General features: G+C 59.5%; 51 protein-coding genes, 2 tRNA genes and 3 pseudogenes (1 of these 56 running past the window's edge). 25 read left to right on the forward strand and 31 right to left on the reverse strand.

From position 1 onward, the window contains the following. The first annotated feature begins 93 nt into the window (after window positions 1-93). The 5 genes and pseudogenes from CT676_RS27700 (at window position 94) to CT676_RS27720 (ending at window position 4,854) form a co-directional block, all read left to right on the forward strand. Window positions 94-809 (forward strand): annotated as a pseudogene (locus CT676_RS27700) (SOS response-associated peptidase family protein). A gap of 484 nt (window positions 810-1,293) precedes the next feature. Then, entirely contained in the window at window positions 1,294-1,521 is a 228-nt protein-coding gene (locus CT676_RS27705; RefSeq protein ID WP_135215785.1) for a hypothetical protein, read from the forward strand. Then, window positions 1,521-3,347 carry a hypothetical protein gene (locus CT676_RS27710; RefSeq protein ID WP_135215786.1) on the forward strand — a complete coding sequence of 609 codons (1,827 nt, stop codon included), beginning with the start codon at window positions 1,521-1,523 and terminating at the stop codon, window positions 3,345-3,347. Before CT676_RS27705 ends, CT676_RS27710 begins: the two co-directional genes overlap by 1 nt. Next, the gene (locus CT676_RS27715) at window positions 3,347-4,114 is read left to right on the forward strand and encodes a hypothetical protein (protein ID WP_135215787.1); all 768 of its coding nucleotides are present in this window, start codon (window positions 3,347-3,349) and stop codon (window positions 4,112-4,114) included. Before CT676_RS27710 ends, CT676_RS27715 begins: the two co-directional genes overlap by 1 nt. Then, window positions 4,114-4,854, forward strand: a complete 741-nt coding sequence (locus CT676_RS27720; protein ID WP_135215788.1) for a hypothetical protein — start codon at window positions 4,114-4,116, stop codon at window positions 4,852-4,854. The genes CT676_RS27715 and CT676_RS27720 overlap by 1 nt, the downstream gene beginning before the upstream one ends. A gap of 9 nt (window positions 4,855-4,863) precedes the next feature. On the opposite strand, the gene CT676_RS27725 is transcribed toward CT676_RS27720, so the two are convergent. Genes CT676_RS27725 through dcm form a run of 5 tightly spaced genes read right to left on the reverse strand, consistent with a single transcriptional unit; the run spans window position 4,864 to window position 9,519 of the window. Next, window positions 4,864-6,402, reverse strand: coding sequence for a hypothetical protein (locus CT676_RS27725; RefSeq protein WP_135215789.1), 1,539 nt, complete (start codon window positions 6,400-6,402; stop codon window positions 4,864-4,866). A gap of 5 nt (window positions 6,403-6,407) precedes the next feature. Beyond that, window positions 6,408-7,133 carry a type II restriction endonuclease gene (locus CT676_RS27730; protein WP_135215790.1) on the reverse strand — a complete coding sequence of 242 codons (726 nt, stop codon included), beginning with the start codon at window positions 7,131-7,133 and terminating at the stop codon, window positions 6,408-6,410. Further along, on the reverse strand, window positions 7,085-7,783 hold the full coding sequence (locus CT676_RS27735; protein WP_135215791.1) for a hypothetical protein: 699 nt from the start codon (window positions 7,781-7,783) through the stop codon (window positions 7,085-7,087). The genes CT676_RS27730 and CT676_RS27735 overlap by 49 nt, the downstream gene beginning before the upstream one ends. A gap of 1 nt (window position 7,784) precedes the next feature. After that, entirely contained in the window at window positions 7,785-8,249 is a 465-nt protein-coding gene (locus CT676_RS27740; protein WP_135215792.1) for a very short patch repair endonuclease, read from the reverse strand. Then, on the reverse strand, window positions 8,242-9,519 hold the full coding sequence (gene dcm / locus CT676_RS27745) for a DNA (cytosine-5-)-methyltransferase (protein WP_135215793.1): 1,278 nt from the start codon (window positions 9,517-9,519) through the stop codon (window positions 8,242-8,244). Before dcm ends, CT676_RS27740 begins: the two co-directional genes overlap by 8 nt. A gap of 177 nt (window positions 9,520-9,696) precedes the next feature. Between dcm and CT676_RS27750 the strand changes: the two genes are divergently transcribed. Next, a complete protein-coding gene (locus CT676_RS27750; protein WP_135215794.1) occupies window positions 9,697-9,903 on the forward strand; it encodes a hypothetical protein in 207 nt (68 codons plus the stop codon). Window positions 9,904-10,102: 199 nt separating this feature from the next. Here CT676_RS27750 and CT676_RS27755 read toward each other — a convergent pair. The 7 genes and pseudogenes from CT676_RS27755 to CT676_RS27785 form a co-directional block, all read right to left on the reverse strand. Beyond that, window positions 10,103-10,776, reverse strand: a pseudogene (locus CT676_RS27755) (TenA family protein). 3 nt (window positions 10,777-10,779) lie between these two features. Next, the gene (locus CT676_RS27760; RefSeq protein WP_135215795.1) at window positions 10,780-11,277 is read right to left on the reverse strand and encodes a hypothetical protein; all 498 of its coding nucleotides are present in this window, start codon (window positions 11,275-11,277) and stop codon (window positions 10,780-10,782) included. Between the two features lie 24 nt (window positions 11,278-11,301). Continuing rightward, window positions 11,302-12,429, reverse strand: a complete 1,128-nt coding sequence (locus tag CT676_RS27765; RefSeq protein ID WP_135215796.1) for a trypsin-like peptidase domain-containing protein — start codon at window positions 12,427-12,429, stop codon at window positions 11,302-11,304. A 12-nt stretch (window positions 12,430-12,441) separates the two neighbouring features. Further along, window positions 12,442-15,186: an ATP-binding protein gene (locus CT676_RS27770; RefSeq protein ID WP_135215797.1), complete on the reverse strand. Its 2,745-nt coding sequence runs from the start codon at window positions 15,184-15,186 to the stop codon at window positions 12,442-12,444. Between the two features lie 4 nt (window positions 15,187-15,190). Further along, window positions 15,191-16,315 carry a hypothetical protein gene (locus CT676_RS27775; protein WP_135215798.1) on the reverse strand — a complete coding sequence of 375 codons (1,125 nt, stop codon included), beginning with the start codon at window positions 16,313-16,315 and terminating at the stop codon, window positions 15,191-15,193. An 8-nt stretch (window positions 16,316-16,323) separates the two neighbouring features. Then, the gene (locus CT676_RS27780) at window positions 16,324-18,216 is read right to left on the reverse strand and encodes a phospholipase D-like domain-containing protein (protein ID WP_135215799.1); all 1,893 of its coding nucleotides are present in this window, start codon (window positions 18,214-18,216) and stop codon (window positions 16,324-16,326) included. A gap of 1 nt (window position 18,217) precedes the next feature. Then, entirely contained in the window at window positions 18,218-19,042 is an 825-nt protein-coding gene (locus tag CT676_RS27785; RefSeq protein WP_135215800.1) for a trypsin-like serine protease, read from the reverse strand. 818 nt (window positions 19,043-19,860) lie between these two features. On the opposite strand from CT676_RS27785, the gene CT676_RS27790 reads away from it, so the two are divergent. Next, window positions 19,861-21,483, forward strand: a complete 1,623-nt coding sequence (locus CT676_RS27790; protein ID WP_135215801.1) for a hypothetical protein — start codon at window positions 19,861-19,863, stop codon at window positions 21,481-21,483. Beyond that, on the forward strand, window positions 21,480-25,055 hold the full coding sequence (locus CT676_RS27795; protein WP_135215802.1) for a TIR domain-containing protein: 3,576 nt from the start codon (window positions 21,480-21,482) through the stop codon (window positions 25,053-25,055). Before CT676_RS27790 ends, CT676_RS27795 begins: the two co-directional genes overlap by 4 nt. 916 nt (window positions 25,056-25,971) lie before the next feature. Here the strand turns inward: CT676_RS27795 and CT676_RS27800 are convergent. From CT676_RS27800 to CT676_RS44350, 13 genes are all read right to left on the reverse strand, one after another. After that, window positions 25,972-27,363, reverse strand: a complete 1,392-nt coding sequence (locus CT676_RS27800) for a phospholipase D-like domain-containing protein (protein WP_135215803.1) — start codon at window positions 27,361-27,363, stop codon at window positions 25,972-25,974. A 21-nt stretch (window positions 27,364-27,384) separates the two neighbouring features. Beyond that, complete coding sequence (locus CT676_RS27805; RefSeq protein ID WP_135215804.1) at window positions 27,385-28,029, reverse strand: hypothetical protein; 645 nt, start codon at window positions 28,027-28,029, stop codon at window positions 27,385-27,387. Further along, window positions 28,029-28,439: a trypsin-like peptidase domain-containing protein gene (locus CT676_RS27810; RefSeq protein WP_167768184.1), complete on the reverse strand. Its 411-nt coding sequence runs from the start codon at window positions 28,437-28,439 to the stop codon at window positions 28,029-28,031. Before CT676_RS27810 ends, CT676_RS27805 begins: the two co-directional genes overlap by 1 nt. Continuing rightward, window positions 28,376-28,636 (reverse strand): hypothetical protein, encoded by a 261-nt coding sequence (locus CT676_RS27815; RefSeq protein WP_135215806.1) that lies wholly within the window; start codon window positions 28,634-28,636, stop codon window positions 28,376-28,378. The genes CT676_RS27810 and CT676_RS27815 overlap by 64 nt, the downstream gene beginning before the upstream one ends. A 187-nt stretch (window positions 28,637-28,823) precedes the next feature. Beyond that, complete coding sequence (locus CT676_RS27820; RefSeq protein ID WP_135215807.1) at window positions 28,824-30,755, reverse strand: GMC family oxidoreductase; 1,932 nt, start codon at window positions 30,753-30,755, stop codon at window positions 28,824-28,826. 11 nt (window positions 30,756-30,766) lie between these two features. Then, complete coding sequence (locus CT676_RS27825) at window positions 30,767-31,456, reverse strand: hypothetical protein (RefSeq protein WP_135215808.1); 690 nt, start codon at window positions 31,454-31,456, stop codon at window positions 30,767-30,769. Window positions 31,457-31,510: 54 nt separating this feature from the next. Beyond that, a complete protein-coding gene (locus CT676_RS27830; protein WP_135215809.1) occupies window positions 31,511-33,187 on the reverse strand; it encodes a hypothetical protein in 1,677 nt (558 codons plus the stop codon). A gap of 1,322 nt (window positions 33,188-34,509) precedes the next feature. After that, a complete protein-coding gene (locus CT676_RS27835; protein ID WP_167768185.1) occupies window positions 34,510-36,174 on the reverse strand; it encodes a DEAD/DEAH box helicase in 1,665 nt (554 codons plus the stop codon). Beyond that, window positions 36,158-36,553, reverse strand: a complete 396-nt coding sequence (locus CT676_RS27840) for a hypothetical protein (RefSeq protein WP_167768186.1) — start codon at window positions 36,551-36,553, stop codon at window positions 36,158-36,160. The genes CT676_RS27835 and CT676_RS27840 overlap by 17 nt, the downstream gene beginning before the upstream one ends. 29 nt (window positions 36,554-36,582) lie before the next feature. After that, window positions 36,583-37,203, reverse strand: a complete 621-nt coding sequence (locus CT676_RS27845; RefSeq protein ID WP_135215812.1) for a hypothetical protein — start codon at window positions 37,201-37,203, stop codon at window positions 36,583-36,585. A 61-nt stretch (window positions 37,204-37,264) separates the two neighbouring features. After that, entirely contained in the window at window positions 37,265-37,528 is a 264-nt protein-coding gene (locus CT676_RS27850) for an SMEK domain-containing protein (protein WP_135215813.1), read from the reverse strand. 104 nt (window positions 37,529-37,632) lie between these two features. Beyond that, window positions 37,633-37,803 (reverse strand): helix-turn-helix transcriptional regulator, encoded by a 171-nt coding sequence (locus CT676_RS27855; protein ID WP_135215814.1) that lies wholly within the window; start codon window positions 37,801-37,803, stop codon window positions 37,633-37,635. A 973-nt stretch (window positions 37,804-38,776) separates the two neighbouring features. After that, a tRNA-Glu gene (locus CT676_RS44350) sits at window positions 38,777-38,863 on the reverse strand. 79 nt (window positions 38,864-38,942) lie between these two features. Here CT676_RS44350 and CT676_RS46110 point away from each other — a divergent pair. After that, complete coding sequence (locus CT676_RS46110) at window positions 38,943-39,071, forward strand: hypothetical protein (protein ID WP_275552126.1); 129 nt, start codon at window positions 38,943-38,945, stop codon at window positions 39,069-39,071. Window positions 39,072-39,183: 112 nt separating this feature from the next. Here the strand turns inward: CT676_RS46110 and CT676_RS27860 are convergent. Continuing rightward, a tRNA-Ser gene (locus CT676_RS27860) sits at window positions 39,184-39,273 on the reverse strand. A gap of 236 nt (window positions 39,274-39,509) precedes the next feature. Here CT676_RS27860 and CT676_RS27865 point away from each other — a divergent pair. After that, window positions 39,510-40,365, forward strand: a pseudogene (locus CT676_RS27865) (alpha/beta hydrolase). A gap of 169 nt (window positions 40,366-40,534) precedes the next feature. On the opposite strand, the gene CT676_RS27870 reads toward CT676_RS27865, so the two are convergent. Further along, window positions 40,535-41,668 (reverse strand): ROK family protein, encoded by a 1,134-nt coding sequence (locus CT676_RS27870; protein ID WP_135215815.1) that lies wholly within the window; start codon window positions 41,666-41,668, stop codon window positions 40,535-40,537. Between the two features lie 141 nt (window positions 41,669-41,809). Here CT676_RS27870 and CT676_RS27875 point away from each other — a divergent pair, with 141 nt between their 5' ends. From CT676_RS27875 to CT676_RS27895, 5 genes are all read left to right on the forward strand, one after another. Further along, window positions 41,810-42,088, forward strand: coding sequence for a hypothetical protein (locus tag CT676_RS27875; protein WP_135215816.1), 279 nt, complete (start codon window positions 41,810-41,812; stop codon window positions 42,086-42,088). Between the two features lie 21 nt (window positions 42,089-42,109). Then, the gene (locus tag CT676_RS27880) at window positions 42,110-43,369 is read left to right on the forward strand and encodes a metallophosphoesterase (protein WP_167768187.1); all 1,260 of its coding nucleotides are present in this window, start codon (window positions 42,110-42,112) and stop codon (window positions 43,367-43,369) included. A gap of 248 nt (window positions 43,370-43,617) precedes the next feature. Continuing rightward, window positions 43,618-44,007, forward strand: coding sequence for a 50S ribosomal protein L21 (rplU, locus tag CT676_RS27885; protein ID WP_063980440.1), 390 nt, complete (start codon window positions 43,618-43,620; stop codon window positions 44,005-44,007). 97 nt (window positions 44,008-44,104) lie between these two features. After that, window positions 44,105-44,374, forward strand: a complete 270-nt coding sequence (gene rpmA / locus CT676_RS27890; RefSeq protein ID WP_011083253.1) for a 50S ribosomal protein L27 — start codon at window positions 44,105-44,107, stop codon at window positions 44,372-44,374. 143 nt (window positions 44,375-44,517) lie between these two features. Then, complete coding sequence (locus CT676_RS27895; protein ID WP_028149983.1) at window positions 44,518-45,111, forward strand: GNAT family N-acetyltransferase; 594 nt, start codon at window positions 44,518-44,520, stop codon at window positions 45,109-45,111. 182 nt (window positions 45,112-45,293) lie between these two features. Here CT676_RS27895 and CT676_RS27900 read toward each other — a convergent pair whose 3' ends face one another. Further along, window positions 45,294-46,208 carry a DMT family transporter gene (locus CT676_RS27900; protein WP_041960617.1) on the reverse strand — a complete coding sequence of 305 codons (915 nt, stop codon included), beginning with the start codon at window positions 46,206-46,208 and terminating at the stop codon, window positions 45,294-45,296. A 118-nt stretch (window positions 46,209-46,326) separates the two neighbouring features. On the opposite strand from CT676_RS27900, the gene CT676_RS27905 reads away from it, so the two are divergent. From CT676_RS27905 to CT676_RS27915, 3 genes are all read left to right on the forward strand, one after another. Then, a complete protein-coding gene (locus tag CT676_RS27905; protein WP_085399717.1) occupies window positions 46,327-46,809 on the forward strand; it encodes a MaoC family dehydratase in 483 nt (160 codons plus the stop codon). 85 nt (window positions 46,810-46,894) lie between these two features. Then, window positions 46,895-47,935 carry a GTPase ObgE gene (gene obgE / locus CT676_RS27910; protein WP_085399699.1) on the forward strand — a complete coding sequence of 347 codons (1,041 nt, stop codon included), beginning with the start codon at window positions 46,895-46,897 and terminating at the stop codon, window positions 47,933-47,935. An 82-nt stretch (window positions 47,936-48,017) separates the two neighbouring features. After that, a complete protein-coding gene (locus CT676_RS27915) occupies window positions 48,018-49,652 on the forward strand; it encodes an alkaline phosphatase family protein (RefSeq protein ID WP_135215818.1) in 1,635 nt (544 codons plus the stop codon). 134 nt (window positions 49,653-49,786) lie between these two features. Here the strand turns inward: CT676_RS27915 and CT676_RS27920 are convergent, their stop codons facing one another. Continuing rightward, a complete protein-coding gene (locus CT676_RS27920) occupies window positions 49,787-50,752 on the reverse strand; it encodes a Bug family tripartite tricarboxylate transporter substrate binding protein (protein WP_085399700.1) in 966 nt (321 codons plus the stop codon). Window positions 50,753-50,947: 195 nt separating this feature from the next. Between CT676_RS27920 and proB the strand changes: the two genes are divergently transcribed. Then, complete coding sequence (proB, locus tag CT676_RS27925; RefSeq protein WP_135215819.1) at window positions 50,948-52,069, forward strand: glutamate 5-kinase; 1,122 nt, start codon at window positions 50,948-50,950, stop codon at window positions 52,067-52,069. A 19-nt stretch (window positions 52,070-52,088) separates the two neighbouring features. Here the strand turns inward: proB and CT676_RS27930 are convergent, their stop codons facing one another. Both CT676_RS27930 and CT676_RS27935 read right to left on the reverse strand, forming a co-directional pair. Then, entirely contained in the window at window positions 52,089-52,385 is a 297-nt protein-coding gene (locus tag CT676_RS27930; RefSeq protein WP_063980434.1) for a type II toxin-antitoxin system RelE/ParE family toxin, read from the reverse strand. Beyond that, entirely contained in the window at window positions 52,375-52,653 is a 279-nt protein-coding gene (locus CT676_RS27935) for a type II toxin-antitoxin system ParD family antitoxin (protein ID WP_063980433.1), read from the reverse strand. The genes CT676_RS27930 and CT676_RS27935 overlap by 11 nt, the downstream gene beginning before the upstream one ends. Before the next feature lie 194 nt (window positions 52,654-52,847). Between CT676_RS27935 and CT676_RS27940 the strand changes: the two genes are divergently transcribed. From CT676_RS27940 to CT676_RS27965, 6 genes are all read left to right on the forward strand, one after another. Further along, a complete protein-coding gene (locus tag CT676_RS27940) occupies window positions 52,848-54,143 on the forward strand; it encodes a glutamate-5-semialdehyde dehydrogenase (RefSeq protein ID WP_085399702.1) in 1,296 nt (431 codons plus the stop codon). Between the two features lie 23 nt (window positions 54,144-54,166). After that, on the forward strand, window positions 54,167-54,811 hold the full coding sequence (locus CT676_RS27945; protein ID WP_085399703.1) for a nicotinate-nucleotide adenylyltransferase: 645 nt from the start codon (window positions 54,167-54,169) through the stop codon (window positions 54,809-54,811). A 208-nt stretch (window positions 54,812-55,019) separates the two neighbouring features. Continuing rightward, on the forward strand, window positions 55,020-55,376 hold the full coding sequence (gene rsfS, locus CT676_RS27950; protein ID WP_014490594.1) for a ribosome silencing factor: 357 nt from the start codon (window positions 55,020-55,022) through the stop codon (window positions 55,374-55,376). Between the two features lie 93 nt (window positions 55,377-55,469). Then, window positions 55,470-55,952 carry a 23S rRNA (pseudouridine(1915)-N(3))-methyltransferase RlmH gene (gene rlmH / locus CT676_RS27955; protein WP_135215820.1) on the forward strand — a complete coding sequence of 161 codons (483 nt, stop codon included), beginning with the start codon at window positions 55,470-55,472 and terminating at the stop codon, window positions 55,950-55,952. Window positions 55,953-55,984: 32 nt separating this feature from the next. Next, complete coding sequence (locus CT676_RS27960) at window positions 55,985-57,322, forward strand: peptidoglycan DD-metalloendopeptidase family protein (RefSeq protein WP_085399705.1); 1,338 nt, start codon at window positions 55,985-55,987, stop codon at window positions 57,320-57,322. Then, window positions 57,319-57,671, forward strand: the 5' portion of a protein-coding gene (locus CT676_RS27965; RefSeq protein WP_014490597.1) for a S41 family peptidase. Its footprint extends 1,003 nt past the window's final position; only the first 353 of its 1,356 coding nucleotides appear in the window; the start codon lies at window positions 57,319-57,321; the stop codon falls past the right edge of the window. Before CT676_RS27960 ends, CT676_RS27965 begins: the two co-directional genes overlap by 4 nt.

Here is a 57,671-nt window from a genome sequence, read left to right on the forward strand (position 1 = left end):
CGACATAGTGCTTCATGTTCCCGCTCCTGCTGCCACCGGCTCGCCGGCTTCCCTTCCAGGCTGAGCCTTTCGAGCAGCAACCGCAATCACCCCATCTACTCGATCACGACCAACCAGGCCGCGATCAGCGCACTGTTCCGCGTCGTGAACCGATACGTTGGCAATCTGGCGCCGATGCCGGGGGTCTTTCCCGATTACAAGGCGCCGATCGTGCGCAACGGGGTCGAGGGAAGCGAACTCGCGACGGCGCGGTGGGGCATGCCATCGTCATCGAAGGCGTTGATGGACGCCACCAAGAAAGAGCCGAAAAGCTGCAGGCCACGGGCAAGCCGGTCGACTTCAAGGAATTGCTCAGAATGGAGCCGGACGGCGGGACGACCAATATCCGGAATGTCAAAAGCAAACATTGGACGAGATGGCTGGAAGCCAAAAACCGCTGCGTGGTGCCGTTCAACTCGTTCAGCGAGTTCAACAAGGCCGAGGGTGGTGATATCTGGTTTGCGCTCGACGAGACCCGTCCCCTCGCCTGCTTCGCCGGCGTCTGGACCAACTGGACCTCCGTCCGGAAGATCAAGGAAGGTGAGACGACCAATGACCTCTACGCGTTCCTCACGACAGAGCCGAATGCCGAGGTTGGTGCCATCCACCCCCAGGCGATGCCGGTGGTCCTGACAACGCCGGACGAAGTGGAGGTCTGGATGACGGCGCCTCTGGACGAGGCCCTGAAGCTGCAGCGGCCGCTTGCCGACGGCACGCTCCGGATCGTCGCCCGCGGCATCAAGGAAGATACGGCCGGGCTAGCAACGTGACCATCGAGGACGATGACGACCAGGCAGCTTCTCCGAGCCGCCAACGCAAGATCATCCACTTACCAAACGGTAGCGCCAACGCGTCAGGCCATATTTTTCGAGCGCATCGACCCGCTCAAGAGCTTTCTCAAGCCGGCGTGGCCCCTCCCGAGTTCTGTGCCTTGCGGCGCCCGGGCAGTGCCTGGCGCCTGCTGTGCAATCAGTGACCCTCAGCAATATCGCAGGATAACCGTCGCTCGCGGTCTCGCTCTAATGCAGGCTAACCACCGGCTGTGACATTTGTGTCAATCGCCCTCTGGTTGACAAAGGCACACCTCCCTCATAACGTCAGGCGACAGAAATATTGAGAACGGACAATAGCTTAGATCATATTTTATCGCCGAATGTGATCAACAAATCGAAAATGTTGCAAACATTATAGAATTACATTGACGTAGTTTGTAACATTCCGGATAAGTGTTCACGACTTTTCCGGAATCTAAGCATGTCTGAAAAACGTACGAAATTCGTCAAGCTTGCCGAAGCACGCGTCAATCGCGCCATTCAGGACATTCGTCTCATCGGCAACCTGTCGAACAGAAGCGCCTACGAGTACGACGAGGAAGACGTGAAGAAGATTTTCCGGGCGCTGCAGAAGGCGACGGAGGCTGCCAGGCAAAAGTTTGGTAGCGGTGAGGGAAGCAGGGACAGCGAATTTTCGCTGAATGATTGATGGCCCGTTGGGAATTTGAAGACCTGAAGGCGTCGCATGTAGAGCAGGAGCTGACGCAGCGGGATCAATTCAACAATGATGATGTCGAACTGGCGGAAGCGCTGGTTCGCGAAGTGATCCAGAATTCAACCGATGCCCCTGCCGGTACGGGCGTGGTCAAGGTGCGCTTCGCCGTGGTGGAACGCACGGGCGAGCAGGCCAGACGGATCCAAGACATATTCACCGGCCTGCGTCCTCATCTTCGGGCCTGCGAAATTGATACCGCAGTTCTTGATCGGCCGACAGTTCGCCTTCTGGTGGTCGAAGACTTCAATACAAAGGGACTGACCGGCGACCCGGCGGCACTGGACGAAGAGAATTTTCGCAACTTCTGGCGTCGTCATGGCAAGTCAGGCAAGGGCGGCAAGTCCGGAGGCCGCTGGGGTCTCGGCAAGCTGGTCTATTCCACGTCTTCGCAGATCCGGTCTTTCTTCGGCTTTACGATCCGTGCCGGTGACCCCTCCGCGCTCCTGATGGGTCAGGCCGTTCTGTCCAACCACGTTCTGAACAGCCGTCGTCATCCGGCGCACGGCTTCTGGTTTGGCGCGCGCGGCAATGACGATATTCAGCTCCCGGTCACCGACGTTGCCCTCGTTAGTCAACTCGCCCAACTGTTCGGAATAGCCCGGCAGGGACAGACTGGCCTCTCGCTCGTAATTCCTTTCCCCAACCCTGACATCACCGAGCAGGGCATCATCGGCGGCGTGGTCAGGAACTACTATTTCCCGATCCTCGCCGGCAGACTGGCTGTCGAGGTTGGATCGATCACGATCGATGCCACCACCTTCCATCAGGTCGCTGCCAGCGTTCCAAATACGGGCGCAGGTGCAGCCGGTACGAAGATTCCACTCGACTTTGTCGAGGTCGTCAGCCGGCAGCTTGACCAGCAGCCGCTGCTCACTGCACAGACCGCCATCAACGGCGGTGGGCTTGGATCTTCGAGCTTCACTGAAGCCCAGCTTGCCGCAATGAAGGAAGCGTTTTCAGCCAATCGCCTTCTGCATGTGCGCATTCCCGTCAGGCTGAAGCCGAAACCGTCCGGTGATCGCAACAGTCACATCGATCTGTTCCTGAAGCCTGCACCTGATGGCGAAAAGCCGTTTGCGCTGTTCGCACGGGGCTCGATTACCGTGCCCGGCGAGAACCGCTATTTCAGCGGCACGCATGCCCACGGCGCTATGGTGGCGTCCGATGAAGGCGTGGTGGCGTTCTTGGGCGATGCCGAAAATCCGGCCCACACGGCCTGGAACGCCAACGCCGAAAAGCTTGCGAAGGCATGGCGAGCGCCTTCGCAGACCCTGAGACACATCCGGTATGCGCTGCGCGAACTTTTCACGCTCATCGCGGACAAGGTGGAGCAGGAAGACCGGGATGCACTTGTCGATTTCTTCTCCCTTGCCGATCTTTCGAGGTCGACGCAGGGGCCAAAGAAGAAGGTCAAGGTTGTCATCCCCCCGCTGCCGAAGAAAGAAACTGCGATCAGGATACAGTCGCGCAAGGGAGGCTTTTCGGTCGTGCCCGGCCCCGCCGCGGAGAACTGGGAATTCCCGAAGACCGTGGATGTCCGCGTCGCCTACGACGTGATTGGTGGCAACGGCTTTTCGCTGCACAGCAAGTTCGATTTCGATCTGGCGGCCGATGAAGTGAACATTGAGGCACAGAACCTGAGCTTTACTCCCGTAAGGCCGAACAAGCTACGCCTGTCGATTGCCGGCCCTGAATTTGATCTGACCCTCTCGGGCTTTGATGAAAACCGCGATATCGTCGTCGATGCGAGGACTGTCTAATGGCAACCGCAAAGCGCCGCATCAACTCAACCGGCCGCAAGCGCATCGCACGTGAGAGCGTCGACATCCGCCTCTCCCCCCTGAAACCCGCCGAACCGCAGGCTGCAACAGCCAGTCTCAAGGTGGACGACCTTGGGTTTCCTTCCAGCGCCTCGGTCATCCTCGAAGCCTATCAGCGCTCATCATCGATGCGCTTCGAATGCGGCACCGTCGGTGCCCCGGAAGCGGCGAAGGTCATGGTTCTTGACGAACTTGATCGTGCAATGCCCGTGCTTTTCCGGCTCAAGGTTGTCGAAGACACCGGCACCGGAAAAATCCTCGGGGCTGCCGATCGCATCCGGCCGACCGGGAATGAAAACGAAGAGGGAAAGCGGAGCATCTTCCCGATCAAGGAAACCGATCTCGGCCCCGAGCTTTGGCGCGTCAGCTTCGATGACAGTGGCCCATGGCTACTGCTGAACTATCGCATTCCAATTTTCAAGCACAAGATCCTCGACAATCCCATGATGCGCGGGCTGATCCTGCCCGCGGCGCTCCGGATCGTCCTTGAGCACCTCGTCGATGATCATGAGTTCGAGGATGGTGACGATGAGGACTGGCGGGCGCTCTGGCTGCGCTATCTCCGGGAAGCTTTCGGCATCGACGATGATCTCGAGGAACTGAAAGAAGGCATTGAAAAGCAGGAATGGGTGGACACGGCGGTCCGGAAGTTCTGCGAAGCACATGACTTCGTCGAACTCATCCGCGCAGCTGAGGGAGGCGCATGATGCAGACGGAATTCCGGAAGCTGAATGATGAAGGCATGGCCCGCTTTGCCGAATGGCTTGCAGCGGGCGCCACTGGCGTGGCACCCATTCACCTTCTCGCCGATCCACAAACATCGGCCGCCGTGGGCCATGACATCCGTCCTGTATCAGGCCGGATTTTCGGCGACAGATACGAATTCGGTCAGTGTCTGATCCAGCTGCTCTCCCCTTTCGACCCTGCGGCAATCTCGCAGGATCGCGGACTCTGGACTGCGCTTGCCATTGTGTGGTTCGACCAGTTCTGCCCTGCCGGCGCGAACGGACAGAGAAAGGTCGAAAAGGAATACAGGTACATCCTGAGCCGCGATTACCGCCACTACTACCGCCATCTCGTGCGTTCGCCATGGCAGCTCGTCCGCGATCATGGTGAAGCATCGAAGCTACTTCTTCTCGCGCCGTCGGATGGCGAACATCCGCTGCGCCGCCACGGCGAGATCCTGGAGCAGCTTGGCGGTCGGCAGTTCGTGCTGGGAAGCCGCCCCATCATCGCCGAAGCAAACAGACTTTACACCGATGCCACGACAGGCAGGCCCCAGAAAGGGGTTTCAGGAAGTGGCCGGGGCAGCGTTCGCCGGCTCGCGCTCGTGCTGCGGCAATTTGATCTGACGTTTGATCCGGAGACCATGACGCCGGGTCAGCTCATAGGCCTGCTGCCGAAAGAATTTGATCGCTGGACACGCGCGGCGCAGGCCGCAGCCTGATGATTGCTATTAGCTGAAGTATTGGGCACGGATCTTCGGAAGCCGATCTAACGCCCTTTCAAGCTCAAGCCTGGAAAAATGAAGCTGCGCCACCTTGCGATTCCCACACACGGCGTCGAGCTTGTCGTAAAGTGTGGCATCGATCACGGCTGATGTCATGACGCCAAATCCTTCAGCCCTATACATCTCAAGCATATCGCCAACGTCCTGCAATCTGCGGGCGGACAGTGACGACCCATCTTTGACCAGCTTGCACTGGAAAATCCACTTTCTCGGCGCGGTGCCTCTGCCAACTGGCAGATCGTAAACCTCAATATCACGGCCACCGTCGCGCGATCTCGACTTGCCCAGTTTCCTTATGGTGTCGGAGTCGAATTTCGGATGGTGGTAGATGATGTCATAGCAAAGCTCTTCGAAATCCTCATCGGACACGCTGCTCCAGTTGCAGGAAATCGCCGGCGATGGACCTGACGCGATTGACAGCATGAGCCCCGAGATTTCGTCCTGCACCTTCTTGAGCGCAACATCGTTCAGTTGTTCAGTGTCGTAAAGGAGGTGCTGGAACCTTCCATCATTCACTATGACAAGGCTCCCACTCTCATGCACGAGGCAGCTGGCGTGCTCTGGCTGACCAGCTTGAACCGTCCTCGACGACGATGATGATAGCCAGGCATCGTAAGGCGAATACGTGAACGAAGCTTCGCGCCAGTCGAATGGATCCCACTGCCACACATCCTCATCTTCGCGCTGAGCAAAGCTCGCACAAATGCGGGACCTAAAATAGTGGCGCATTGGAAAATGCGAAATGAAATCGGCTGTGCGAACATAGCTGGCACCTGCCACCATGAAGATCGTGCCGACAACAAGCCCGCTGGATCGATATTTCTGGCCTGTCGCCTCAAAGAATCGGTCAAGGCTTATGGACGCCGGCACAACCCAACCGTCCGGAGACGTGTAACAGCTTGCCTCCAGTCGGCTACTCAAGGCGCTTCTGTAGTATCCGAGTTGGCGCTCGGGATATTTGGCAATTTGCTCGTAGTAATAATCCGGATCATCGGCACGCAGTTGATGATAGGCGCCATTCACGAGATTGGCGAAATAATCATCAATGATCTCTGGCAATCTCGCAGGGTAATCGTCGATTTCCAGCTCGTATGCGAACACTGCGTCCCGAATTTCTTGATACCTCTTTTGATTTTCTTCATCGCTGCCGCGAAAGAGACGAATAGAATCTTCGAGAACGTTGCGGATCTCGGATGACGGCTTGCCAAGCGTCAGGATCAGACGGCTCTGGTGCCACTCCCGTACGTAGTCTTCCGTGACCGTTGCTGTACTGGAAGCCGCGGCCAGCCTTTCCGCTGCCCACGAGGCATCGATATAGTCACTACAGATATCAATATGCATGTTGGTTCTACCAATGCTCGGCAAGGGCAGATAGAGGATCAACTTGTCCAGATCGCGCAAATCGATTTCGTTCAGTGACTCCATCGCTTCTTCGGAAAGGTCAAGCTCCAGCTTACGGGAGCCGTCTGAAGTAGACGCTGTCATAGCGATTACCAGGTGGCCATGCGTTTGCTGACGACCGTATCGAAGAAGGTCCTGAAGCTGAGAACGTTCTTGTGACGGTCGTATTCCGTCTCTTTCGACTTCTTCAGATGTTCAGGCACAACAAGGTTGATGCCCATCGTTGCCATCTCTTCAATCGCGTTCGCTGCGATGTTTTCATCGACGGTGCCGAGGAAAAGCTCGGATCCATGCATCTCACGCTCGACCTGCTTCCAGCGTTCGCGAAGCGTTGTCTTGGCGCTGAGGATCAGGCCCTTGTCCTTGCCGAGCGGTGGACTCTTGAGATGTGCAAACGAAGGCAGGACAAAATCCGGGCGCTTGCGGGCCTGGATAACGACCTGCTTGGCAAACGGCACGCTACCATCCACCAGCATTTTTTCGATGTGATGTTCGAACGAGACGCCGGCGCGAGCCTTGCGCTGCTGGCCGGCTGACAGCATGTAGCGGTCGATCTCGGGCAATCGGTCGACCAGCGCGTGAATGACTTTGGTGATTTTCGGCTCGCCCGGGACATCACCGAGCACGATGCGAACAAGACCGACAGCACGTTCACGCAGCTGGTATTCGCGGAACAGGTCCCATTCGATGGAGCGACTGATTTCGCGAAGGGCGTCGCCTGGCGTGTCGTACCCAAACGGATTGAGATCCTTGCGGCCGGTTTTCTTCAGCCATTTGCCCCGCGCCTCGTCGGCGAGTGTGAGGGTCTCCGGCATATCTTTTCAGCGGCAAAAGATGCTATGGTACCGGCCAGCCATGCGGCCGCGACCTGTTCAGCGAATGTGAGAATGCGCTCCCGCTCACGCTTGCGGTATTCGGCGGGCACCCGTTCATCGATCAGGAAGTCAGGGCCGAGTTCGAGCGCATCAACCAGCATGACGGCGGCATCGGAGGCTGAATCAACCGTCAGACAGCGGTAAACCGTCTTCTCGCCCTCCCCGAACCGGGCCATAACGAGAAACGATGCCGGCGAGAGATCGGCGAATGCCGTTTTCGGCAGCCCGGTCATGTGGGTCTCGGCACCCTTGCTCGTGTAATGCACGAGCCGCGTCTTGCGTGTTTCGCTGACCTGCGGCCATTCGGTCGTGAAGAAGGTTTCGCGGATTTCGGCACCACCCTCGGGCCGCGGTTTCGCTTCGAGCGGCGGGAAGAAACCGCCGTCCCTCTGCTTCGGCGGCATATAGACGCCGGCCTGATGCTTGTTGGTGAACTGCGCCCAGTCTCGGTCGTTGTTGGAGAGTTTCTTAACGAGAAGGTTGGGCGCTTCTTCGAGCAGCCGGATCAGCAGTTCGGAAACGTCGTTCCCGCTCTGATCGACTGAGGCGTCATCGTCCTGACCTGCAAAGAGATCAACCGTCTCGGCCACGTCACTTCACCCTGCCGCGCGGTGGCAGCTCGATCCTGTCGAGATCGGATTCAAGCCATTCCGCAAGGCGGCCGAAAACATCCTCGACCGGCATTCGCGATTTCCCCCGCAGGGCGCATTCCCATACGACTGCGCGCCGCCAACCAGCCGCCTTCAGAGCCTTCTCGGCGCGGGCATCGATCTCGCGGTTACGCCCGATCTTCGTCTTCCAGAACTCTTCACGTGTCGCTGGCCATTTGAACAGATGGCAGTTGTGACCGTGCCAGAAACAGCCATGGGCGAACAGAACAGCCTTCCGGCGTGGAAAAACCATATCCGGCCGGCCTGGGAGTGAACGGTCGTGCAGTTTGTAGCGGAAGCCCGCGCGATGCAGTCCCCGACGCAGCAGCATCTCCGGTTTGGTGTTCTTGCCCCGGATGCCGGACATCATCCGGCTGCGCACGTCAGGAGGTACTACATCAACCATGCGCTTCGACGACCTCCACCGGCCGGTCCGGTCGGGTTACGATGACGGGCTCTTTCAGCCCCTCTACGGATGATTTGCCGCGGGCAACCGCCGTCTCAATGTAGGGGCGCAGGGAGTCGGCAAGAAAACGCACGACGGGCACCACAACGGCATTGCCAAACTGCTTGTAGGCCTGGGTATCGGAGACGTGGATCCGAAATTCCTGCTCCTTCGTATCGAAGCCCATCAGGCGCGCGCATTCGCGTGGCGTCAGCCGGCGCGGCCGCTTGCCCTTCTGGGCGATCAGGATTTCGGAGCCGTCCTTGTAGTAACGGGCAGACAGAGTGCGTGTGACATCATCCGGACCAAACAGGCTGTAGCCAAATCCGTTGCCGGCAGCGTTATGCTTTTCCTTGTAGTCCTTCAGATACTGCCAGAGCTTTGGTGTCAGCGTGTACTTGTCATCAACCTGCGGCTCCAGGATCGTACGCAGCTTCGGCCCCTTTGCAGGATCGGGGATCTCCAGCGCCGCAAAATCAAAATCGGTCGGCTCGCGGAAACCGACGATGAAGATACGCTCGCGCTTCTGCGGTACCCATGGCTGCGAGCTGATTACGCGATGCTGCACGTGATAGCCGAGCTCGCTCTGAAGCGCATGCATGATGGTCGCAAAGGTCTTGCCGCCATCATGTCGTTCGAGATTCTTGACGTTCTCAAGAACGAACGCCGCAGGACGATGATGTGCAATGATCTGCGCCGTATCGAAAAACAGCGTTCCCTGCGTATCGCACAGGAAACCGTGCGGACGGCCAAGCGCATTCTTTTTTGAAACGCCAGCAATGGAGAATGGCTGGCACGGAAATCCGGCGAGCAGCACGTCGTGCTCGGGGATCAGGTCCGGATTGTCGGCATAAGAGCGAATGTCGCCGGCAATCTCGTGATTGTCCGCATAGTTGAGCCTGTAGGTTTCCTGTGCCTTCGGCTCCCATTCGGACGTGAAGACACATCGGCCGCCGGCAGGCTCGAAGCCCTTTCGAAGTCCACCGATCCCCGCAAAAAGATCGATGAAACGGAACAGCGGCGGTGCATTGTTCTGCGACTCCGCCCTCTCCTGTGCAGCCTTTCGCAGGATGTCCCGCGCGAGCTTCGAGGGCTTCGTCTCACCGCGTTCGTAACGGTAGACCGTGCGGCGGTCGACCTTGAGTAGTTCTTCGGCCTCGGGAAGCGAAAGGCCTGCCTGTTCGCGGAGTTTCGAGAACTCCGTCTTCGTCTGGTTGCGCCGGAATGCCATGTGTGATGCGAATCGCGGTGGGTCAATTTGCGACAGCCTGACACCCCGTATTCCAAAGCGCAAGAAAAATGTTCTTTCTTTGTTCTTTTGCGTTTAGCTTTCCAAAGAAATGTTGGTTCTCCCAATTCGGACGTCAAGCCGGGGTTGCGGGATCGCAAGAAGAGAACGCGCTAGCACGTGATCACGGGCGCGAAGTTCGCTGAGACAGTGAGGCGTGACGAGCGCAATGTGGCGGCCTTGCGTGCGCTGGACTGGCGAGTGGCGATCGTCTGGGAGTGCGGGATCAACGAGAAGGGCGGCGATGCCATGGCAGGCCGGATCGTCAAATGGCTGGAAATCACGCCGGCTGACGGCGTGCGCCGGACGATCAGCGACGAACGCTGACGGTATCGAAGTGAACGGCCATACCACTTCAGCTGCTCCGGCCTTGAGAAACGGCTCCACAGACGTCCGCGCATTGGCCTTGATGAGATTAGAACCAACTTGTAAGCGCCCTCCACAGGCCTTTGATCGTGTCCCAACGGCGCCTCCAAAATCCTCGTTCACTCCCGTAGCGATTGGCATGGGCCTGGTTGCCGAACGGCTATTCGACACTCTGGCCCACGCGCCAGCCCATCTCCCAGAAATCTGCCTCGAGTCGGGTGGCTTCCTTGAAGATCGCAATCAGCTCTGCCTCGCGCGCCGGCGTGGCGTAGAGATCGGCGAGATGCTCCAAGTGCGCTCGCGCTTTCGCCGCGACCTCCTGGTATGGTGCGCCAGCGTACTCGGCGATCCAAAAGCGATAAGAGTTCGTCGCAGCGTCCGCATCGGGTCGCGAGGCGAGCCGCGTGGCGATTTCCGCGTACCCGATTACGCAGGGGGCAAGCGCCACCTTCAGTGCTAGCAGATCGCCGCGCATTCCAGCGTCGAGCACGTAGCGTGCGTAGGCCAGCATCTCGACCGCCGGGGGGGGTGTTCAAGGTCGCTCGGAGATAGATCCCAATCGGCACAGAGCTTCACGTGAAGGTTCATCTCAACATCAAGGATGGCCGAGAGGCCGGCCGCTGCTTCACGCATGTCGGCAAGCTTGGGCGACTTATAGACCGAGAGCGCATAGGCGCGCGCAAACTCGATGAGGAACAGGTAGTCCTGAGCGAGGTAGTGACGAAACGCCGCTTCGGCGAGCGAGCCGCCTGCCAATCCGTTCGTAAAGGGATGCTCGGTGCAGGCCCGCCACTCAGCGGATGCTTCTGTCTTTAGACGCTCGAAGAAACTCACGATCTATTTCGCCTGGCTTGGGGGCGTGGCCAATGCCAGGAATACCCCGATGTTCCCGAACCATGGCCGCGCATTGTACTTGCCGCTCTCCAGCAACAACCGAACAATAAGGCCGCCCATGGAATGGCCAATCAGGGTAATCCGCTTCACGCCATCCGCATGGACTTGATCCAGGCGGGAGGCAAGAGTGTCGGCGGAGATGAAATTATCCTTGCGCCAATAATAGGGAAACTCCACCAGACGCTTGAGAGCGCCTCCGCGCAAATAACCGAGGGCGATCAACTCGTCGGCTATGATCTTGTAAAACGAAAAGCAAAGCACGTTGTCGATGATATCGCCCGCCACGACGCGACGATCTAGAAGCTTGTCGATTCTCTTGTAGCCGACCTGAGTTTCGAGAGGCGTCGGCGGCCAAACCTCCTCGGGATTGACTCCGGGCGCGGTGGCAGGAAGAAGAAGTCGCGTGCCCATGATGCCAGATATCAGAACTACGGCGTCCATCTGAATGTCTCCTCCCGAGAATGCTCAAGCTCCCACAATTTCCTGGTAAAGCGCTGCGTTGGCGGATTTCACGTCGGCCAAAATGGCCTGTATTTGACTGCCAAAATTTACGTAGGCGGTGTCCTTTCCCTGGTAGCTGACGCCTGATGCGTATTTCGCGCCACGGTGAAGCGCGACAACCCGCCAGTTATCGTCACAAACCGGCGAACCGGATGAGCCGAAATCGGTATCGGTGAAGTATCTGATCAGCTCGTTGTCCGTCGCGGTAACCAGGTTATTTCTGAAGGCGATCCGCTTTGCCTCACCGCGCGGGTGCTGGATGATATTCACGGCAACGTAGCTGGTGGGTGTCAATTTGAGCCGTTCGGGATTGAGCCGGATCGCGCTACGGGAGGGATCTTTCTCAAGGCGAAGGATAGCATAGTCGAGAGTTTTCGACGCCTGGACCAAGGATTCCACTTCAAACGTCTTCTTATCCGCGTCCGTCCGATCGAAGTCGAATTCGACCGTTGCGCTTTTCGCCTGCAGCCGGAATTCCGCGTCGCTCGCGTCCGATTGCCCGTCCAATCGCGCGTTGACAACATGATGGTTGGTGATCACCAGCCGGGGTCCGATGATCCACGTCGTTCCTCGTGCTAGCCAGGGCTCGCCGTTCGCCAGCTTGACTTGACTCTCGCTCTCAAATCTCGGAACTACGATGCGCGCGACTGCTCCGCCCGCAACAAGGGCGCGAGAAACAAACCCGAAATCAACCATATCATCGCGGCCGACAATGACTTCATGTCGAGTGATCTCGGGCAACGTTGAAGGCACTGGCAGCGATGCAACGGCAGCGCCGCGTACCCTATTGCCGACCTCGTTCGCAAGGCGCTTGAAGATTTCAGCTTGAGGCAAGCTTCGCAGCTCGAGCTGCTCGCCCGCGTTTTGCAAATACCGAACCAGGGGCACCAAGCCGTCCGCCAGCCGCTCAATGCTGTTGAGCCTCCCAAGATCCAAACTGAACTGGTTGAGCGGGGTTGGGTCCATAACAAGCCCAGCTCTGAATCCAGGCGGCAGTCCCTGCAAGAGCAGCGACCGCTGCACATCGAAGATGAGACCGCTGTCGAGAGCAGCCTTTTGCACAGCACGAGCTTGGTCTGCGTCGAGCCACATACATCTTCCTCTTCAAAGCGCTTCCGCCAAGCCCCGCGATCCACGGCTACCGTAGGGCGGCTGAACCGAGAGCACGCGATAAGGCCATACGGAACAAAGCCGTTCGAAGCTTTGCGCAAATTCCACGACCATGTTCGCATTGAGCGAGGCCGTCATGGCCGCGCTTACCAACATCTTGAGTGCTTCCTGCGTCGAGCCGTCAGAGAAGGAAGCCAGCTGAAACGGTCCGCCGTCTTCGGCGAGTTTCGGACAAAAGGAACCGAGCACCGTGGGAATGACCGTTAAAAGGGGCTGCATAACCAACCCAAGTGCCGGCACTAGGCCCCATATCTCAACGCTGCTCAGCCCGGCGAGGAGACCGGAGATCTCGAATACGGCGGCTTCAGCGTCGCGGCCTCGGGGCTGGCTTGATGGCAGCCCAAACGTCATCTCATAGCTCTGCGCGCGCTCCTGTACGATGGCTGCCGCCATTTGATGGCGTAGCGCGTATTCCTGCAACTGACCGAGGATGGAGCTTTCTTCCTGTGATCGGCGCTGGGCCCAGGCTTTGTCGCGCAGCAGATTGAGGGTTTCCAGCGTGTCGTTGCCTGGAATTGTCACCGACAAACCCTGCTCCACGAGTCTCAACCCTTCATCTGTCTCGCCTTGCTGAAGGGCGACGCGAGCCGCAGCTCTATAAATGATGCCGCTACCGTTCTGTTGATTTAAAAGAGGCATGGCTAGGCGTGAAGCTTCGGCGACCGAGGTCGGACCATAAGGCAGCAGCTCCTCTATTCTTGCGGCGACAGTGGCGTCCTTCTGTTCGTGACTGGCACGCTCCAGGATGGCTGCGGAGACCTCAAGACCATAGCTCGCGAGCAGAAGCTGCGATGCGACCGGGAGTTCCTCGATCGAGGCCTGGATGCTGAATCGGACACTGCGATCCCCAAGCGCCGACTTATCAACGGATTCGCCAAGCTGCAGTCGGTGATAGAGCTCTTCGGCCCGGGCGCGCAGCCCCGGCCGCTTTGCGTACCAGTTGACCGCCCGCATATGGATCTCGCGGACCTGCGCGGGACACTTCTGCACCAGCAATTTCAGCATGATGCGTCGCAGATCTGGCCGATGAACGAGTTCTTCTGCGTCCTCGTCCTGATGGACCATCACCAGCGCGGTCTCGTTCCGCAATTCGTCGAACAGGGACTGCGCTTCCTCGATCGTTTCGATCGCCAGCGAACATGGCACGTTCAGCACATTCAGGATGACCTCCGGCGTGATCCGGCGCATCGCAAGACCGGGATGGGCCAGCCGTTCAACTTGCGGGTTGTGAATGTGTCCGAGGATGCGTTCGAACAGCTGCCCCTGAATCATTTCATTGGACGCGGAGAACCAGAAGCTCGATCGGCCGGCCAGATTACGGACACCTTTTTCATCGACGCCGTCACGCTTGACTAGCGAGGCGGCGAGTTTGAGCGACAGCGGCACACCGCCCACCTGTCCGACGATCCTGGCGGCCAGTTGGGGATCCTCGACCCCTTGAGCACCGAGGAATGCTATCGCCGAACTGGAATCGAGGGAGCCGATTTCGAGGGAATTGGGCGGCCTGTCGGCCAGCCGTAGGCTGCTGGCAGGTGCGCGACCCGAGACAACCACCCGCAGGAACGGCCGCTGTTTCTGGAGCTCGATCAACATGTCCCACAGCGGAAAGGCGCTTGCTTCTCCGCGATATTGCACCTCCTCGAAGGTGTCTAAGGTCACGACATATGGACGCGGTCCGAGCCTGCCTTCAATGATGCCCAGCAGGTCCGCGAGAACATTATGGGCTGCGCGGACTTGGTTTGCATCGGCGACCTTCCGGCTGTTGGCAAACTCCAACAGGCTGTCAACCCCCCCACTCAGAGGGAACTGGAGCTGCAACTGCCGAATCATCTCCACACAGAGCGTCAGCGGCTTGCCGATATCCAGCGTCGGCCGTTCGAAATCGAGATACGCGAATGGAATACGCACAGCTTCTGGCAGCCTAGTGTGCTCCAGCATGAATCGGGCTACCAGCGCCGATTTGCCGACACCGCCCGGGCCAAATACGCTGAGCGCAGGCTGTTGCGGCGGCTGTAGCCAAGACAGAGCGGTCCCCTTGAGTCGTGCCAGCAGGGATGCCGGCGGTAATACACCGACATAGCTGCGCAGGGAGTCGAGTTCGGATTGCCGCCCCCGAAATACATCGTCGCCCGCAAGTGACTCGAAAGGAGCAAGCAGGCGAAGATAGTCTAGCCGCCTGCGGACATCGTCTAGGGACGGGTGGGAAATGGGAACGCCGTCGAGCCAAACGAGCGCTTGCAGCGTGTCTTCGAGCTCCGACAGTGTCTGCTGCTCGATCGGTTTGGCGTTGCCCGTCAGGTAGCACTCGAATTGGACTTGAACGGGACCGGTGCGCTCCTTCGGATTGGCCTCGAGCGCAGCAGATAGTGTGTCTGAGCTGATCAGTTCCGAAAGCGCCTGTCGCCGGACGTCTGCTGACAGCATCACCTTCCCGCTCAGCCTCTTCATCTTGATGGGTACGAGATCATCTCCAAGCAGCCGGTCCGCCGGGGTCTTTGAGGATGCGGGTTCGACGGGCTTGAGCGAGGATAAGTCCTCGATGCCGGCCAAGACCGCGGCGGCTTGCCGATAGGCCCGGCGCTGCTCCAGCAGCGCCGTGTCGAGCTGCTTGCTCCTGTCCAACTCCGCCAGCAGATCCAGGACACGCTCCGCCGGAATAGTGCTCTGTGCCGTCATCATGGTCTCACAATCGTGTCGCCACGGTCCATAACTGGTCATATAAGTGGCGTAGTCGCACCTTCTCTTTCTTCCTCTTCTTCTCGGGGTCGTTTTCCTCAAACGCGATCGCAGCCACCTCCTCCGAGCCGCTTTCCTCCGGTATCCCTGCCATTATCTTGTCGGCGATGGTGCCCAGCCCATCGATTGCCGGACGCCCCTGTTGAGTCCGCAGCTCGTTGAGCTGAATGAGGCATTCGATAACGTCCTGCCGGGTCACCGAAGGGAGCGGAACGCTTTCGCGCGCAACCGCTGCCCGTGGAAGATCCGCACAGGGTTCGCCGTAATTGATGAAGACTACCCTCATCTTCCGTCGATATTCCGGCGCGGTGCATCTCACGGCGAGCAGCCGGGCCAATTCCTTGACGGATGGCTGCAAATCCGCTTCTCCGAAGCCATCCATGAGGAAAATCCACACTCCCTGTTGCTGTTTCGTCGAGCGCAGGATCAGCCTGCACAGATTTGCCGCATCGCTGCTGCCCGATGATGGCGGAACATCGATGCCCATAGGATCCAGCAAATCGGCAGCGAACGCTTCGACCGAATATGACGGAGCGCCGGATTCCGGGATCTTCACCGGCACAAAATGAAGCTCATCGAATTGGCCCGCAAGGTAGTCGAGCAGTTCAGCCGTATAGCTCAACCCGGCCCCAGGGCCGTTGATTTGCAGCAATGACCGATCACTTGACTGGATGAAAGTCTTCAAGACTGGACGCAGATCATTGCGGTTCAGGAAGGGCTGCTCGTTGAGCACCCAGCGTGTGTCGAACACGCGATCATTCGGATCCTGTCTCGACCTCACGCGGGTGAGCGCCGCAGTCAACAGCACTGTCCCCGATGACAAGCCTGAGGCAAGCAGCTGCGTCAGCAATAATTCCATCAACGAAGGCGTGAGGCTCCAGCGGCTGATCAGGCAATATTCAATCACACGAACGGAATAATCGTCATAGGTCTTGAGGTCGGCGGGGAAGTCCCGCAACATCGTGGGAGCTTCATTGACGAAGTAGGTCTTGATAAGGTTCTTGGGATCGTTCTGCGACAGGACCAGTCCAAACTGGTCTCGCAACACCTTGCGTTCGTCGAACGTCAGCATGGACCTTGCTAGTCCTCTACATAATACGACCAGGGAACTCTGACCCTGTCATCCGCCGCAAACGCCTCGCCACCGACACCGGCCGGCACGGGCGTTGCTTCCTCGCGGATGGTCGGGCGCGACAGCTTCTCCCAATCGTGCAGGAAAATGCGCTCATAGTACTGTGCAATCCCCTTGTGGCGTAGTATTAGGCTCGCATCGCGATTCACCTGCACGCCCTGGTTCGTGAAATTGTGGCTTCCGAGCAGGATCTTCTCGGAATCGATGATGATTCCCTTGGTGTGGCATCCCGACTGCATTCGAACCCTGCTCATGTTGAACCCGGCGAGTTGCAGCGATTCGAGCTTCTTGCGCATCGGACCGATGTTCCGAAAGATGAACCGCACGTCGAGCTTCTCGTCGTTGGAGTATTTAGCCAGCAGCTGCATCATCTCCTTGAACTCCGGGCTCGGATCCTTGACGGGATTGAGCGATTGGTTCTGGAAGTACAGCGTTCGTGCTGGAGCCCTCCGCAGCAGGTCAACGACGATCTCGAGATAGTTGTCTGGTGTCAGGATGGGCTGCACCGTAAGAGGATTGTCGCCGGTAAACATGAAGGCTCGCGGAGGAAACGCCTCCAGATCCATGGCAGCCCGCTCCTCCACCATCATTTCGTCGAACGGCACTAGGAGATCGGGCATCGGAGCCGCGACCTCCTTCTCGTCGACTGGAGCGCTGGCGATCTCGAAGTCGTATTCAAGATAACCTTGGAAACGCTTTGCCAGCGCGGTATTCTCGACCACCACATGCCATTCGCGATTATACCGCGGCATCTGCTGACGGTCCGCGTCGGCATCGAGGAAATCGATCTCGGGCTGATTGGACGACTGCCAGTTGCCGCTCGAAAGCCAGAATGCCGACTCATCTCTCACCGCGACCTTGATGTGGTAGGCCGACGCGAAGGTTCGACCTGATCCGATATGGGCAAAGGCATTCTCGAAGCGGTCACGAGCGACCCGCTTGAGGCCAGTCACGATCTGCTTTTCGGTGAGATCGCCTGCCTTCGGGGAGTCGACGTCATCCTCTGTCGGCAGAGCTTCGTTCGGGCTGAGGGTTTGTTTCCAACTGACGTCGGAATCGCGCAGGATCGAGCGAGCCGTCCGGTAGATGTGCGGCGCCGTGAAATCGTACATGCCAAGGCAAAGGCTCCGTCGCGTTGCCGTCAGGAACGGCTTGAGCACTCGCCAGCCGGCATCCGGCGAGACATGGCAAGTGATCGTCATCGCACCGGAGATCGGATCGAGATTGAGGCCCTTTGGCCGCTCGTAGGTCGTCAAAGGGAGCGCTTCCAGAAATCCCGCTTCCGACGTACCCGGTTGGATCTCATCGATAAGTAGGCGCGGCCTCGCCAGGGCTGCCTCGGGGCCGGCAGCCGCGGCTAGGCGCTCATAGGGATCAGCGGTCGTGACGTCGGTGGCGATGCCATCCAGGCTTGCCGGCACCCGTTGGGACGCGGGGAGATCCGCCCGCTTGCGGTCGACGGCAACAACGACACACGGCAGGGGCGTGATCTGGCCGCCACGGAATTTGTAGCCGACTCGCACGGCCACAACTCCGGGAAGAGCCTTCAGGCTTGACTCGTATTTGGCGGCGGCGGCGAGTGCCGGCCGCAACGCGGCGTATTCCGAGCCACCGGCCGTTGAACTGACACTTGCCGAGCCACTTTGTGCGGTTTTTAGCTTTTGGAAACTTGCGTCATCAAGCGGGAATCTCGCAGTGCCTATTTGTACGAACATGCCATCCGGCGTGTCGATCAGCGAGGCTCTGGATTCGGCCCGCGGAGCCGGCGTCGTTTGCGGCACACCATCGTCGGGAAGCGGATCGGTGCCTGTACTTCCTGCGATCGCGAAGTCTTGCGGCATTTCATTCGCCCCGTATCCAACTAATGAGATTCGTCAATACGTCCACGTTAATGCGTGTTCCCGAGTTGCTCGTTAGCCCGCCCGTCGTATGAACTCCGACCGCAACCAGACCGTCCTTTCCGACATCGATCCAGATCGGGCTGCCGCTCTGGCCGCCGAAGGTATCAATGTCGTAGTTGAGCCGAGTTGAAGTTGTCGATTGCAATGGCCGTTCATGAAAGTACTGAAATTCCGCTCGTTCGCGATCGGCCGGATAGCCTGAGATCTTGGCGTCGATCCCCCTTAGGCCCGCGTCATCCACCGCTCGAACCGCGAAGTTGCCGAGCCGATTGCCTACTTTGGTGTCCTCGAGCACGATTGCGCCGTAGTCGAAATCCCGACTCTGATCCTTTACCCAGCCGTCGACGGCCCTGAATCGCTTGGAAATCGTTCGGAACGGCTCGGACGAACCGGCCTTCGCAGGAAGGACCTCAATGGAATCCGGCCACCCCCCCTCATTTTGCAGAAAAACGCAATGGCCGGCCGTCGCCACCACATGCGGCGCGATGAACCAACCGGTACCAACATACCGCTTCCCCGTCTTTGAACGAATGCGAAGAGCACAAATCTGCCGCCAGGGGTTTGTGCGCATAAGATTGTCGACGACCTTCACCCGATCATCGTTTCCTATGACAGCTTCGAGCATCGCCGTTTCGCCAAAGCTGGCCGCAGCTGCGTCTAGCGGGGGGTTCGGCGCAGTCGATTCCATCGCGGCTTCGGCAACGAAGAACTCATTGACCGATTCCCTCTGGGCTTTTGCTCGGATGGGTGGCTTGTAGTAGGGCAAGGTTGTGCGCTTGACGGCTGGCGCGGACGCAGCCTCTTTAATGGTACGGCTGAGGCCGAGTTCAGGTTCGGCTTCGCTCGTAAGCGAAATGTGGCCCTCTTTTGGAATGGCGCCCCTCCTGTCCCCATCGCCTTGATGTTAGCATTCTCACCCGCAACGCACAACCTTCGCGTTATCTCCTATGACCACTCGCCTTGCTTTGCACGCATTGATTTCGACATGATAGGGGCACGACTAGATCATAGGGCTCCAATACGCCATCGCATGTGATGTAGTTCACAACCGGCCAGTGAAGATGATCTAACCCAATCACATCGATTGGGCTCGATCTCAGATCTGCGCGCTGTCGTCGCCAAGCGCTATGAATACGGACGAGGCCAGATCGGTCGCGGCCTCCCCGATGGCCCGTTCAAAGCGGGCCGTTTCTCCTGAAGGATCTCGATCTGCTAAAGGGCACCCGGACGACGTTCGGTGCAAGCATCTCCAAGGACGATATCGCCGCTCGACCCAGTATTTTGCAACCTGTTGACTGCCGGCTGTATTTGCAGAAGATTACTCGCTTCTGGAATAGTTGGCACAATTTCCGCTAGTAGAAGGCGCCAACCACACCTGCGGCTTGCTATCCTGAAAATGGGATCGGTTGGCTTATTGGATTTTGGGCCCTTCCGTTGCAACAGACGGAGCGGAGAATGAAGCGGAGGACGCCCCCAGTTTAATGTCTTGGAGTACGTTTTCGGATTGGATACGTGCGCAGTTGCGCAAATCATTCGGGTGATTAGCCGCGCAGCGGCAGCTTGCGCAAACAAGCTGGAGGACGAATGTCTTTTCCCGGCTATTTGAAACAGCCAGAGCTTAATGAGCTTACCCAAGCAGCGATCGATGGCAATTTGCTGGAAATCGACCGTGAGATACTGATGCAAGGCATCGCGCCAAGTCTGGTGCTAACTTTGAAAAAGGTGAGCAGCGACCTTGCACAATTTACGATTGATTTAGGACGGCTGAACAATATTCCGCCGCCAGATGTCAAAGATGACCTTCCCCTCCAGATATTCCTAACCAATGCTGCAAACCAGCTTCGGCTACGAAGTTTGCCGCAAGCAGAAGTCTTCGAACACTATAAACAGGTCGCTTCGGACCGGAGGGCTGCGGCTCCCCTTAATTCGCAGAGTGGTATTGATCAAAGATCAGGTGCATCACCAATCAAATTGCTCGGAGCAATGGGCTCACCAAGAGCAGTAACAGACTCCGTTTTTCTGGCGTACGCGGATGTTGACAGGAAGTTGTCTGAGGAAATCACTAAACAGCTTTTGGCATTCGACCGTTCTATTCGTACAGTTCCCCAGGCGTTGCTGTCCAAGACGGATACAGATTTCGAAATTTTAGAAGCATCGGCTCGACGTTGCCATACGTCAATTGTGGTCCTGTCTCAATCGTCCTTATCGCAATTAACGCAACCAGATTCGTTGACAGCGATGGTGCTTAGTTTGCTGCGCGACAGAACAGGAAACCTAACAATCATATGGCAAGGAAACGAACCGCCTGAAATTCCGAACTCGTGGCCCACCTATACGCTCGTCCGAATCAATTCGTCGTTATCCGATGCGACAATCGCTCTTGACAATGAAATCAAATGCGTCGTTCCACCGGAAGCCCACACCGCAATTGGGCTTCCCTTTATAGTGCTCGCCATGACGCAATCAGAGGCTCATGAGCTGCTTGATGAGCCACACGAAGCGCTCAGTGCGCTCGACGCTGATCGACGCGCACAATTCCTGGAACTAAGGTCCTTTTTGAAGGAGACCGGAGCAAGCTCCATCTACAGCCGATACGGAGCACGGCGCGATCAATGGATACCCTTCTTGGACAGCACTCTAACGGCCTGGGGAGTGATCGACGAAGCGGTAAGAGGCTTGAACGCCACAGGGCACCCTGGGCTTGGCCAACGGTTCATTAAGCCACAGTACTACTCTTTTGACGCACTAATTAATCAAGAAGAAGAGACGCTTCTCAGTCCCATCTACGATGACATTGCGAAAACTGGATGCATCGTTTTGGCGGATGAGCTGTCCCTGTTCCATCGCACAATTCGTTCTGCCTTTACGCAATCCTATCTATTCAATAGCGATCACGCCTTGGTGACGATATCGCCGTTCGACACGGTATCCACCGCACGCCGACTGTTCGACGCTGAATTTAGAAGAGAACTCCGCACGGCCTTTCGAAGGTTTGAGCGAGAGTACGATGCTCAATGCGAGTTCGGTATATCGAACCGGACGAGATTGGCTCGATGGTTTTACAACAGCCTACCTTTAGCGATCGTGAGGCTCAAAGAACCACCTCCTGATCCGGGCAAAATGCGCCAATTCTTCAGCAATGCGGGCTTGAGAGCAAACCGCTCTCAGATTGCCGATTATCTCTATTCTCACGGGACTGTGCCGTGATATTTACATTCTACTCGTTCAAGGGCGGCGTTGGCCGCTCGATGTCTTTAGCAAACGTTGCGGATATCTTAGCGCGACGCGGTCTACGTGTTCTTATGATTGACTTCGACCTAGAGGCTCCTGGGTTGGAGCAATACTTCCCAATTACTCCCTCCAGAATAAGGAATCATCTCGGAGTTCTTGATTTACTCCTTTCGTACAAGAAGGCGATGTCGCGTGGCAGCAACGAAAACGACGTTGAACCAACATTCTCTTCGTTGAGCCACTTTATTGTGCCGATCTACCCAAGTCTTCCCCATGGCAGGCTTGATTTAATGCCAGCTGGATTGCGGGAAGGCACAACAGCGCTGACAGCGTATGCCGTCAACCTGAGAAAATTCGATTGGCAAGATTTCTTCTTCAACTGGGACGGAGAGACATTCTTTGAATGGCTTCGCTCTTCTCTCTTGCGGCCCACTTCGTCAAGCGAAGCTGGGCAGGGATATGATGTCGTTCTGGTGGACAGCAGAACTGGCGTCACAGAGCTTGGCGGCATATGCGCATATCAACTAGCTGACGTCGTCGTCATGTATTGCGCCGCGAACCATCAAAATCTCGAAGGTACGCGGGATATGGTTCGTGATTTTACTTCGTCAAAGGTGATGGGTCTTCGCAGGGACCGTCCTCTTGAAGTCATAGTAGTTCCCTCCCGCGTCGAACAACGAGACCCGTCCCTACTGGTGACATTCCAAGAAACATTCAAAGCTCTTTTCGAGCGATACACGCCTACCCCACTAGTTAACGAATCTATCTCTTTCTGGGATTTGATGGTCCCTTACGAACCTCAAGAGGCATTTGATGAACGTGTCATAGCGGCGGCACAAAACGACAATCGGTCAACGCGGCCCATCGAGCACGCCTTCGAACGGCTCGCGGACGCCATGTCGCTAGTGGCCGCTCCCTCGTCTTCTCTGGCCAAGGCACGGCAAATAAAGGGATTGTCCGATGAAGACCAAGAGAGCGCTGTTTTCGAACAAAAGCCTCAATATGACCTGACACGGCGCTTTGCGCCATTCGACGCTTACGTAAGCGCCCCAAGCAATCACGATCGAACAGTCATAGATCAGCTGGTTTCCTACTTATCTGAGTCGGCGAGGCTTAGTGTTTTCTACGACAATGTGGCCGGCGGAGATCGCGTATTTCCTCATGTCGACCAGACGATTCGTCGTTGTCGTACTTTCTTGATCTGTGTTGGCCCCACCGGGCTAACGGATTCATGGCAGCAAAAGGAGTTGGGAATTGCCCTGGATGCCGCGACAATAGGCGGCGGAATTCGTATTGTGCCCGTTCTTCTACCCGACGCCGATCTTGCCGCGGTGCCAGAATCTCTCAAGCAATATGCTTGGGCTGATTTTCGTGATGGTATTGAAAACCCCACTGCTCTGGAAGGACTGGCGCGCTCTATCCGCTCGTCACAAACGGCACAAATTGAACCAACAATTGACGACCATCCGCCTTACCGAGGCCTTGCAGCCTTTTCTGAGCGCGACAGTCGATTTTTTTTCGGTCGAGGGAAGGAAATTGACGAAATTATTGACTTGCTCAGACAGGTTTTCTCGATTGTCTTGGTCGGTCCTTCCGGCGCGGGGAAATCCTCGCTTATTCAAGCCGGGCTTGCGCCGATGCTACGTGCCGGACGTATTCTCGGCAGCGAAAAATGGGATATCGTTTCCGTTCGCCCTGCCACAGAGTCTCTTGCGACCATCACTCGCGAGATCAGGAAAATTGTCCGACACACCATTCTAATCATCGACCCCCTTGAAGAAGTCTTCACCCATCGGCCTGATGACTTTGAGAGGCGAATTTTCTTCAAGGAGCTAGATCAGACGCTTAAAGATCAGCCTAAGATACATAAGGTCGTGATGGTGCTGCGTTCTGACTATCTTGTTGATGCTCGCAGCCACGGCCTCAATGTCGATCTAAGCTCCACGGCGATTTTCCCACTTCCTGTCATGAGTGCCAACCAACTACGGGAGGCGATCGAACGACCGGCGCAGGTTGCCGGATTTGCATTTGAACCTGGCCTCGTCGAAAGGATATTGGCCGACATCAGCCACAGTCCAGCCTGTCTTCCAATGGCGCAGGTCGCACTCGAAAGACTCTGGAAGGAGCGCCGCGAAGGTTGGTTGACCAATGAGAGCTACGACCGATTGGGCGGAGCTCAGCGGATGCTGTCGTTCTCGCTAGAGCATTTCCTATCCAGCGCCAATCCTAGCGATCGGTCGCTCGCGCGACGTATCGTCGGATATTTAGTCGACCTCGCTGGAGATACCTACGTTCGGCGCCGGGCACAGCTGTCAGACATTCTGCAGAGCGGTGGACAGTCGTCGCAGATCTCGGAATTGATAGAAAGGCTCGTGGAAGCACACCTTGTTGCGGTGGACGGCACCCCGACCGGAACTTTCGTCGAACTCACCCACGACTACTTGTTAGCAAGTGACACGACTCTTCTTAAATGGCTCGAAGAGGATCGTGAGAGAATTCGATTCCTCAATTTTCTTCGAGCCGAGGCGGACGAGTGGCAGAAGGCGACCGGTCGGGATCGCGAAGGGCTGCTGCTACGAGCCGAAAAACTAACTAGGGCTACCACTTTCTTGGCAGCTTATCGCGACAGTCTCGCCGCCGACGAAGTCGCTTTCATTGAGTCCAGCGAATCCGCACGCACCCGAAGGCGTGCGAGGCTAGTGATCTCGCTGCTGGTTTTACTTACAGTGCTGACTTCCATGCTAGCATTCACTCTTTGGCAAAAGTCTGTCGCCACAAGTGGGCAACTTCGATCGGAGCAAGCCCTGAACCGGGTGAACGAGCTGCTGGCTCGCACTGGCGTTACGTTGGCTAGTCCAGACGGAGATTGGCTATTCAGACGAGATTCAAGCGGGTACGAGATAATCAACACTCATAACGCGAAGGTTCGCTTGTCGCTTGGCAGCCTGCCCACAATTTCCGCCTCAGCTTTCAGTCCAGACGGCAAATTCTTTGCCGCAGCCTTTGATGATGGCTCGGTTCACTACTGGAATCTTCGGGAAAATGATACTGCGGGTCGGGCTCTTTCCAATCTCGACCTCGCCCGACAGCTTACCTTCAGCCCGTCGGGGCGCCTGTTGGCCGCAGCCGGTGATTTTCAGTTAGTTGTGTGGGAGGTGAACGATGGGAGACAAGCGTTAAGTCTGCCATCGACCTCTAGGATATTGTACTTGAGATATGAGAGCGATGATCTTCTCAAATTCACTGACGTCGAAGGGTTGGAGAAGACAGTAGACGTTCGAACTGGGGCAATTGTTACCGATTCTATTAAGCCAGCAGGCCCCCTAGTCGATCCGCGCGCGTCGACGGGTTCGATTTCCTACAGAGTTTGCGTTGGAGAGTATCAGCGAGCATGTCCGCCGACGGATGTCTTTTTGTATTGCGGATCTTCAGTGTCTGAATGGGCGCAAGCTAGGTGTTCATCTTACTCCTTGTCCCAACTTTCATCGCGAGACGGTAATAAGTGCGGCTATTCGGTTGTCCAGGTTGCGTGCAAAGAAGCTCGTTAACGCATCTCCGCGCGAGCGCTATGGCGGCTTATCGTTCGGAGGCCAAGCGAATTGCTCTTCCCAATTTTGCCGAGAGATATGCTCCAGTCTGATTTTCTCCAGCGGTAACCAAGCGCGGGAGCGTCAACCAAAACGCAAGGTACACGTACGCTATCATAAAACCGATCCTCGCGATGACGTCCCGATGCGGAGCGATATCGCCAGACGGAATCATCCGTGCGGACGAACGAGATCATCTGGACGAACGAACGTCGCGAACTCTCCACCTCTTTCGCTTCACATTCCCCCTGGCTATCGGCCGGCCTTGCTTGTGATTGCTTGACGTTGCGTCACACAATCGAGCAGAGGTCGGGGCTACGGCTCGCTCAACGGTGAAGCTGGTTGACGCAAGACTACTTCGCAGCCGAGAAGCGAATCGCCCCAACCCGAGCAATCCAGTTCTGGATCTGCAGCAAGAAGTACCCTTGGGCGACGGGCAGAACAGATTGTCCGTGTTGCTCGCCCATTATCCCATTCTACGACGGGCACGTAGTCGGGCTGCATCATCGGATCTGTACGTTGTATCGATATGTGGTGAAGATGCGGAAACAAGGCAAAGCCGCACAGCAAGTACAGGAGCTCGCAAGAGCGCAAATACTGGAAGGCAGCAAGCCCATAATCGTCAACAAGCCAAGAATTTCTTGGAAACTCCCAAGACAGCCACCTTGACGGCGTGGCAGCTCAGAAAAATACTTGGCGAAATAGGCGATCGCACGGCTGTTGGGCAAGGTTCGATTGGAGACCCGGTCGCCAGCACCAGGTCGAGATGTTCGACGCCGATAGGTCTGCTCGGCGACCTCGCGCGAGCGAAGCCGCTCCTTCAGTCTGCGCCAACCGCTCGTCCAGAAGGCCCTCCGAAGGATGTCGTCGACCAGCGTTAGTCGCCCAGAAGTTCACCCACTGGCACCTTGACCATGCCCGGCTCGATCAGCCCCTCTTCGGGCCGGACGGCCTCGGGTGCCGGCAGCGACTCGTCAATACCGACGTTGGCGACCCGGTTCCAATCAAAAAGGAAGAGGTCCTGATAATAGCGGGCGATGTCTTGATCGAAGAAAATCAAACTTGCGTCACGATTGAGCGTCGTTCCCGCGCGCGTCCAGTTGTGGCTGCCGACAACGACGGTCTCGCCATCAATGACGACGCCTTTGGTGTGGCAGTTGGTCTGAATGCGCACCTTGGTTTTACTTGTGTCAGAACCACAATCCTTCATGCCTGTTAAGGTCTGGCGCGTGCTGGGAAAACGACGAAAGATGATGCGAACGTCCATCCCTTGGCTTTTCTGCTTATCAAGAAGAGCCTTAAGCAGGCTTTCGAAAACGTCACCGTTCTCGCCGGACGCCCGCGCGTCCAGCGACTGGTTCTGAAAATACACGCTCTTGGTCGCGTTCTGGATCAGCGGCAGTACATGCTCGGCATAATTGTCTGGCGTGAGCAGCGGTTGTACCCGCACTTTGCGATTGATGTTCAGCGGAGAGCGGTATTTGGACGCGACCTTTGCCTCGTCGTCGGTTGCCCTGAAATAGGCCTCTGTCACCCAGAACTCCGGCTCGGGCACGGCCGGTGTTAATGCCTCCGCCACTGCGGCCGCCTGTTTTTCGTCGCGGAGCAGATATTTTTCCATGAGCGTGGCCAGACGCTTGTTGGTCAGCAGTATGTGCCAGTCGCGATCGTAGCGCTGAAGCAAGGGCGATGACTGGTCTCCGTCCTTGATGGGATCAAACGGCGCTTGGTTCGACGAACGCCAGCTCCCGCTCGAAAGCCAGATCTCCTGCTGCTCGCGAACGGCCACCTTGATGTGGTAGGACGTTGCAAAGAGCCGATCCGGACCCGACACCGATGCCCACGCGAAGGAAAGCCGCTTGCGCGCTGCCTGGGTTAGCTCATCGACAGTCGCCTGTTCAGTCAGGTCGTCGATCGTTGTGCCATCCTTCTTCTCGTCGCGATTTTGCAGGACGAGGCTCGTTTTGCAGCCGGCGGGCTTGATCGCCGCCACACAGGACTTGACGACGTGGGGCGCCGTGAATTCGTACATTCCAATCGTCAACTGCTTTTTCACCCGTTCCAGGAACGGCTCGAGCTGCGGCCAGCCAGCATCCGGGCCAGCATGGGCTGCCACTTGCATGAGTTCGTTCAACTCGACAAGCGGCATATCGGCGGGCTTTTGGTAGTTGCCAATCAGCTCGCGCCTTGCCTTCTGCATGGCTTCGAGCATGAGATGAGATTCGCGATCGGCAACAGTGCCGACGGCAACGTCGACAGGGATTTCCATTGATCGATTTAGGTAGTGGCGTCAGCCCTGCTGCCGCGAGCTCTGCCGGTTCAGCTTTACCGAAACCACCAGGCACCGTTCATCAGTGATCCAGCCGTCGGCTATGCGGTAGCCTGGCTTGATCGAGACCACGTCGGGCCGGTTCAGCAAGATGCGTCGCCCCTCGACCACGCCGGCGTTCAATGCGTCGGGCGAAGGCGGTTTTGACGCGCCGCCAGCAGGCGCCCTGGTGGTGGCATCAGGCGCTACGGACAGGTTGAGGTCCGACGCGCTCCCCGTCGGATTTCCGAGCGAGATCGTGATCTGCAAGGGAACGACAATTGTCGTGCTCGTCATAATGTCACCTGTCTGATTGAAGTTGGCCGACAAGCCGGTCGCTTCCCGCGCCGAACCTGCGGACGACGATGAGGCTGTTATGGAAACTGCTTGTTTGGCGCGGGCAAGCAGCTGCGAGATCACGGGCGCCGGCACGGCGTAGTTGGTTTTGAGGAAGACGCCGGCGAGGTGGAGCGCGGCCGCATCGCCGGTGCGCAGGTCAAGGACTGCCGAGCCTGAATTTCCGCCCAGCGTGGTGCAATCGTGCGTGAGGGCATCCGCCTCGAACCCGGTGACGAAACCGGGCGCGAAGCGCTTCTTGTCGAACACATTCCCGAAGACCTTTGCCATCAGTGCCCGATCGGGAATGTTCGGGTCCCGTCCGGATAGCCGACGACGCCGATCATGGTCTTGCTGGACGGGAGCTCGCTTCCAAGCTTGATCGGACGCCCGAGGGGGCCCTTGCCTGGCCCCACCCGAAGGAACGCGACGTCGGGCTCCGTATCGCTGACAATGTAGAGAATGTCGCCGATCGTAACGCGAGCGGTGGCTGCATTGTCGATTTCCTCCAGGAAATCGACATCGACCGCCACGGGGTTGCGGCGATCGAAACCGAGCTGGAAGGTAAATCCCTTCTGTCCGCGCTCGGCGAATTCCAGCGCGACGTGCCTGTTGGTCACGATCAGGTTCTGCTCGATCAGCCAGCCTGTACCGATATAGGGCAGACCGATCGGCCAGTTTGTTGCCTCGACGCGACCCACAGCTGCGAAGGCCCGATGACGGCGGTTGCCTGCTGCAGTCTTGCGTTCCAGACGCTGTCCTCGGCAGAGGTGTGGTCCAGATCAACCTTGCCGCCCATGACGGCAAATACGGGCCGGCCGATCCGCTGCATGATCGACTCCAGTTCGAAATTCGGCGCGGCAGCTTCCCCAGCAGGCGGCAGCGAAATGTCCTTCAACCTCTCGGCCGCCTCCGACAGCCAGGAAGGCTTGCGCCTGGCGCCGGCGAATATGTTCCGCGAGCTCCGGATCGTCCGCCAGGATTCGGTTGCGCACCTGTGCGAGATCTCCAACCGTGCAACGCATCGCTCTGCCCTCGTATCGAACCCAAAACGACTCCCAACAAAATTCCCCTTTGGATGCTTTTCACCGGGGCGTGAAATCTTCTTTGGCAATGTTGCCCGCCGTCCGGAGCGCCAGCGCCGAAAGGGTGATCGTCGGATTGGCGGTGCCTACGGTCGGGAAGGTGCCGCTTCCAACCAGATAAAGGTTCTGGTGGTCATGCGAGCGCTGGAACGAATCGACGACTGATGTCTGGGGATCGTTGCCCATCCGGTAGGTGCCCATGACGTGACCCGCGCCGCCATAGGTAAGGCGCACCGTGTTGCCCTCGATCACCTGGTCGAAGCCTGCGGAATCGTCGGGCAGAGTCTTGGTGAAGTCCTCAGCACCCAGCTTCCTGAAGATCACGTTCTTCAGCAGGAACGCAGCCGCGATACCCCGCTTGGTATAGTCCGAAAGATCGTAGGTGATCTTGGGACGCGGCAAACCGAGGGCGTCAGTGGCCGACGACAATGTCACCTGATTATTGGGATCAGGACTTTGTTCGACCGCGAACGCGATCCGGAACTGCCGTGAGATCAGATTGCCGAGGGTATCGCGCAGCTGGTCACCCAGGAGCGCGCTGTTGCTCGCCATGTGGGTGGAGTCCCTTTTGTTGAGGCCGCTGAGGTTTACTCCGTTGATGAAATCGAGGGTGGTCACGTGAGGGTCGCCACCCGAACCGCCGACGGTCGCGGTCCAGGCTTCGTTGCCCAGACTGATCCGGAAGGCTGCACGCTTGTTGCGAAACGGACCGTCGCAGAGATCGCCGATGGCCGAGGTCACGAGCGGGCCGCGATAGGGGAATACCTTTACCGGCAGCAGGCCCCAGGAGAGATATTGGGGGTGGTCCATCAGATTTCGCCCCACCATGCCGCTCCTATTGGCCACGCCGTTGGGAAATCGCGTCCCATTCTTTGACATCAGCAGGAGCCGCGGCGTCTCGATGCCGTTCGCGGCGATGACGTATATTTTGGCCTTGATGCAACCGCTTCCCGTCTTCGGACCAGCCTCGTCTTTGTACGTGATGAAGTCGATTCCACTGACGAGACCATTCGCGTCGACCAGAATCTCGCTGGCGACCGTATGATCCATCAGCCTCACGCCGTTGTTGGTCGCCTCGTTCAGCGTAATGGTTGGATCATACTTGGCCTGGATCGGGCAAATCGGAATGCAGCTGGTGTTGCCGGCGCAGGCGCGGCGATTCCTGTAGGGTTGGGAATTTCGTGCCGCCGGTTGGCTTCGCACCGTGAGCGAGGTCACCGGCACCGTGGTTCCGAGAAACGCGAGAGACGTGGTCTCGTCATCGGTAAAATGAGAAAGCGTCTCGTTCACGTGTTGATCGAAAAGCGACGGTGGGATCTTCGGCATCGGGAAGGCGTAGCCGGGAGAATACGTCACGCCGGCATAACTGTGGTCCGCCACGTCGCCGGAAACGCCGAGCTCGCCCTCCGCCTTCTCGTACCATGGCATCAGCGTTTCATAGCTGATTGGCCAATCCGGCAGATTTTTGTCGTACATGCTCATGCGGAAATCGTTCGGCACGAGCCTCGGTGTGAGGCCCATCCAGTGCGACGTGCCGCCGGCAAGACGCTCGTAGGTGCTCTTGAACGGAAGCTTGCTGTCCTTCTGATCGAGGTAGGCTTGACCGGGATCTTTCCAGTTGGATACGGATAAGGTACGCGAGTTGGGTCTTCCAGCAGCGACATTCGCCGGATTGATAATGATCACCTTGCCATTCGCGTCGGTCGCGGTCAGTGCTGGAGGGTAGGGACTTTCCGGCACTTTGACGGGCGCCTTATAGTAACTCTTCATAAAGCCGTTGATATTCGGCTGAACGCCCGGACCCGCCTCGAGAATAACGATGTTGAGACGCTTCCCGTTGATCGGCTTCTGACTCAATTCCTTCGCGATCAAGGACCCGGCAAATCCGGAGCCGACGATCGCGACATCGCACTCAATGCAAGTGTCTGCCATGAATCCCTCCCTCAAGGACCCTTCGGAGTGGGTAGAAGCGGCGTTTGATCATTGGGATCACGGGGATCGCGCGACCAGTAGCCGAATTGCAAGTTGCTGTAGCCCATCGGGTGGGCTCCCGCGATTTGCCAAACCAATCCCTGCGTGTATGCCTTCGGGGAGAGGACTTCCGCGGAATTGATGCGGCCGGGGTTGGCCGCGCCGGCCTGGTCCTTCAAATCCTTCGGCGTGTACCACGAGCCGAGATACCACAGCAGGACAATGCTTCGAGCTAGGAATCGAACGTTGGCGTCGCTCGCGTTTACGGAATCGATGATTGCCTGGGGTTTGTCTTTTGCAATTTGTAACAGTTTGGCGAACGACGACGTCGTGTCCTGTGCGTTGATCCACCTGAAATAATCATTCTTAATATTGATCGGATCAGTGCCGGGATCATTCGTCTTGGAGTCGAACTCGGGTGCGAGAATTTGTTTGTCAACGCCGGTGAGGGCTTCGGAAAGCAACAGAAAAGCTATCATGTCCTGCGGAGAATTCACGTCCGGTCCCGCGGCAAAGGCCGAACCTGAAATGGGAGCAACGGCCGCCGCAGTAGTCGCTGCTACCGTGCCGGCGAGCATGGTGCGGCGTGAAAATGAGCCGTCGTGTTCCGAGGGCGGGGTGCCCGGTCGATCGTTGTGACCATCCTTCGGTAGTGTGCCCATGATGCTCCCCACGATTGGAGTCCAACTGATAGCGGTCGATAACGCCGGTCCGGCCTACTGCGCCTTTTCCAGCATGAACGTGAAATCCGACTGGTTCAGGTTCGGTCTGCCGCCCTCCCGATTCGATGCGGTTCGCTGGAAGCCCGCGGCGTTGCTGTGACAGGCGATGCAGCTGGACGTGGCGAGAGGGACCGCCGGAGCATCCCGGACGTCTGCCATGCTGTCTGGCTTGCTGTCTGGCTTCTTCTCTGCCTGGCTGTATGTCTCCAGCGTCGAATTCGCGAGGTAAGTCGGCGCCGGCGAGCAGGTCATGTCGGGTTGCTTGACGAAATCGGTCTGGGGCGCCGGCGAACCGGCGTTTTGCGAGCGCAGCCCCGTGCAGTGAGTAAGAAACGCGGTGGGCCATTGCGTGCTGAGCAGCATGTAGTTCTGCCAGACGCTGTTGGCCGGAAGCATGCTGTGAAACACCTCATTCATGTTCTTGGCCGCATCGGTCAACGGCGTTTCGCGAACGATCTGGCTTTTGAACGAATCGTCCTTTCTGAAGCTCAGCTCCAGCGCCGGATCGGGATCCCACGGGAAGGGCGGTGTCGCGTTTTCAGTCGGGCAGTCCGTCTTGCATTTGACGCTGAAGAAATTGTACGGGCCACTCAGCTTGTTCGTCGCGACTTCAGTTCTGTCCGGCACGTTCTTCACATGCTCGAACGACGTCCAGATCCACTGTGGCCGACCTACGGTCTTGTGCACCGCATGAAAGCCGATCAGCCCCAGGGTCCTGTCCAGACACGGCCGCTTCTCGCCCGGTGGCATCAAGACCAGCGCTCGCCGCATGTGGAAGGTCTTCGCCGCTTTTTCGTCGTCCGTTAGAATCTTCCAGGAGACCTTGAGCATGAAGGAGCCGAACGCAGCGCCGGCGTTCTGGCCCGGTGGAAAGTCGACCGCCAGGTCCGCATTCGCGGCTTGTCCGGCTTTTGTATTCAGATGATTGTCCGTGATGTACTGGAACATCTGCCGGTTCATCAGGATGTCGAAAATGGCATAATGCCCCTGCTGATCGATCAACGGGCCGGTCTTGAACGGCTCGTTGAAGCTCTCCTCGATCATCTTCACAATCATTCGATTGGGCTCATCCTCCTTCAGATCGGGCCTCTCCTTGAGGAGTTCGCGACATGCCTCTGGCATCAATCTCGCGCGCTCGGCCTTCATCCCGTTCGTGTCAGTCGGCCATATCGGGGGTTGCTGGTCGGCTGGAAGCATGACGTCAAGCAGCTGCTTGAAATTGTTCATGTGTTCCCATTTCGTCGGCGTGTCCGCCTGGGCTTTCTCGATAGGCGTTCCATCGTCTGGCGAATTCAGCGCGATGAAAGTGCGCCACGAATAAAAATCGAAGCCTCGTTGCAGGTTTTCCAGACCGGAAGCTTCAATTCCAGCGGGATCCCCTTGCGCACCCGTACCCACGTTCTCCTGACAAGGCAGGCCCGACTTTAAGATGCTGTCTTTGTTTGCGATGGCGCTCGCAAGGACTTCCGGGGGTAGAGCCGGACCAGTCATTTTACCCTTGAAGGGATCAAGTATCCGCGTGCCGTTACATTCGAGGTCGAGCGCTTGGACCGGAGATGCAGCCAGGGCGGTTGTTTGAGCCAACGACCCCGTGGAAAACATCAACAAGATCCCGACAGTCGCGCTTGCGAGCTGTGCGGCAGATGATCGGATACAGGGCATGATCGACATCCCTTTCCTTGATGGGCGACGTCTGCGAAAGAGTTGACTGCGTCAAAAATCCTCGAGATAGAAAAGGTGTGCTTTTACTGAGTTAGTATCGCTACGATCGATCCCCTGAATTCATGCGCGGTCCGAGTCACCGCGCTTTGCTCAATCAGACTAGTTTGTTCGTGATCGTTTGTTTGATCCCGCAGTAGCGGCTGCTGGCCATCAGCGCTCCGTCGTTGCCTGACGGTTAAGAACAAACTGAAAAGAAAATTCACGCACTTTCGTTATCAATGTGGCCAACTATAGGATGCCTTGTGCGGTTTAGCAACTCTAACATGTTCCCCGCTCAAGTTGTAGAGCTCCGCAATCGAGAAGTCCGTCCGCGAATTGCAGCGGGCGTTGTACGTCGCGGTGGGAAAGATGCATCGTATGGTGCGATGCGGAGGACTGATTCAGGAAGGACGACCACATTGGAGCATTGTGTCGCGCGAAGCGGGGACGCCCTCTCCGCCAAGTCTTCGATGGCGGTGGGCTCATTGCGACCTCAAACACTTAGGGCGGCAGGCAACGCAATGCACCGCGAGGCTGCTTGTCGTCCATCATCGCCGCGCTGGCGGCAAATCGCATCATTCCGCAATGCCCGCAGCTCGACGCCAAATCCGATCGCGTTCAAATTGCGCTGGCCCTCGCAAATAGGGAACTTCGCAAACTGCTGACGCTTGAGCCGTTGGCCGACGCTACCCGACCAAGCTCTCGACAATTTGGAGAAACGTCGTGCTGCGCGCGAACGGGAGCAGACCGTAGTGGGAACAGCCGCTGGCTCTTGTTGCCGGAATGCCACCCCAACCACCTTCCCTAAGTGCTTGATTTATATGGTAGATGCACCAGGGCTTAAACCTGGGACCCGCTGATTAAGAGGCGCATGTTAGGGAAATCAATCGGCATTCCGACAATTGGGTCGATAAAACCTTCATTGAAGCCGCAATGGCTTTTCTCTCTGTCGGAATGACCTGCTTCGGCTAGTGGGTGCTACCAACCTGCTTCTGCTTGTCGGAGTTCCTGGATCGCCCTCACCGCTCATAACGGTGTGGTTGTAGGCTCGAGTGTGCCTGCTTATTACCTTATCACACGCGCCGGTTGGTGCGCGATCACGGCTGCTGCAGAATAGAATTCTCAGAACGGATACTGAAAGGGCTTTAGACGAATTGGTCTACAACCAGGAAGGCACAGGAGTAATCGATGGTAGCCGTATTATCTGGGCACCGAGGAGACGCCAAGCGACTTATCTCATCGTTCATGTCCATCAATCCGGCTCACCTGCGGCGAAAAAAGGCCGCAACCAGTCACAGAACGTCCAGGACGGAATAAGTGACACGCCGATTCTGCGCCAGAAGCTCACTCACCACCTGTTGGAGCACCAAAACCTCCCTATCACCATAGCAGAGAACATGGACATCCTTCGGGGCCGACACGGTCGAACGAATGCGCGACATCTCCTGCCACATTGTCACCGGATCTGATTTTGGGGAATAAAACACTGCGTAGTGGGCGAAAGGAAGATCGAGGCCTCGTCCGCCAGTCGTGCGCGTAATGAGAAGCAAGCCGTTGGTGCTTTTGCGAAAGCGATCGATCGCCACTTTTCTTTCCTGGTCCGTCTTCTCCCCCGTCAGCTCGAACAACGGCAGACGCGCGGTCGCAAGGATCGGCTTCAATCCCTCGAGCAGGGTGATGGTGCGCAGGAAAATCACGCCACGTTCTTTTGCTTTCCCGCGCGCTGCGACGATTGCCTGCAGGGCATCCGTCTTTCGTCCGCGCAAGAAGTGAAAGTGGTCGTCCGCGCGGTCGTCCCGCAAGATCGGAGCATTCTCCAGATAAGCTACTTCGTTGCGCCGGGTCTTAATCTTGCAATTGCCAAAATCTGCTCCGAGATCCTTTGCTAGGTCTTCGAGGATGTGTTGCGGCATCATCATCAACTTGGTGATGCCACAGAATGCCTTACGCACCGGAGCCGAGATGACGATAGAACGCATCGCACCCGCTCCCGAACGAATCTGAACCGAACGATTCACCGCGCCTTCACATAATTGCGGCGCGCGTCGCTCGACGTCTCTGTAGTCCACGGGACCAATCGTCTCATCGAGCCGAAGATGGGCTTTGCCCTTCGACACTTCAACGGCTTCGAGCAGTACGGCGACATTTCCGTCATGCACTCGCGACATCTGGATCGGCTTGAATGGGACGACCGCGGCATAGCTTTGTTCAGGAACGGTGATTGCTACCGGGTTGAGCAGCTTGCCGATCAAATCGGAACGTCGCTGGGCCTTGGTTATAAATCGACGCTTCGGCTCCTGCGACGCAAGTCCGAGGGTCGCCGACTTGACGAGATACCGCGCTGCCGGCGGAAGCTCCCGGACCAGCCGTTGCCAGAGCTCCGCATATCGCGCTGCGCTTTCCCACTCGTTCTCATCGACGACGACGAACTGATCGAACTCGTCGACAATGACGAGATCAAAAGACGCGATCACCTCATCAGCGACGCCGCGAGCTAAGGCTCCGGCCAGAATTCCCGGCGTCGACACAAGAAGGTCGCTCCGCAGCAACGTGCCTCGTAGCGCTCCAGGATCTCCCGACTGATCGTCGGTGAGCCGGTCCACGGTGAGGGCTTGCGCAATCCAGCGCGCCACATCGAAGTGTTGGACGACCAAGGTACGGGACGGCACGATCAGTAACACCCGGCTAGCTGGGCGCAATTGTTTCCAAAACGCGGCCACAAGGCATGCGATCAGAGTCTTGCCGGTGCCGGTGGGAAGCTCGATGCCGGAGTTCTGCCCGGCAAGGGCGATCTCGATGGCGCGCAAGGCGGCCTCGATTTGATATTTCCGGAGCGTATAGGCGCGCTCGCGCGCAACATCGTTTGCGAACAACGCGTTGGCGGTTGCCCAAAGCGCGCGGGTATCCTTCGGGGTCGGCGAGCTGAGGCGCTTGGCGGGTTTACGACTTTGGTGCAAGCGTTGTCCGAATGTCTTTGGCAATCCGCCAGCCGTCAAAACTTAACCACAGAGAGACCCCGATGAAGAACAGGAGGAACACCCATAGCGCGAGATGGACATGCGGGTACAAGGGATCGGCGGCCGCGGCCTGGATCATGCAGAGACCATTGACGAGAACAAACACGACAAAGGCGAGAACCAGTCCATTGATCACATAGCTTTGGATATTGGCGAGCTTCTCAAGCTCGATCTTGCATTCCACAATGGCTTTCTGCTGATTCTCGTTGCCCTGCGCCTTGTTGAGCTTCACCTTCTGCGCGAGCGCGACGAGGTCGCGGAGCCACTGGCTGAGCTGGATATTGAAGAAGCTGCCGACAAGACCGGCCAGCGTCAGCATCAGGCCTACTGTGGCCAAGGGGTTCGCAGTCATGTGCCATCTCCGGTCTTGAGTGCCTCTAGGATTGAAAGAAGTGTTTCAGCCGGCACGCCAAGCCAGCGGGAATTACCGAAGCTCGGCTTCGCCTTTGGCGGTTTCGGTCGTTCGCGCTCGGCCACGAAAGCCGCCAATCGGTCATAGACGACCCGCATCTCGTCGGCGGCCCCCGGCGACAAGCTGACGTCGAACTCCGTGACATGGCCCTGGCCTTCCTTCTTGGCTTCTGCGGCACGGTCCTTATATCGTTCGAGCTGCGTTTTCAGCTCGGCGCGCGCGGCTTGGCGCCATTGGGCGGCTCGTCGTGCGCGCAGCAAGCGGGCGAGATACCCTGCACGGGGCAGATTGACCCCGAAGCGTTCGTAGATGCGCGTTGCGTCCGGTTGCTCATCGACGAAGACGCCATCGTAGAACCGAGAGAGCCAATACTCGGTCTGCTGACTCTGGCTTTCAAAACGCTTATCGCCGACAAGCCACTCGAGCAGCAACGTCGCGGCCAGCGATTCAAGATTGCTCTTGATGTTCTTCTTGGCGGCCGGTGAAGCATCCGTTGAAAGAAGCGCCTGTGCTCGCTCGAGCAATGCTTTCCGGGCATCATCCTCCGGTTTTCCCATATTCGCTGCCCACGTTACACCGATCGCTGCCGGGTTTGATGCGGAATCGCACTACCTACCACTAATAGCCGAATTTCTCGCGCGCAACCATCACTGTCGCGAGGACGGTACGGAAATTGCCGATCAATTCGCCGCTCCCAGCGAGGCGCTGAATGTCATGTTTGTCGGCGCTGCTTCGGGCAAGCGCCACGTTTAGGAAGTCGCGAAAGAACGTCTCTGCGTGGACGTTGATGTCTTGGAGATTGAGGCTGTTCAGGAGCTCGACCGACGTTCGCAAGTGCGTCAGGTAATAAACAATGTCATCCAGTAGGTGTTTGCGGTTCATAGCTATGGCAGACCGATCTCGTGGTGTTTAGGCCAGTGCTTAGTCACTTCGAAAACTCCAAAGACAACCTTAGGTCAATTTCGCATGAAGTGACAATCCGCTACTTAAAGGCGGCGGCTCCTTTTGTCCCGCTTTAGTAGTTCTGCCGGATCGATCTGCAATGTGTCCGCCAGCTTCCCGATGACTTTGAGGCTGACGTAGAAGGCGCCCTTCTCAATTTGGCCCAAATAGCTCCGGCTGATCTTGGCTTCATACGCGAGGTCGTCCTGCGACAAGCCATTCGCATTGACGGAGCTCTTGCACTAAAAAGTGGATTGAAATGGCAGATTTCAGTCGGCTCAAGCGAGTGCCACTCTCGGAGCGAATCGCATTGTCGCCCGAAGATGCGAATGCCGTTAGCGGGATCGGCGTGACGAGGATTCGTGAGGCCGCAGCGAGCGGTGCGCTTGAGGCTCACAAGCTTGGCCGCAGAGTGATCATCCTCCGCGACGGCCTAATTGCTTGGATCAAAAACATGCCTAAAGCAGCTCACACAGAGGTGCCGTGCGAGGCGAAGATGGAAGCGGCAAAGGAGCGCACTTGGCGTTCTCCGCTCGAAGCCCCAGGTGCTCGACATTGGAGACGTAGCGAAGCTCGATCGCAGTCCAAGAGCTTCCTCAAGCGCCCTTGGTCGGATAGCAAAAAATGCAAACGCGCGCAAAGACTGGTAAAAGCTCGGTAATCACCTAGAACTAAGAACGCGCAATTATCTGATTTTATTGGTGTTTATCTGATCCCGTCACGGGATCATATATCAGCACCACTGATCACGGCGTCGCGGCAATTTGCGTCATTCGTCTTCCCTCACAAGGCGGATAGGTCCGAGCCATCTTGCAGCATTCGGAGATGCGTGCGGCTCTGATGCAGCTTGAGCCACTCGCGACTGCAAATCTCAGCTCGGAGCCAAACTCCGGGTCTGCGGCCTTGTCACCGTACGGCTTCGCGGATGAGGTAGCGTGATTGGCGCAGCAAAGATCTCCACAACGTCGGGCTCATACTCTCAGATCAGCCTGCAAATTGCGTTTCACAGTGTTCGCCAATCGACGGCCTCTTTGCATTAGTGTGATAGCTTAAGCCGAGCCCGCAATCGCAGTCATAATCCACGCTGACTAAGCGGCCATCGAATGGTTAATCGACACGCGTGAGAGCGCGCGAGATCGGCGGTGTCCATCTTCGTGCGCCGACGTTTATTCTAAATCATTGATTTTATGGCGCTCCCTAGGGGAATCGAACCCCTGTTTCAGCCTTGAGAGGGCTCAAGTCGCAACGCACGCATCTGGAGCGGACGAAGGAAACGAACGCTCAGGCACGCCTTGGGTTCTGGCTGCCCGCTCGACACCATTCGCGGATTTATTTTGACGCGAAGGATTCGAATATGTCGACGAAGGCCGACCAAGACCTGGCCGGCAATGGCGCAATCCGCGACGCACTGAACCGGCGGGAAAACGGAAAACTGGGTCAAGGATTGGAGGCAAGGAAAATCTGCAAGGATTCGTCTGGCTGACGGGACGCCAGGGTGGTGTATGCTGGGTGCTCCACAAGGGTGCTACACAGACGTTCACCGGGCCTGCCAAATAACCTTATTTTGCTGGGCTTTCCCGAGATCTTCGATCAAGTGGCGGAGAGGGAGGGATTCGAACCCCCGATAGGCTTGCACCTATGCCGCATTTCGAGTGCGGTGCATTCAACCACTCTGCCACCTCTCCTGAAGGCGCCAAGTAAGGAGCAGGGCCCCTGTGGTTGGGGGCGTTAATAGGCGAGGATGGCGGGCCAGACAAGGCGCGAAAGGGGAAAATCCGCTGCCTCTTTCAGCCCCCACCCCGGAGCCGTCTCCGGTCCGATGAATCCGAACGGGGCTCCAGCTTCTTGTTTTGACGCGTTTTATTGACGCGAACCGGGTCTACTTCGCTCGAAAGCGCTCTCATCGCCGGGAGGAACTGCCGTGGAGCATCTGACGATCAACGCCAATGGCGCCGATTTCCACCTGGTCCGCGCTGGGCGAGGCAAACCGCTGCTTTTGCTGCATGGTTGGCCGGAATTCTGGCTGACCTGGGAGCCGGTGATATCAAGGCTTTCGGACCGGTTCATGCTGATCGCGCCCGATCTGCGCGGCTTCGGCGACAGCGACAAGCCGGACGGGCCTTTTGGGCCGGACGGCGGACATGCTGGCGCTGATGGACGGGCTCGGCATCGAGCGATTCGCCGTGGTCGGCCACGATGTCGGCGGCGCCGTGATGCAGCCTTTGGCCCGGCAGGCGCCCGAGCGGCTCGCGGGGCTGTTTTTCTTCGACTTCGTCTATCCCGGCATCGGGCCGCGCATGGCGGCGCCTGATCGACTCAACCACATCTGGTATCAGTCTTTCCATCAGATGGAGATAGCCGAGCGGCTCGTCGGCGCGAGCCGCGAGAGCTGCCGGCTCTATATCGGTCACTTCCTCAAGGGTTGGGCGCATCGGAAGAGCGCCTTCGACGATGTTCTCGACGCTTTCGCCGACAATTTCTTCAGAGAAGGCAACCTCGCCGGCGGCTTTGCGCATTATCGCGCCTCGCATGCCGGACGGGTTGCGATGATGAAGGGCGAAGCCCCGCAGCTGGCACCGATCAACGTGCCGACCCGCGTGCGCTGGGCCGAGCACGATCCGCTGTTTCCCTATGCCTGGACCGATCGTCTCGGCGAGACGTTTGGCGATCTCGATCTTGCGATGTTTCCGGGCGTCGGCCACTTCCCGCATCGGGAAGATCCGGATCGCGCGGCCGCGGAGATCGCGGCGTTTTTTCAGCGGATCGGCTGGAGCTGAAGACAGGGGTGGGACCGCCAGACGCGGTAAACACTGGCGGTCCCGTGCCGCTCATTGAAATACTGGCTGGGAAGGGCGGCTTCGCCGGCCAGGGTGAGGCGACGATTCGACCCTAGCGAGTGTCCTGTGCGCCGCAACGCAATCCGGTCCTTAACCTAACCAGTCAAGGTTACTCCTTGTCCGCCTTACTCTTTTTCTTGCCGTTCTCAGTAGAATCCCGGTCTTTTCCGTTGCCGTTCTCCTTGCGGCGGTTGGTGAAGCGCGCATTGCCGAGCCCGGTGCCGATGGTGAGCACGCCCCAGCGATCGACATCCTGCATGAACGGCACCTCGGAGAGGCCCTGAACCACGCCGTCATTGTGCATCAGGATCGCGGTGTCGTGCTCGCCGATCTCGGGGATGCCCTCGATCAGGCTCGCCGGCAGGTTGAACTTGCTGCTCTCCCAATTGCCCGGCAGGTTTTGGGCGCCCTTCTCGATCGAGCCGTCCTCGTTGATCACGCCGGGACAGGCGATGCCGATGAAGGGCGCGAGCTTGAAGCCGTCTTTCTCAGCCTCGGTGATCAGCCCCTTCAGCATCTTGATGAGCCGCTTCACCGCACCCTCGCGGGTCGGCTCGTCATCGGCATGACGCCACAGCTCGGATTTCACGACCTTGGCCTTCGAGAGGTCCTTGGCCTTCTTCCAGCCGGTCTCCACCAGGCCGCAGCGGATGTTGGTGCCGCCGATGTCGACGGCGAGGATGCTGTCATGGGCCTCGAAGATCCAGGACGGCGCCAGATGCAACGCGCCGATCAATCCGGCTTCATCGGGATGGGCGCGGATCGGCACCATGTCGATCTTGAAATCCTCGGCCTTGAGGATGATCCCGGTGCGCGCGATCGCAAGCTCCCCGAGCCGTGAATCGCGGAAGCCGCCGCCGACGACGATGCGCTCGGTCTTGGCCCAGGCCTTGCTCTTGAGGAAGCGACGGGTGACGTAAGCGAGCTCCTGGGCAAAGTCCTCGATGGCGCTATGCACCACGGCCCAGGCCTCGGTGTCATCGCCGATCAGGATGGCGTCCAGCGTCTTCTTGCTGATCTCATCCGATGGCTCCTTGCCGAACGGGTCCTCGCCGGACTTGCGCAGCGGCTTGCGCCAGCGCTCGAGGATGTCGCGAAACGCGCCCTTGCTGGCGCGGTCGCCGAGGAAACCGTCCTCGTCCTTCATCTCGATGTTGAAGCTGTCGATATCCACCGACGGCAGCCGCGCCGCGCCGTGGGCGGCGATGCCCGTCGTCGTCTTGACCAGTTCGTCCGTTGCCATGAAAGCCCTGCCCGATCGCGAAAATCCAGTGGGACAACAAACGGGAACCCGTTTGGTTGCGTTGCCCATGGCACAGTTCTGGCCACGTCCGGGGATACATGGTATATTGTTCACCCTCAGATTGCGGGGGAGGTGGATCGAATGGGAATCGCCTTCGACCTGGCCACCGTCAACTGGTTGGCCCATCTGCTTCAGCCTGGCGGACACATTCCCCGGCGTGCCGCGCCTGATGAGCACGAATCGCTGGAAATGTTCCTAAGCCAATTGCCGGAGCGTTTTGTCTCCTCTCGCGGCAACGAGGACAAGGTGCGCCGGGTCGCTGAGGCGGCACGTGAGCAATTGAGCCGGATTCCCTACGGGCAGGAGATTCCCCTTCAACTCCTCGAGTCGCTGCAGCAACTGCTTTCGCACTATCCCTAAATCAGCATGATCGTGCCATCGATGAAGAATGTGGAGCTGGATCGTTTTCTGGCCTCTCGAGAATTTCTTCACGATCTCGTCCATGAGGTGAAGTGGCAAGACGACGGCCTGATCATGCAGCCCCGGGATCTCGACGATCACCCGCAAGCGCTGCTGGACGTCTTCCCCCCATTTCAGACTGCGTTGAACGCAATGACGCGGTGGCCCGGGCTGCTGTTCTGGAGACCCAACAAGGATTCCGTGTTTCTGCCCTTTGCAGGCAAGACGCCGGCTGCTGTCCGCGAATGCGCGGGATGGGCGTTGTCCAACCTCAAGATTTCCAGGTTTCGCGGATTAAAGACATTCGAGGCCGAATATTTCAGGAGATTTCCAGAGGCCAGAGCTACTGCAGCATCAACCACGACGCTGCTGCATATCAGCGACCTTCACATCGGAAGCACCGAGGCAGCGACGAGCTTGCCCCGCCTGCAACAACTGTTGCGGAATCAAATCCACGAGATACCGAATGGGCAAAAGGTCGTTTTGGTCATCAGCGGCGATCTGATCGACGATCCCAAAGACGAGTACTACAATTCGGCGCGACAGTTCCTCGACACAGCGCAAAACCTCACGGAGGAACCACCGATCCTCGTTTTGGGCAACCACGACGTCCGAACAGATGGCTATCTGAGCGAAAACCTGAGAAACGCGATCAAGCTCCCGACAAATCGCGTGCGATGGTTCGATGATCGGCCTCTTGGTCTGGTCTGCTTCAATTCAGTGGCCGGCGGCCGTCTGGCCGCGGGCAAGATTGGGCCGGAGCAATTTGCCGACGTTGGCAACGAAATCGACCACAAGCGCGATTGGCGGGATCACACGCTGGTTGGCGTACTCCATCATCATCCGCTCCCGGTCGATAATCCCGCCTGGTATGCAAGGCCGTTCTACGAGCGGATACTGGGACGATTTTTCGAGAAGACCGACCAGCTTGAGGACGCCACCGATTTCGTGGACTTCGTCCGCCAGCGTCGATTTGCCGCCGTGCTTCACGGGCACAAGCATATCCCTCGCGTTGCGTCGATACCGGGACCACCTCCGATCGCGGTTTTGGGATGCGGAAGTTCCGTCGGAAAGGTCCCGACCAATGATGGGAGGATCTTCCTGTCCATCAACCGCATCGACGTCAATCACCAGACCGGGTCCTTGTCGTGCCGGCTGATGGCCGAGCGCACCCTGGGGGCGGGCATGAGCCAATGGGACCGATGGGAGAGCCACGAGATCCTCCATGCGCAGGCCCTGTAACCTCCTGGATTGCGGGTGAATTGCCCTAAACTCTTCGGTTTTCGGCGCTTTTCCTTGACTCTCCGCGTCCGGCGGCTATAAGTCCCGCAACCGGCGCGGGGCGTTTCTCGCGCTGTTTGTTTTTGCGTGGGTTTTCAAAGGGATAACTCCCGCCCGCACAAAACGCGCATAAACCCATAGCGACTGACAAAAAGCCGGCCCGGACGATTCTCGTCGCGAGGCCGGGATTTGAACACGGAGAAAAAACGATGTTCGCAGTCATCAAAACCGGCGGCAAGCAATACCGCGTCGTGCCGGATGATGTTCTCGAAGTAGGCAAGATCGAAGGCGAAGTCGGCTCGATCATACAGCTGAATGAAGTGCTGGTGCTCGGCGGTGACACGCCGGTCCTGGGCGTCCCGACGGTCGCAGGCGCGTCCGTTGCGGTCGAGGTGCTCGACCACAAGCGCGGGCCGAAGGTCATCGCGTTCAAGAAGCGCCGCCGCAAGAATTCGCGCCGCAAGCGCGGCTATCGCGACGAGATCACGGTCCTCCGTATCTCCGAGATCCTGACAGACGGCGCCAAGCCCACCAAGGGCCCGCGTCCGAAGCGGGAGAAGGTCGCCAAGGAAGCGACCACCGAAGAAGCCGCCGCATAATTTGATCACGCGCAATCACGAATTGATGCGTGAGAAATTGTGAAATGATTCCGTCAAGGAATTGATCTAGAAATACGCAGGATTTTGGAGACGAGCCATGGCTCACAAAAAAGCAGGCGGATCATCGCGCAACGGTCGCGATTCGAAGGGCAAGCGCCTCGGCATCAAGGCGTTCGGCGGCGAAGTCGTGATTCCCGGCAACATCATTGCGCGTCAGCGCGGCACCACCTGGCATCCCGGCCTTAATGTCGGCATGGGCACGGACCACACTCTGTTCGCCAAGATCGAGGGTCGCGTCACGTTCCAAGCCAAAGCCAACGGCCGCACATTCGTATCGGTACTCCCGATCGCCGAGGCGGCTGAATAGACGGTGGACCAAATTTGGAGTCCGCCGGGTCCTTGACCGAACCGGCGGAGTCCACAAGACGGCTCCAGGGGAGGCAGGGAAACCGGCCTCCCCTTTCGTTTGACTTGCTCACTTTTCACTTAGTGACTTTGACGGAGCCGGACATGTTGCAGGATTTCTCGAGCGTGACCTTGCGGGAGGCGAGACCGAGCGTCGTCGCCACCGAGCGGCTGACGTTGCGGCGCCCGACTCTCGCCGACGTCAGGACCATCGCCCACCTCGCCAACGACCGCCGTGTCGCGGAAAACACCCGTCGCCTTCCACACCCCTATTCGCAGGACGACGCCGTCGAATTCGTCCGCGCCACCGCCGCGCTCGGCAGCGAGACCGTGTTCCTGATCGAGCACGACACCGGGCCGGTCGGCATGGTCGGCATCGACCGCTCCACGCCCGACAATGCCGAGCTCGGCTACTGGCTCGGCGTCGAGCATTGGGGCCAGGGCTTTGCCACCGAGGCCGCGCGCGGCGCGATCGATTTCTTCTTCGAGGAGTTCGAGGACGATCATCTCTATGCGGGTGCGCGCGTCACCAATCCGGCCTCGCGCAACGTGCTGGAGAAGTGCGGCTTCCAGTGGAGCGGCGTCCAGCTGCATCGCTTCCTCGCGCTGGGCTCGTCCACGCCGGTCGATTGCTTCCGCCTGTCACGCGGCGTGTGGTCGTCGCTGAAGAACTGGAGCAGTGCGCGACGGATGCGGTAGGGCGCGCGGCCACATACACTGCTGTCGTCCCGCGGCGCGACAAAGTCGCGAGCCCGGGACCCATAACCCCAGGGAGAAGTGTGGGACAAAGCTCCCACTCCCAGTTATCGCAAAACGACGTCCTGTGGGTATGGGTCCCGGGCTCGCGCTTCGCGCGCCCCGGGACGACGGTGTGGCTGCAGCTACGCTGGCGGATTCACCTCGTTGCTCGGGCGGCCGAGATCGCGTTCGCGCAAGTAGATGTAGAACCCAGCGCCGATGATGATGGCGGCGCCGATGATGGTGGCAATCGACGGCACGTCGCCGAACACGACGAAGCCGAAGATCACGGCCCAGACGATCATCGAATATTGATATGGCACCACGACGCTCGCCGGTGCCAGCTTGAGCGAGCGGTTGACGCAGAACAGCGCCGTCACCGAGACGCACCCCGCCAGCGCGAAGATCGCGAGGCTGCCCGGTGTCGGCGGCACCCAGTGGAATGCCGACAGCACGGCACCCAGCGAGAACGTGCCGATGAATTGCGACGACGCCATCACGATATCGGGCGTCTTGCGCAGGCTGCGCGTGATCAGCATCAGGGTCGCAAACGACAGACTGCCGCCGAGCGCGATCAGCGCCGGCAGGCTGACCGTCTGGGCCGACGGCCGCAACGCGATCAGCACGCCGCAGAAGCCGATCAGGATCGCCGTCCAGCGCCGCCAGCCGACCTTCTCGCCCAGAAAGATCGCCGACATCGCGGTGACGAAGATGGGGCCCGCGAGATAATAGGTGATGACGTCGGCGAGCGGCAGATAGACCGTCGCGAGGAAGAAAGCGGCCACTTCCAGCGTCGACAGCACGACGCGAAACAGCTGCAGGCGCGGCCGCTCCAGATGCAGGAACTGGTGGCGCTGCCGCCAGACCAGCGGCGACAGCAGCAGCAGCGCGGCGCAGGCGCGCAGGAACAAGAGCTGCCCCACTGAATAGGTCCCGACGAGGAACTTGCCCATGGCGTCGCCGAACGAGAACATGAAGATCGACAGCACCATCAGCGCAATGCCGGCAAGGCGTGCGGAGCGGTCGTCATAGGCGGAGAGATTCTTGAAGAAGGGCATTGGCGCCGTTTTAATCACGTGGGCGCGCCGGACAAGCCCGCATCTGCTGATTGAACGGATTGTCGCACTATTCGCGGCGCGATAGCGATAGACGCCTCCCGAACCAGAGAGCATGGACATGACCGAATTCGACCCGACGCGGCATCGCATGATCCCCGCGCAACGCTGGTTTGAGGATTTCGTGGTCGGCGAGCGCTTCGTGCTGCCGAGCCGCACCCAGACCTCGGCGGTGTTCGCCGCCTTCCAGACCGCGAGCGGCGACACCCATCCCGTGCATTACGACGTGGAATATTGCCGCAGCCGCGGCATGCCGCATCTGCTCGCCCACGGCTTCCAGACCTTGATCCACACGGCGCCCGGCGCGGGCCTGTTTCCGTTCATGGTCGAGGACTCCCTGGTCGGCTTCCTCGAGCAATCGAGCCGGTTCCTCAAACCGGTGTTCGCCGACGACACCATCTATCCCGCGCTCGAGGTCACGGAGCTGGTGCCAGGTCGCACGACCGGCGCGGTGACGCTCAAAAGCACCGTATTCAACCAGCGCAAGGAGCTGGTGCTGGAGGGGATGCAGAAATTCCTGATCCGGAGACGGCCTGCGGGTTAAGCACGGGGCCAAATTCGCAGGATTTCGGCCGATTCAGGGATAAGTCCGGGTTGCCGCGCGGGACCGCCTGCCCTACCTATGGCCCATGAAATTCCTCGACGAAGCAAAGGTCTATATCCGCTCCGGTGACGGCGGGAACGGCTGCGTGGCGTTCCGCCGCGAGAAGTTCATCGAATTCGGCGGTCCTTCCGGCGGCAATGGCGGCCGCGGCGGCAACGTGGTCCTCGAGGTCGCCGACGGCCTCAACACGCTGATCGACTACCGCTACCAGCAGCATTTCAAGGCCCAGAAGGGCGAGAACGGCTCGGGCTCGGACCGTCATGGCGCAAACGGCAAGGCGATCGTGCTGAAGGTCCCCGTGGGCACGCAGATCTTCGACGAGGACCGCGAGACCCTGATCCACGACTTCACTGATGTCGGCGAGAAGTTCGTGCTGGCCGAGGGCGGCAATGGCGGCTTCGGCAACGCGCATTTCAAGTCCTCGACCAACCGCGCACCACGCAACGCCAATCCCGGCCAGCCCGGCGAGGAGCGCTGGATCTGGCTGCGACTGAAACTGATCGCGGATGCCGGACTGGTCGGCCTGCCCAATGCCGGCAAATCGACCTTCCTTTCCAAGGTCAGCGCGGCGAAGCCGAAGATCGCCGACTATCCCTTCACCACGCTGCATCCGCAACTCGGCGTCGTGAATTCCGACGGCCGCGAATTCGTGCTGGCGGACATTCCCGGTCTGATCGAAGGCGCGCATGAAGGCGCCGGCCTCGGCGACCGCTTCCTCGGCCATGTCGAGCGCTGCCGCGTGCTGCTGCATCTCGTCGATGCGACCTGCGAGCATGCCGGCAAGGCCTACAAGACGGTTCGCAACGAGCTCAATGCCTATGGCGGCCTGCTCACCGACAAGATCGAGATCGTCGCGCTGAACAAGATCGACGCGGTCGAGCCGGACGAGTTGAAGAAGCAGAAGGACCGGCTGAAACGCGCCGCCAAGAAGACACCGCTGCTGCTCTCCGGCATCACCGGCGACGGCGTGAAGGAAGCGTTGCGCGCGCTTGTCGAAGTGATCGGCGAGGCCCCGGTATCGGCCAAGGCGAAGAGCGCGGCCGAAGCGGAGCCGTGGTCGGCGTAATCCGACGCGCTCAAGCGGCCCGCTTGTCTTCGCTGGCGCGATAGCGCAGCATTAAAAGATCAAGAAACGGCAGGGGCGAAGCATGGCGCGCGCGAAGAACGTTCTCTGGATCATGTGCGACCAGCTTCGCTACGACTATCTCGGCTGCACCGGCCATCCCACGCTGAAAACGCCCAACATCGACGCCATGGCCAAGCGTGGCGTGCTCTTCAGCAAGGCGTATGTGCAGTCGCCGATCTGCGGCCCGTCGCGGATGTCGTTCTACACCGGGCGCTACATGCGCTCGCACGGCTCGCACTGGAACGGCTGGCCGCTGCGCGTCGGCGAGCCCACGCTCGGCGACCACCTCAAAAAGATCGGCGTGTGCAACGTGCTGGTCGGCAAGACCCACATGGCGCCCGATCTCGAGGGCATGAAGGCGCTTGGCATTCCGCCGGAATCGATGATCGGCGTGCACGTCGCCGAATGCGGGTTCGAGCCTTATGAGCGTGACGACGGCCTGCATCCGACGGGACGGCCGCGCCCGAAATACGATGAGTACCTGCGCAGCCAGGGATTCGAGGCGCCCAATCCCTGGGAGCATTGGGCGAATTCAGGCGCAGCGGACGACGGCTCCCTGCAGAACGGCTGGCTGCTGGTGCATGCCGACAAGGCCGCGCGCGTGCCGGACGAGCATTCCGAAACGCCCTACATGACGCGGCGCGCGATGGACTTCATCAGCGAGGCCGAGACCGACGGCAGGCCGTGGTGCCTGCACCTGTCCTACATCAAGCCGCACTGGCCCTATATCGCGCCCGAGCCCTATGCGAGCATGTATTCGACCGATGACATGATCCCGGCGATCCGCTCCGAGCGCGAACGCCAGAATCCGCATCCGGTGTTCGGCGCCTACATGGACATGCGCTACTCCCGCAACATGGCGCGCGACGAGGCTCGCGAGAAGGTGATCCCGACCTATATGGGCCTGATCACCCAGATCGACGACCAGATGGGCGTGCTGATGAAGTTTTTGGAGGCGCGCGGCCTGCTGGACACCACCATGATCGTGTTCACGTCCGATCATGGCGACTATCTCGGCGATCACTGGATGGGCGAGAAGGATCTGTTCCACGAACAGTCGGCGAAGATTCCGTTGATCATCATCGATCCGTCGAAGGAAGCCGACGCCATGCGTGGCACCCGCAGCGACGCGCTCGTGGAAGGCATCGATCTCGCGCCGACCTTCGTCGATTATTTCGGCGGCAAGGTGCCGGGCCACATCCTCGAAGGGCGCTCGCTGCTGCCGCTGCTGCGCGGCGAGAGGCCGTCCGACTGGCGCACGGTCGCGTTCTCCGAATACGACTACGCCATGCAGGATGTGCGGCTGAAGCTGAACCAGCCGATCGAGCGCTGCCGCCTGTTCATGGTGTTCGACGGCCGCTGGAAATACATCCACGCCTCCGGCTTCCGTCCGATGCTGTACGATCTCGAAGCCGATCCGGACGAGTTTCTGGATCGCGGCGACGATCCGGAGTGTGCCGGCATCATCGCTCGCCTTCAGGCCGAGCTGTTCGACTGGGCGCTGCATCCCAACGACCACATCACCACGCCGCGCGAGAAGATCGCGAACTATGCCGACAACCAGCTCCAGGTGAAGGGCGGGATCCTGATCGGTGTCTGGGACGAAGCCGAGCTCGCGTCGATCAAGGACGGGATCGCGCAACGCGCGAAGCTCTAAAACCCCTCATGGTGAGGAGGCGCGACAGCGCCGTCTCGAACCATGCAGGCCCCGCTGCTACAGCCGGGCCTTTCATCCTTCGAGATGCCGCTCCGCGGCTCCTCAGGATGAGGGGATAGAGTAGCGCGCGGCGTTCAATTCTCGATCTTGTACCCCGTCGCCTTCACGATCGGCTGCCAGAACGCCGTGTTCGCGGCGAGCTCCTTGGTCAGCCCATCCGCATTGCTGCCGACCGGGATCAGCCCGATCGCGGTGAGCTTCTCATTCACCTCGGGCCTGGCGAGCGCAGCGCTTGCGGCTGCGCCGAGCTTGCTGGCGAAGTCCGGCGGGCTGCCGGCGGGGAGCCACATGCCGTACCAGGCGTCCGCGACGAGATCGATGCCGCTCTCCTTCAGTGTCGGCACCTCGGGTGCGAAGGGCGAACGCTCCGCGCTCGCGACCGCGATGATCTTCACGCCCTTGGCGCGGTGCTGCGGCAGCGCATCGGCCAATGTCACGATGCCGAACGACAGATGGCCGCCGATGAGATCGTTGAGGATAGGCGCGCTCCCGCGATAGGGCACGCGGGTCAAGGGAATGCCGAGATCCTTCTCGAGCTTGGAGCCCATGAAATGCGGAATGGTGCCGTTGCTCGGCACCCCGAACGACGTCTTGTCCGGATGCGCCTTCAGCCACGCCACGAATGACTTGAAATCGGCAGCGTCAATCGCCGGGCCGATCACGACTGCGAATTCGAACCGCGCCAACAGCGACACCGGCATGAAATCCTTCGCCGTGTCGAAGCTCGGCGTCGTCTCCACCATCGGCAGCAGGTACATGGTCGGCCCGGTCGTCACCAGCACCATGCTGCCGTCGGCACTCGCGCCCTTCACCGCCTTGATACCGATCTGGCCGTCGCCGCCGGTACGGTTCTCGACGACGATGGTCCGTTGCAGCGCCGGCGCCATCTCCTGCGCGATCAGCCGGCACAGCGTGTCGCCGCCCGCTCCCGCCGCGAACGGGAAGATCATCTTTGTCAGCCCGGCCTGCGCTTGCGATCCGCCCGCCTGCGCCAACAGCGGCAACCCGAGACATCCGGCGATGAAGTTGCGGCGATCCATCGGTTTCCTCTTTGAGCCCATTATGGTTGGCGACAATTAGAGCCAGGCGAGCGTCCCGGACAAGCGCCGTTTACCATTTCGGCCGCCTTGCGCCGGCCATCGTCCTGCTGCAAAAGCAGGCCTTAACCGGCGCCGCCTGTCGCTCCGCCGTTTCCGATGCAGAGCAGTCCGTCACACGCGCCAACACATACACACATGCCCAGCCCCGAACTCAGTCAATTCCGCCGCATCGTCGTCAAGGTCGGCTCCGCCCTGCTGGTCGATTCCGACAAGGGCGAGGTGCGCGCCTCCTGGCTCGCCGCGCTCGCCGACGACATGGCCAAGCTGCATCGCGAGGGCCGCGACGTGCTCGTCGTCTCCTCCGGGTCGATCGCGCTCGGCCGCAGCCGGCTGAAATTGCCGCGTGGCCCGCTGAAGTTGGAGGAGAGCCAGGCGGCCGCCGCCGTCGGCCAGATCGCGCTAGCGCGGATCTGGTCAGAGGTGCTCGGCGCCCACGGCATCGGCGCGGGGCAGATCCTGGTCACGCTCCAGGACACCGAGGAGCGCCGCCGCTATCTCAATGCGCGCTCCACCATCGGCAAGCTGCTGGAATGGCGCGCGATCCCCGTCATCAACGAGAATGACACGGTCGCCACCAACGAGATCCGCTACGGCGACAATGATCGCCTCGCCGCGCGCGTCGCCACCATGGCGAGCGCCGATTTGCTGGTGCTGCTGTCCGACATCGACGGGCTCTACGATGCCCCGCCGAAGAACAATCCGAACGCAAAACTCATTCCCGTGGTCGACAGCATCTCCTCGGAGATCGAGGCCGTGGCAGGCGACGCCGAGTCCGAGCTGTCGCGCGGCGGCATGCGCACCAAGGTCGAGGCAGCCAAGATCGCGACCACAGGCGGCACGCATATGCTGATCGCCTCGGGCAAGATCGAGCATCCCCTGCAGGCGATCGCCGACGGCGGCCGCTGCACCTGGTTCCTGACGCCGGCCAACCCCATCACCTCGCGCAAGCGGTGGATTGCGGGCACGCTGGAGCCGAAAGGCACGCTGACCATCGATGCCGGCGCCGTGACGGCGCTGCGTGCCGGCGCCAGCCTGCTGCCGGCCGGCGTGATCAAGGTGGAAGGCCAGTTCGCCCGCGGCGATGCGGTGATCGTGCGCAGTCCTGATACCAGCGAGGTCGGCCGCGGCCTGATCGCCTACGATGCCGAGGTCGCCGAACGGATCAAGGGCCGCTCCTCCCCGGACGTGATGGCCATCCTCGGCATCAGCGGGAGGTCCGAGATGATCCACCGCGACGATCTGGTGGTGGGTGGGTAAGGACGAGCAAGTCCGCCAACTATTGCATGTCGTCAGAGCCGATATCCTGGCGGCCGTGCATCACGCGGACGATCTCGACTCCATCGGGCAGCGGGACATAGAAGATCACGTAATTGCCAACGGGGAAGCTGCGCAGGCTGTCGCGCAATTCTCGCCGTTCGCGGCCAGCCAAGGGATTTTCCACGAGCATCTCGAAAATCTCGCCGATGCGCGCGATCTGCTTGTCGGCCGCCCGAACGCTGTCCGACGCGATGAAATCCCAGATCGAATCTAGATCTTGGTCGGCTTGTGGGGCCTTGCGGAATCTATTCGCCACGTTTGCGCGCGGCCAGTCGCTGCCGTCCCCGCGCCTTGATGTCGTTCATCCATTCCTGGACATCGACCTCTTCCATTGGTCCGCTGTCAAACCCCTTCTGGATTTCCTCCCGCAGCGCCTCCAGCTTGACCCTGCGCCGCTCTTCACGCTCCTCGACTAGGCGAAGGCCTTCGCGCATGACCTCGCTCGCGGTGGCATAGCGGCCGCTCTCGACCAGATCGTCGATCAGGTCCTCGAAATGCTTTCCAATGCTGTAGCTGCTCGCCATGGAACGGCTCCGTTATCAAGTAATGATATTTATTGATATTTGAGCGCCTCGCAAGGATCCGTCCGGCCTCGGGGGCAACCAGGCCATTGGCCGACCGGGCGGCGCGAACCGGGCCCCAGCCATACCCTCCCGACCCTTCGCAGACGCGGGATTTCCGTGCTAGGACACTGCCTTAGCAGAAGGTTGAACTCTCCATGGCCGCCCCCCTCAAAGCCGTCGACGGCAATGCCGATCTCCAGGCGCTGATGTCCGATCTCGCCGCCCGTGCCCGCGCTGCCGCGCGCGTGCTGGCGCTGGCGCCGCCGGAGCAGAAGAACCGGGCGCTCGAGGCCATGGAGCGGGCGATCCGCGCGAACTCTGCCGCGATCCTTGCCGCCAATGCCGAGGACGTCGCGGATGCCCGGGCCTCGGGCACCATGATCGCCTCCTTCATCGACCGCCTGACACTGACACCTGCGCGCGTCGAGTCGATGGCCGAGGGCATCGGTATCGTGCGCGGCATCGCCGATCCGATCGGCATCGTCACCGAGAGCTGGCAGCGGCCGAACGGCATGACCATCGAGCGCGTGCGCGTTCCGCTCGGCGTCGTCGGCGTGATCTTCGAGAGCCGGCCGAACGTTGCGGCGGATGCCGGCGTGCTGTGCCTGAAATCCGGCAATGCCGTGATCCTGCGCGGCGGCTCCGACAGTTTTCGTTCGTGCCGCGCGATCCATGAATGTCTCGTCCAGGGCCTGCGTGACGCCGGGCTCCCCGAAGCGGCGATCACGCTGGTGCCGACGCGCGACCGCGCGGCGGTCGGCATGATGCTGTCAGGGCTGGACGGCGCCATCGACGTGATCGTTCCGCGCGGAGGCAAGAGCCTCGTCGCGCGCGTCGAGCAGGAGGCCCGCGTGCCCGTGTTCGCGCATCTCGAAGGCGTCAACCACGTCTATATCGATGCCAGCGCCGACCTCGCCATGGCGAAGTCGATCGTGCTCAACGCCAAGATGCGCCGCACCGGCGTCTGCGGCGCGGCCGAGACGCTGCTGGTCGATCGCGCCGCCGCCGCCAAAAACCTGAAGCCGCTGGTCGAGATGCTGATCGAGGCCGGCTGCGAAGTGCGCGGCGACGACGCCGTGCAGAAGACCGATGCGCGCGTCAAGGCTGCCAGCGAAGACGATTGGGACACTGAATATCTTGACGCGATCATCGCGGCGAAGGTGGTGGACGGTGTCGACGGCGCGATCGCGCATATCCAGAACCACGGCTCGCATCACACCGACGCGATCGTGAGCGCGGATGAGGCTGCTGCGAGGAAATTCCTGAGCGAGGTCGATTCCGCGATCGTGCTGCACAATGCCTCAACGCAGTTCGCCGATGGCGGCGAGTTCGGTTTCGGCGCCGAGATCGGCATCGCCACCGGCCGATTCCACGCCCGTGGTCCGGTTGGCGCCGAGCAGCTCACGAGCTTCAAATATCGCGTCCACGGCACAGGTCAGACGCGGCCGTAAGTCATGTCGCGAGGCGTGGGGCATTGAGTAACAATTTCGTCGCGCCACGTTTCTTCGCGCAGGCCATTCCGCCCTACACCGAAGGCATGCGCGTCGGCCTGCTCGGCGGCTCGTTCAATCCGCCGCACGAGGCCCATCGCGCCATCAGCCAGTTCACGCTGAAACGCCTCCGACTCGACCGCGTGTGGTGGCTGGTGACGCCGGGCAATCCACTGAAGGAGAACGGCACGCTGCATGAGCTCGGCGCGCGCATGCAGGCCGCGCGCGACGTCGCCGACGATCCCAGGATCGAGGTGAGCTGTCTCGAATCCGTCATTCGTACCCGCTATACTATCGACACGATCAACACCTTGCGCCGCCGCCTCAGCGGCCTGCGCTTTGTCTGGATCATGGGCGCCGACAATCTCGCTCAATTCCATCGTTGGCAGCACTGGCGGCGCATCGCCGACCAGGTGCCGATTGCGGTCATCGATCGCCCGCCGCAGAGTTTTCGCGCCCTCGCCTCGCCCGCTGCCCAGGCCCTTGCACGCTACCGCGTGCCCGAGACGGACGCGGCATTGCTTCCGGATCGGCCGGCGCCGGCCTGGGTCTTTCTGACGGGGTTGAAACTGAACCTGTCCTCGACCGGCTTGCGGAACCCGGACGGGAGCTGGAAAGGTCCGAAGTGAGACGGAGTGTGTGGACGTTGTGGGGATTTCGGACTCTCTGGCATATTGAAACCCTTAACCCCACATGATGTAGTGTAACCAGTGAGCGTCGGATTCGGCGTTCGCGATACAGTGAAAGGAATGGTCCCTGACCACATCTGTATTGTCCAAGTCTGTTTTACCCAAGGTAGCGAAACCGGCGCGTAAAACATCGACCAAAGCTGCGGCCTTGAAGGCGCAACCCGACGCCGACAAGACGCTGAGCCTGATCCTCTCCCGCCTCGACGACATGAAGGCGGAAGAGACGGTCACCATCGACCTTCGCGGCAAATCGGCGTACTCCGACTACATGATCGTTACCACCGGCCGGGTGAACCGGCATGTCGGCGCGATCGCGGACAACGTCGCCAAAGGCCTCAAGGAAAACGGCATCAGGAACATCCACGTCGAGGGCTTGCCCAATTGCGACTGGGTGCTGATCGATTCCGGCGATGTGATCGTGCACGTGTTCAGACCCGAGGTCCGCGAGTTCTACAATCTCGAGAGATTGTACACCCAGGGCCCTGGGGCGGCGAAGGCGATCTAGGCTCATCGAGCCGATTTCGAATCGGCTGACGCGCATGCTAGCGTCGTGCGCGCGCATATTGCGCGCGGTCTTGAAACACGACCTGAAGATATCATGCGCGTTGCTGTCATTGCGGTGGGCCGGCTGAAGCAGGGCCCCGAACGGGAGCTTGCCGACCGCTATTTCGAGCGGTTCGACGAAGCCGGCCGCAAGCTCGGATTCCGCGAGCTCAGCATCCACGAAATCCCCGAAAGCCGCGCGCGCGACACCGCGACTCGGATGGCCGAAGAGGCCGCGGCGATCGGTGCTCATATCCCGGAAAAATCGATCCTGGTGGCGATGGACGAGCGCGGCCAGAATCTCGACTCCACCGTATTCGCACGGCACCTCGGGCGCTGGCGCGACGAGGGTGCCGGACATACTATCTTCGTGATCGGAGGGGCGGACGGACTTTCGCCCGAATTGCGCCGTAAGGCCAAGCTCGCGATCGCGTTCGGCTCTGCGACCTGGCCGCACCAAATGGTCCGCGTCATGCTTCTGGAACAGCTTTATCGGGCCGCCACCATTCTGGCCGGCCACCCCTATCACCGCGCGTGATGCGCGCACAACGAGCACCTTTGCGTAAAGCGATGCGAGCGCCGATCCTCAACCTGCTGCTGATCGCCGGCGTCACGGGCGCAAGCCTCGCGCAAGCTCAGACGCAAGGTCAGACAATTGCGCCCGCGCCACAGACGGCGGCTGTCTCGCCCGATGCAATCAAGCAGCGCGAGCAGGAGCTCGAGGCCGCCCGCGCGAGGCAGAAGAGCGCCGAGGAAGCGCAGGCCAAGCTCAAGGCCGAGATCACCTCGCTCGGCCAGGACCGCACCCAGCTCAATCAGCAGCTGATCGATACCGCAGCCAATGTGCGGACCGTCGAGACCAAGATCGACGAAGCCGAAGCGCGGCTGCGCTCGCTCAACGGCCGCGAGCAGCAGATGCGCACCTCGCTGGAGTCGCGCCGCGCCGACATCGTCGAGGTGCTGGCGGCCCTGCAGCGCGCCGGCCGGCGCACGCCGCCGGCGCTGTTGGTGCGGCCAGAAGATGCGCTGCAATCACTGCGCACCGCCATGCTGCTCGGCGCCGTGGTGCCGGAATTGCGCGGCCGCGCCGAGAAGCTCGCGGGCGACCTCGGCGAGCTCGTGGCCTTGCGCAAGAACATCGCCGCCGAACGCGACCAGCTTGCCATCGACCGCGACAAGGTCCGCAACGACCAGACCCGGCTTACCGCCCTGGTCGACGAGCGGCAGCGCCAGCAGGCGTCGCGTGAAAAGGATCTCGACGCCGAGAACTCGCGCGCCATCGCGCTCTCCAGGCAGGTCGGCGATCTCCAGGGGCTGATCACCAAGATGGAGCAGGATCTGCAGAGCGCCGCCAAGGCCGCCGAGAAGGCGGCCGAGGCCGCCAAGCAGGCCGAGGCCAAGGCGGCCGCCAGTGCCAAGCCCGGTCCGGGCACTTTCAAGGACCGGTCCCGGACCACCCCGGCGATCGCCTTCGCCGCGGCCAAGGGGCTCCTGCCACTGCCGGTTAACGGTAACAAGATCAGGGATTTTGGCGGTTCCGATGGGGTCGGCGGTGTCCAGAAGGGCATTTCGCTGGCAACCAGGCCCGGCTCCCAGGTCACGACGCCGTGTGATGGCTGGGTTGTCTATTCCGGCCCGTTCCGCAGCTATGGACAACTCTTGATCCTCAACGCCGGGGGCGGGTATCATGTCCTGATCGCCGGGATGGAGCGCATTTCGGTTAACATCGGTCAGTTTGTGCTCACGGGGGAACCGGTCGCGACCATGGGGTCGACCTCTCAAGTCGCCTCCATTCTCGCCACGAACGCGAGTCAACCTGTGCTGTATGTCGAGTTCCGTAAGGACGGCACTCCAATCGATCCAGGCCCATGGTGGGCCGCAAATGAAGGCGAGAAGGTTCGCGGATGATGCGCAAGACTTCAGTTATCCTCCTCAGCGCGGCCACCGGTGCTGCGCTGACGCTGTTCGTGACCCAGCCGCGCGCGGTCTTCATGGGCTCCAGCGCGCGAGCCGCAACTGCAGACACCTATCGCCAGCTCAATCTGTTCGGCGATGTGTTCGAGCGCGTGCGCTCGGACTATGTCGAGAAGCCCGATGACACGAAGCTGATCGAATCCGCCATCAGCGGCATGCTCACCGGCCTCGATCCGCATTCGAGCTACATGGACGCCAAGAGCTTCCGCGACATGCAGGTGCAGACCCGCGGTGAGTTCGGCGGCCTCGGCATCGAAGTCACGATGGAGGACGGCCTGATCAA

The sequence above is a fragment of the Bradyrhizobium sp. MOS001 genome (genome assembly GCF_004634465.1).
Taxonomy (GTDB): Bacteria; Pseudomonadota; Alphaproteobacteria; order Rhizobiales; family Xanthobacteraceae; genus Bradyrhizobium; species Bradyrhizobium barranii.

Bases quoted from the DNA above. Each gene is read 5' to 3' on its own strand.
- CT676_RS27705 (WP_135215785.1), top strand. From the start codon at position 1,294: ATGTCTGAAAAACGTACGAAATTCGTCAAGCTTGCCGAAGCACGCGTC.
- CT676_RS27800 (WP_135215803.1), bottom strand. From the start codon at position 27,363: ATGGAAATCCCTGTCGACGTTGCCGTCGGCACTGTTGCCGATCGCGAA.
- CT676_RS27920 (WP_085399700.1), bottom strand. From the start codon at position 50,752: ATGGATCGCCGCAACTTCATCGCCGGATGTCTCGGGTTGCCGCTGTTG.
- rlmH (WP_135215820.1), top strand. From the start codon at position 55,470: ATGCGCGTTGCTGTCATTGCGGTGGGCCGGCTGAAGCAGGGCCCCGAA.
- CT676_RS27905 (WP_085399717.1), top strand. From the start codon at position 46,327: ATGACCGAATTCGACCCGACGCGGCATCGCATGATCCCCGCGCAACGC.
- CT676_RS27740 (WP_135215792.1), bottom strand. From the start codon at position 8,249: ATGGTTGATGTAGTACCTCCTGACGTGCGCAGCCGGATGATGTCCGGC.
- CT676_RS27765 (WP_135215796.1), bottom strand. From the start codon at position 12,429: ATGTGGCTCGACGCAGACCAAGCTCGTGCTGTGCAAAAGGCTGCTCTC.
- CT676_RS27725 (WP_135215789.1), bottom strand. From the start codon at position 6,402: ATGACAGCGTCTACTTCAGACGGCTCCCGTAAGCTGGAGCTTGACCTT.
- CT676_RS27880 (WP_167768187.1), top strand. From the start codon at position 42,110: ATGAAGAATGTGGAGCTGGATCGTTTTCTGGCCTCTCGAGAATTTCTT.
- CT676_RS27825 (WP_135215808.1), bottom strand. From the start codon at position 31,456: ATGGGCACACTACCGAAGGATGGTCACAACGATCGACCGGGCACCCCG.
- CT676_RS27870 (WP_135215815.1), bottom strand. From the start codon at position 41,668: ATGGCAACGGACGAACTGGTCAAGACGACGACGGGCATCGCCGCCCAC.
- CT676_RS27760 (WP_135215795.1), bottom strand. From the start codon at position 11,277: ATGGACGCCGTAGTTCTGATATCTGGCATCATGGGCACGCGACTTCTT.
- CT676_RS27845 (WP_135215812.1), bottom strand. From the start codon at position 37,203: ATGGGAAAACCGGAGGATGATGCCCGGAAAGCATTGCTCGAGCGAGCA.
- CT676_RS46110 (WP_275552126.1), top strand. From the start codon at position 38,943: ATGTCGACGAAGGCCGACCAAGACCTGGCCGGCAATGGCGCAATCCGC.
- CT676_RS27940 (WP_085399702.1), top strand. From the start codon at position 52,848: ATGGCCGCCCCCCTCAAAGCCGTCGACGGCAATGCCGATCTCCAGGCG.
- CT676_RS27730 (WP_135215790.1), bottom strand. From the start codon at position 7,133: ATGCCGGAGACCCTCACACTCGCCGACGAGGCGCGGGGCAAATGGCTG.
- CT676_RS27900 (WP_041960617.1), bottom strand. From the start codon at position 46,208: ATGCCCTTCTTCAAGAATCTCTCCGCCTATGACGACCGCTCCGCACGC.
- CT676_RS27720 (WP_135215788.1), top strand. From the start codon at position 4,114: ATGCAGACGGAATTCCGGAAGCTGAATGATGAAGGCATGGCCCGCTTT.
- CT676_RS27875 (WP_135215816.1), top strand. From the start codon at position 41,810: ATGGGAATCGCCTTCGACCTGGCCACCGTCAACTGGTTGGCCCATCTG.
- CT676_RS27805 (WP_135215804.1), bottom strand. From the start codon at position 28,029: ATGGCAAAGGTCTTCGGGAATGTGTTCGACAAGAAGCGCTTCGCGCCC.
- CT676_RS27960 (WP_085399705.1), top strand. From the start codon at position 55,985: ATGCGAGCGCCGATCCTCAACCTGCTGCTGATCGCCGGCGTCACGGGC.
- CT676_RS27710 (WP_135215786.1), top strand. From the start codon at position 1,521: ATGGCCCGTTGGGAATTTGAAGACCTGAAGGCGTCGCATGTAGAGCAG.
- CT676_RS27775 (WP_135215798.1), bottom strand. From the start codon at position 16,315: ATGCTGACGTTCGACGAACGCAAGGTGTTGCGAGACCAGTTTGGACTG.
- CT676_RS27790 (WP_135215801.1), top strand. From the start codon at position 19,861: ATGTCTTTTCCCGGCTATTTGAAACAGCCAGAGCTTAATGAGCTTACC.
- CT676_RS27840 (WP_167768186.1), bottom strand. From the start codon at position 36,553: ATGCTGACGCTGGCCGGTCTTGTCGGCAGCTTCTTCAATATCCAGCTC.
- dcm (WP_135215793.1), bottom strand. From the start codon at position 9,519: ATGGCATTCCGGCGCAACCAGACGAAGACGGAGTTCTCGAAACTCCGC.
- CT676_RS27895 (WP_028149983.1), top strand. From the start codon at position 44,518: ATGTTGCAGGATTTCTCGAGCGTGACCTTGCGGGAGGCGAGACCGAGC.
- rpmA (WP_011083253.1), top strand. From the start codon at position 44,105: ATGGCTCACAAAAAAGCAGGCGGATCATCGCGCAACGGTCGCGATTCG.
- obgE (WP_085399699.1), top strand. From the start codon at position 46,895: ATGAAATTCCTCGACGAAGCAAAGGTCTATATCCGCTCCGGTGACGGC.
- CT676_RS27830 (WP_135215809.1), bottom strand. From the start codon at position 33,187: ATGTCGATCATGCCCTGTATCCGATCATCTGCCGCACAGCTCGCAAGC.
- CT676_RS27820 (WP_135215807.1), bottom strand. From the start codon at position 30,755: ATGGCAGACACTTGCATTGAGTGCGATGTCGCGATCGTCGGCTCCGGA.
- CT676_RS27770 (WP_135215797.1), bottom strand. From the start codon at position 15,186: ATGATGACGGCACAGAGCACTATTCCGGCGGAGCGTGTCCTGGATCTG.
- proB (WP_135215819.1), top strand. From the start codon at position 50,948: ATGCCCAGCCCCGAACTCAGTCAATTCCGCCGCATCGTCGTCAAGGTC.
- CT676_RS27715 (WP_135215787.1), top strand. From the start codon at position 3,347: ATGGCAACCGCAAAGCGCCGCATCAACTCAACCGGCCGCAAGCGCATC.
- rplU (WP_063980440.1), top strand. From the start codon at position 43,618: ATGTTCGCAGTCATCAAAACCGGCGGCAAGCAATACCGCGTCGTGCCG.
- CT676_RS27780 (WP_135215799.1), bottom strand. From the start codon at position 18,216: ATGCCGCAAGACTTCGCGATCGCAGGAAGTACAGGCACCGATCCGCTT.
- CT676_RS27935 (WP_063980433.1), bottom strand. From the start codon at position 52,653: ATGGCGAGCAGCTACAGCATTGGAAAGCATTTCGAGGACCTGATCGAC.
- CT676_RS27915 (WP_135215818.1), top strand. From the start codon at position 48,018: ATGGCGCGCGCGAAGAACGTTCTCTGGATCATGTGCGACCAGCTTCGC.
- CT676_RS27850 (WP_135215813.1), bottom strand. From the start codon at position 37,528: ATGAACCGCAAACACCTACTGGATGACATTGTTTATTACCTGACGCAC.